This window comes from Pseudomonas sp. McL0111, assembly GCF_052567255.1.
Window position 1 is genome coordinate 1,254,871 of record NZ_CP199585.1, and the last position, 55,675, is coordinate 1,310,545.

A 55,675-nucleotide genomic window follows, 5' to 3' on the forward strand; every position below is an offset into this window, starting at 1 on the left:
CACGGTAAAGACTCCTCACGGGCGGCCGGACTGTCTGGCCGCGTCAACGGCGCCTACTTTACGGCATGGTCGTGAAGGCGAATTAAGAACCGATAGTGCTGGGCTCAGTTCATTTGGCTATAAGCGATTGACGGTTGCCCCGGTAAATCGGCGTGCCTATAGTCCTGAGATCTTCCTCCGCCAGTACGGACTCATGATCAAACAACAGCTGGAACGCTTTAACCGTCTCGAACTGCTCGGCCAACCCACGCCTCTGGAAAAACTCGAACGCCTGTCCACCTGGCTCGGTCGCGAGGTGTACATCAAGCGCGATGACCTGACGCCGCTGGCCATGGGCGGCAACAAGCTGCGCAAACTCGAATACCTCGCCGCCGATGCGTTGGCGCAAGGTGCCGACACGCTGATTACCGCCGGCGCGCTGCAATCGAACCACGTTCGCCAGACCGCCGCGCTGGCCGCGAAACTGGGCCTCGGCTGCGTCGCCCTGCTGGAAAATCCGCTGGGCACCGACGACAGTGATTACACCGGCAACGGCAATCGCCTGTTGCTGGATCTGTTCGACACCAAGGTCGAGCTGGTGGAAAACCTCGACAACGCCGACGAGCAACTGGCCGCCCTCGCCGTGCGCCTGCGCAACAACGGCAAGAAACCGTATCTGGTGCCAATCGGTGGTTCGAACGCCCTCGGCGCCTTGGGTTACGTGCGCGCCGGACTGGAACTGGCCGAGCAGATCAAGGACACCGGCCTGACGTTTTCTGCCGTGGTGCTGGCCTCGGGCAGTGCCGGTACCCACAGCGGTCTGGCGCTGGCCCTGAGTGAAGCCTTGCCGCAATTGCCGGTGATCGGCGTGACCGTATCGCGTAGCGAAGAAGATCAGCGCCCCAAGGTTCAGGGCCTCGCCGAACGCACTGCCGATCTGCTGGGCGTGAAGTTGCCGTCCGGGTTCAAGGTCGAGTTGTGGGACGAGTATTTCGGCCCGCGTTATGGCGAACCAAATGCCGGGACGCTGGCGGCGGTGAAGCTGCTGGCGAGTCAGGAAGGTCTGCTGCTTGATCCGGTTTATACCGGCAAGGCGATGGCCGGGATGCTCGACGGGATTGGGCGCGGGCGGTTTGACGAGGGGCCAATCATCTTCTTGCATACCGGCGGAGCGCCGGCGTTGTTTGCCTATAAAGACTCACTGTCGAGCTGATCCTTGAGATTGCAGAAACCCTTGTGGCGAGGGGATTCATCCCCGTTGGGCCGCGGAGCGGCCCCCAGCGTTCTCTTCAATGCAGGTGTAGTCGCATGGTTTTGCGACTGCTGCGCAGCCGGACGGGGATGAATCCCCTCGCCACAGGAGAACTGTTGAATATTCGATTAAAGAATAACAAAAAGACTATTAAGTATTTTCAAGTCTAACAAAGACATCATATAGTCTCGCCGCAGGCGAATTTCGCGAGAGACGCATAAGCTGCTTTAGGGCAGGATAACGCAGTCATCAGAATCGCGATTTCGCCAACTTCCTTAAGCGTCTTCCATAAGAAAACACAGGGGCTTGTCATGAATTTTTCCGCACTACGTCGAAATCTGCTGGTAGGTTCGCTGGGCCTGGCGCTGAGCGCCGGCCTGATCAGCCAGGCAGTCGCCGGTGAGCAGTTGCAACAGATCAAGGACAAAGGCGTTATCAACGTCGGCCTGGAAGGCACTTATCCACCGTTCAGCTTCGTTGATGCCGACGGCAAACTGTCCGGTTTCGAAGTCGAGCTGTCCGAAGCCCTGGCGCAAAAACTCGGTGTCAAAGCCAAGGTTCAGCCGACCAAGTGGGACGGTATTCTCGCCGCGCTGGAATCCAAGCGTCTGGACATCGTGGTCAACCAGGTGACCATCTCCGACGAGCGCAAGAAGAAGTATGACTTCTCCGAACCGTACACCGTTTCCGGGATTCAGGCGCTGGTGCTGAAGAGCAAAGAAGCCGCGCTGAACATCAAGACCGCCGCTGACCTGTCTGGCAAGAAAGTCGGTGTAGGCCTGGGTACCAACTACGAACAATGGGTCCGCGCCAACGTGCCGGGCGCTGACGTGCGCACCTACGACGATGATCCGACCAAGTTCGCCGACCTGAACAATGGCCGTACCGACGCCATCCTGATCGACCGTCTGGCCGCGCTTGAATACGCCAAGAAAGCCCCGAAAACCGTAGCCGCCGGTGAAGCCTTCTCGCGTCAGGAATCCGGTATCGCCGTGCGTAAAGGCGAACCTGAGCTGCTGGCAGCCCTGAACAAAGCCCTCGACGAACTGCGTGCTGACGGCACTCTTGAAAAGCTGTCGAAGAAATACTTCAACGCAGACGTCACTAAATAATGGAAGAAGCTTTCCAACTCGCACTGGACTCCGCGCCCTTTCTGCTCAAGGGCGCGTACTTCACGGTAGTCCTCAGCCTCGGCGGCATGTTCTTCGGCTTGGTGCTGGGCTTCGGCCTGGCATTGATGCGCCTGTCGCGTTTCAAATCGGTGAGCTGGCTGGCCCGCATCTACGTGTCGTTCTTTCGCGGCACGCCGTTGCTGGTGCAATTGTTCGTGATCTATTACGGCTTGCCGCAATTGGGTGTCGAACTGGATCCGTTGCCAGCGGCGCTGATCGGCTTCTCGCTGAACATGGCTGCTTACGCCTGTGAAATCCTCCGCGCCGCGATCAGCTCGATCGAACGCGGTCAGTGGGAAGCAGCTGCGAGCATCGGCATGACCCGTGCGCAGACTTTGCGTCGGGCCATCCTGCCGCAAGCCATGCGCACGGCTTTGCCACCGCTGGGCAACAGCTTCATTTCGCTGGTCAAGGACACTGCGCTGGCTGCCACCATTCAGGTGCCGGAACTGTTCCGTCAGGCGCAGCTGATTACCGCCCGGACTTTCGAAGTCTTCACCATGTATCTTGCCGCCGCGCTGATCTACTGGATTCTGGCCACGGTGCTTTCGCACTTCCAGAACAAGTTGGAAGAGCGGGTCAATCGGCATGACCAGGAGTCCTGACCCCATGATTGTCGTGGAAAAACTGACCAAGCAATTCAAGAATCAGGTCGTGCTCAACGGCATCGATCTTGAGGTCAAGGAAGGTGAGGTGGTCGCGATCATCGGCCCCAGCGGCTCGGGCAAGACGACCTTCCTGCGCTGCCTGAACTTCCTCGAACAACCCACCAGCGGCCGGATCAAGGTCGGCGATATCGAGATCGATACCAGCCGCCCGTTGAACCAGCAGCAGAGTCTGGTGCGCAACCTGCGCCAGCACGTGGGCTTCGTGTTCCAGAATTTCAACCTGTTCCCTCACCGCACCGCACTGGAAAACGTCATCGAAGGGCCGATCGTGGTCAAGAAGATGCCGCGCGAGCAAGCCATTGCTCTGGGCAAGAAGCTGCTGACCAAGGTTGGTCTGGCGGGCAAGGAAGACGCTTATCCGCGTCGTCTCTCGGGTGGTCAGCAACAGCGCGTGGCGATAGCCCGGGCACTGGCGATGGAGCCGGAAGTGATCCTGTTCGACGAGCCGACTTCGGCGCTCGATCCGGAGCTGGTCGGTGAAGTGCTGGCGACCATTCGCGGTCTCGCCGAAGAGAAACGCACCATGGTGATCGTCACTCACGAAATGGGTTTTGCCCGTGATGTGGCCAACCGTGTGGTGTTTTTCGACAAGGGTGTGATCGTCGAGCAAGGTGAGGCCAAGACGTTGTTTGCCAATCCTAAAGAAGAGCGTACGAAACAGTTTCTCAGCAAGTTTTTGAATCACGCCTGAAAACTTTCAATGCAACAACCGCCAACTTCCACGGATGGAAGTTACACCTTCTTCGCCCTACAACTCCCCCTTCAACATAATCAAACCAGTCTGTCTAATGCGGTACATATATATGTTCTGCAACAGATATAATCCGCCAAAAAAAAACCGCCACCTGCAACAGTGGTATTCGATAACCCACGTATTTCAAAGGTCGAAAACCCTCAAGATACGTAGTTCCAATCGCCAGCCGGCCTAAGCCTAATGCCTAACAAGCGTAGGAAATTTCTGATTGATCCGTAATTCACGGATTAACTAACCCGCTCTATTGACTCCCCTTCCCGCACACTCTTATCTAGTCGCCAACCGGCGTCCATCCAATAAACAGACTTGTATTTAATCCGAATAAAAGTTCGCGGGTTTATTGCCTGGTAATTCACGCCATTTGTTTTTCAGAAACGGACTTCGCTGCGATGCTTCAAGGAGAGAAACCGATGACCCACACTTCGCATACCCCCGAACTGGCAGCGCCGAGCCTGGCGCCAGCGCAAAAAAACGGCATCAACCTCGCGGCCGCCGCTCACCTGCTGGTCGATGTCATGCCCTATCCCGGTATGGACGTTGGCGACGTGATCGAACTGTTCTGGAACAGCTGCTACGTCGCTTCTCGCGTGTTGAGCGCCGAAGACGTTTCGACATCGATCAGCCTGCGGGTGCCAGAGAGCTTCATCGCCAGCGGCACCGCGCAGATCCACTACCGGCTCATGCAGATAGGCCAAGAGCCGGCGTTGTCGGCCACAACTGCGGTGCAGGTCAAACTCGATTGCCCCGGTGGCCAGCTATCCACTTTGAGCAGTGACGAAAACCAGCAACTGGCGCCAGTGACGCTACCCGACACGATCCGCCGTCAGGGCGTGAACCCGAACCAGATCAAGCGCGGTGTTCCACTGACCATCGAGCCCTATGTGAACATGGCCGAGGACGACGAAATCACCTTGCGCTGGGGCGATGTGCGCATGGATCTGCCACGCATTACGGCAGCGGATATCGGGCAGACGATTCAGGTCTGGGTGCCCTCGGCGATCATCGTCGAGGGCGGTGAGGATCTGCGGCTGGACGTGACTTATTGCATCCTCGACCGGGTCGGCAACAACTCGCGCTGGGCACCTGCGCGGACAGTGAAAATCGGCTGTGGCAATCCTTATCTGAAAGTCCCGTTGCGACCACAACTGAAAGCCGCCGAAACCCTCAAGAACTGAACATTCCCCTGTGGCGAGGGAGCTTCTGTGGTGAGGGGATTTATCCCCGTTGGGTTGCGAAGCGACCCCAGAAATGGGACTGCTGCGCAGTCCAACGGGGATAAATCCCCTCACCACACGTTCGCGTTCACACACCAAACAAGTTCTTAACCAACCAGACCATCACCCCTTCTATACATATTCCTAAAAGTTAGTTTATTTAATATTTATACGCGCTTAGGGTATATGCACCGGACCACCGGACATTCTTGTTTTCGTTCGCCGCACTGATTGCGGCGTTTTTCATGAGATGTGAGGTAGGTATGGTCCGGAACACAATCACCCCAGTGCAGATCGCCAGGGCATTGCGTGCAGCCAAGGAGCGGCACTGATGTCCAGTCTGGCAGACGCAAACGTTCAGAGTGACCTGGACATCGCCCCGCTGTTGTTGCCCGCGCAGGTTTTGCGCAACGACGCACAAGCCATCAAGGCTGCTCACGATCTGGCGCAAGTCGCCCGCGTGCAGGCCGCCAAACGTGACCGCCAGCGCAAGTTACCGTGGTCGGAAATCGAACAGTTCACCCGCAGTGGTCTGGGCAGCATTGCCATCCCGCGCGAATACGGTGGCCCGCAGGTTTCTTTCGTTACTTTGGCCGAGGTATTCGCGATCATTTCCGCCGCCGACCCGGCGCTCGGGCAGATTCCGCAGAACCAGTTCGGCATCATCAATCTGGTGCTTGGCAGCGCCACCGAAGAGCAGAAAAAACAGCTGTTCCAGAGCGTGCTCGAAGGCTGGCGCATCGGTAATGCCGGGCCTGAACGCGGCACCAAAAACACCCTCGAACTGAAAGCACGAATCACCGCTGACGGTGATGACTACGTGATCAACGGCCAGAAGTTCTACTCCACTGGTGCGCTGTTCGCGCACTGGGTCGCGGTGAAGGCGCTCAACGATGACGGCAAGCAAGTGCTGGCCTTCGTCCGCCGTGGTACCCCGGGGCTGCGCATTGTTGATGACTGGTCGGGTTTCGGTCAGCGCACCACCGCCAGCGGCACGATTCTGCTGAACAACGTGCGCGTCGAATCGAGCCTTGTCGTCGACAACTGGAAGATCAACGAAAGCCCAAATACCCAAGGCGCGGTGTCGCAACTGATTCAGGCCGCTATCGACGCCGGCATCGCCCGTGGCGCCATCGACGACGCTATCGAGTTCGTCAAAACCCGCGCCCGGCCGTGGATCGACGCCAAGGTCGAACGCGCCAGCGATGACCTCTACGTGATCGCCGATATCGGCAAACTGAAAATCGAACTGCACGCCGCTGAAGCGCTGCTGCGCAAGGCCGGGCAAGTGCTCGATCAAGTGCATGCCGCACCGCTGACCGCCGAATCCGCCGCCCGCGCCTCGATTGCCGTGGCCGAAGCCAAAGTGCTGACCACCGAAATCTCATTGCTCGCCAGCGAAAAGCTTTTCGAGCTGGCCGGCAGTCGCGCAACCCTCGCCGAATTCAACCTCGACCGCCACTGGCGCAACGCCCGGGTGCACACCCTGCACGACCCGGTGCGCTGGAAGTATCACGCGGTCGGCGCCTATCGCCTTAACGGCACTTTGCCGGCCCGCCATTCCTGGATTTGAAACCAGACCTCTGGAGAAACACATGACAATTTCTCAACACGTCGCGGTCATCACCAGCGACGAACAAGCCCTGATCGTCGCCAGCGACCTGGCCGAAGATTTCAAACGTGACAGCGCCGTGCGCGACCGTGAGCGCCGCTTGCCACTGCCGGAGCTGGACGTGTTTTCCCGCTCGGGCCTATGGGGCATCAGCGTGCCCAAGGAGTACGGCGGCGCCGGTGTGTCCAACGTGGCCCTGGCCAAAGTCATCGCCTTGATCGCTCAGGCCGATGGCTCCCTCGGGCAGATTCCGCAGAACCATTTCTATGCACTCGAAGTGCTGCGGGTGAACGGCAGCCATGCGCAGAAACAACGACTGTACGCCGAGGTTCTGGTTGGTCAGCGCTTCGGCAATGCCCTCGCAGAACTGGGTACCAAAACCGCCCACGACCGCGTCACCAGCCTCAAGCGCGATGGCGACGGCTACCGCATCAACGGTCGCAAGTTCTACGCGACCGGGGCGATTTACGCCCAGCGCATCCCGACCTCGGTGGTCGATGAAGACGGCGTGCAGCAACTGGCCTTCGTCCCGCGTGACAGCAAAGGTCTGACCGTGATCGACGACTGGAGCGGCTTCGGCCAGCGCACCACCGGCAGCGGTTCGGTAGTGTTTGAAGACGTCTACGTCGCGGCTGAAGATGTGCTGCCATTCCAAAGCGCGTTCGAGCGGCCAACCACCGTCGGCCCGCTCGCGCAGATTCTGCACGCGGCCATCGACACCGGCATCGCCCGCGCCGCTTACGAAGATGCCCTGCACTTTGTACGCAGCAAAACCCGGCCGTGGATCGACTCCGGCAATGACAAGGCCACTGAAGATCCGTTGACCCTGAAGAGCTTCGGCCACTTGAGCATTCGTCTGCACGCCACCGAAGCCTTGCTCGAACGCGCCGGGGAATTCCTCGACGTCGCGCAAGCCGAACCGAATGCCGAGACCGTTGCGGCCGCGTCGATTGCCGTCGCTGAAGCACGGGCGATCAGCACCGAAATTTCCCTGGCTGCCGGCAGCACTTTGTTCGAACTGGCCGGCAGTCAGGCCACCCTGATTGAACACGGCCTCGACCGCCACTGGCGCAACGCTCGCGTGCACACCCTGCACGACCCGGTGCGCTGGAAGTATCACGCGGTGGGCAATTATTACCTCAACGATGAAAACCCTCCGCTGCGGGGGACTATCTGATGAGCGCTGCGAAAAAGAAGATTCTGCTCAACGCGTTCAACATGAACTGCATCGGCCACATCAACCATGGACTGTGGACGCATCCGCGTGACACCTCGACGCGCTTCAACACGATCGAATACTGGACCGAACTGGCGCAGTTGCTGGAGCGCGGCTTGTTCGATGGTTTGTTCATCGCTGACATTGTCGGCGTGTATGACGTCTATCAGGACTCGGTGGATGTGCCGCTGAAAGAGGCGATCCAGTTGCCGGTCAATGATCCGCTGCTGCTGGTTTCGGCAATGGCTGCGGTGACCAAAAATCTCGGCTTCGGCCTGACCGCCAACCTCACTTATGAGCCGCCGTATCTGTTCGCCCGACGCATGTCGACCCTCGATCATCTGAGTCGCGGCCGGGTCGGCTGGAACATCGTCACCGGTTATCTGGACAGCGCCGCGAAAGCCATGGGCCTGCGTGAACAGGTCGAACATGACCGTCGCTACGATCAGGCCGACGAGTACCTGGAGGTGCTCTACAAACTCTGGGAAGGCAGCTGGGAAAACGGTGCGGTGCTCAACGATCCGCAGCAGCGGATCTACGCCCAGCCGGAAAAAGTGCACAAGGTCGAGCACAAGGGTGAGTTCTATCAGGTCGAGGGATATCACCTCTGCGAACCTTCGCCGCAGCGCACACCGGTGCTGTTTCAGGCCGGCAGTTCGGATCGCGGTTTGCTGTTCGCCGGTCGTCACGCCGAGTGCGTGTTCATCAGTGGCCAGAACAAACCATCGACCAAAGTGCAGGTGGATAAAGTCCGCGCCAGCGCGGTCGAGGCCGGGCGCAACCCCGAGGACATCAAGGTGTTCATGGGCCTCAACGTGATCGTCGGGGAAACCGAAGAAGCCGCGTGGGCCAAGCATGCCGAGTACCTGAGTTACGCCAGCGCCGAGGCCGGCGTGGCGCATTTTTCGGCATCCACCGGCATCGATTTTTCCCAGTATGAAATCGACGAACCGATCCAGTACGTGAAGAGCAACGCGATCCAGTCGGCGACGAAGAATCTGCAAAACAACGACTGGACCCGCCGCAAGTTGCTGGAACAACACGCCCTCGGCGGGCGCTACATCACCGTGGTTGGCTCAGCCGAACAAGTGGCGGATGAACTGGAGTCGTGGATCGCCGAAACCGGCCTCGACGGTTTCAACCTGACCCGCATTGTTACCCCGGAAAGCTATGTCGATTTCATCGAACTGGTGATTCCCGAGCTGCAACGGCGTGGGTCGTACAAGACTGCGTACGACAACGGCAGCCTGCGCGAGAAGCTGTTTCACGGTGAAGCGCATTTGCCCGAGCAACACACCGGCGCCGCTTACCGCCCCTAAAAAGCATCGCTGGCAAGCCAGCTCCCACAGGTTTTGTGAACACCATATATCCCTGTGGGAGCTGGCTTGCCAGCGATGAGGCCTGAACAGACACCACAAAATTCAAGCACTGACTGGAAACCCACCATGACCAAGAAACGCCTGTCCCTCCCAGTCAAAGCACTGGCCCTGGCCCTCGGCCTCTTCAGTTCGGCAGTCTTCGCCGCCGACGCCCCGCTGAAAATCGGCACCACCGCCGCCTTCGCCATTCCGCTGGAAGCCGCTGTCGAAGAAGCCTCCAGACAAGGCCTGAAAGTCGAGTTGGTGGAGTTCACCGACTGGATCGCACCCAACGTCAGCCTCGCTGCCGGCGATATCGACGTGAACTACTTCCAGCACATCCCGTTCCTGGAAAACGCCAAGGCTGCCGCCGGTTTTGATCTGGTGCCATTCGCTCCGGGGATCATCAACAACGTCGGCCTCTACTCGAAGAAATACAAAAGCTTCGACGAATTGCCTGAAGGCGCCAGCGTCGCCATCGCCAATGACCCAATCAACAGCGGTCGCGGCCTGCAACTGTTGGCCAAGGCCGGGCTGATCACGCTGAAACCGGGTGTCGGCTATAAGGCCACCGAAGAAGACATCATCGCCAACCCGAAGAAAATCAAAATTCTCCAGGTCGAAGCGGTGCAACTGGTGCGCGCCTACGACGATGCTGATCTGGTGCAGGGCTACCCGGCCTACATTCGTTTGGCGAAGACTTTCGATGCCGGTTCGGCGCTGCTGTTCGACGGTCTCGACCACAAGGAATACGTGATCCAGTTTGTGATCCAGCCGAAGAGCAAAACCGATCCGCGCCTGATCAAATTCGTCGACATCTATCAGCACTCGCCAGTCGTCCGCGCCGCTCTGGATAAGGCCCACGGCAAGCTGTACCAGGCCGGTTGGGAAAGCTGAGCATGACGGCCGCGATCCAACGGCGACTGGATATTCCAGAGCCAAAGAATGCTGAACAAACAGAGCTGCGCCCGGAACTCAATCGCGCCCACGTGCGCTTCATTGGCCTGGGTAAAACCTACGAGGGCCGGCAAGGGCCGGTCGCCGCATTGCAAGGCATCGACCTGGCGATTCAGCGTGGTGAAGTGTTCGGCATCATCGGCCGCAGCGGCGCCGGCAAGTCGTCGCTGATCCGCACCATCAACCGCCTCGAACAGCCCACCTCGGGCCGGGTGCTGATCGATCAAGTGGATATCGGTGAGTTCGATGAAGATCGCCTCGTGGCGCTGCGCCGACGGATCGGCATGATCTTCCAGCACTTCAACCTGATGTCGGCCAAGACCGTGTGGCAGAACGTCGAGTTACCACTGAAAGTCGCCGGCGTACCCAAGCAAAAACGCGAACAAAAGGTTCGAGAACTGCTGGAACTGGTCGGTCTGCAAGACAAGCACAAGGCTTATCCGGCGCAGCTATCCGGCGGGCAGAAACAGCGCGTCGGTATCGCTCGGGCGCTGGTGCATGACCCGGATATTCTGCTGTGCGACGAGGCCACTTCGGCCCTCGATCCGGAGACAACTCAGTCGATCCTCGGCCTGCTGCGCGAGATCAATAAACGCCTCGGCCTGACCATCGTGTTGATCACTCATGAAATGGCGGTGATCCGCGAAATCTGCGACCGCGTGGTGGTGCTGGAACACGGCCGCGTGGTCGAGCAAGGCCCGGTTTGGGAAGTGTTCGGCAACCCGCAACATGAAGTCAGCCAGACCTTGCTCGCACCGTTACAACACGCGTTGCCGGAAGAGCTGAAAAGCCGTTTGCAGGTGCAATCGCCTTCGTTGGATGCGGCTGTGGTGTTGCGTTTGCAGTTCACCGGCAGTGCCCGTGATGAACCCGATCTGGCTGCACTGTTCGCGTCGCTTGGCGGTCGGGTGAAGTTGCTACAGGGCGGCGTAGAACGGATTCAGGGCCATGCGCTGGGGCAACTGCTGCTGGCTGTGAGCGGTTCGTCTTTCGCCGCTGAAGAGTTGCGTCAGCGCGCCGCGCAGTGGGCGCAACGAGTGGAGGTGCTGGGTTATGTGGTTTGATCGTTTGTTGCAGGGGTTTATCGACACGTTTTTGATGGTCGGCGTGTCGTCGCTGATCGCGTTGCTGGTGGGAATCCCGATGGCGGTGATTCTGGTCACCAGCGACAAGGGCGGGATCTATGAAGCGCCGGTTCTGAACCGCGCCCTGGGTGCATTCGTGAATCTGTTTCGCTCGATTCCGTTCCTGATTCTGATGGTGGCGCTGATCCCGTTCACGCGGCTGATCGTTGGCACCACTTACGGCGTGTGGGCTGCGGTGGTTCCGCTGACGATTGCGGCCACGCCGTTTTTTGCGCGGATTGCCGAAGTCAGTTTGCGTGAGGTCGATCACGGTTTGGTGGAAGCCGCGCAAGCGATGGGTTGCCGACGCTGGCACATCGTCTGGCATGTGCTGCTGCCGGAGGCGCTGCCGGGGATTGTCGGCGGGTTCACTATCACGCTGGTGACGATGATTAATTCGTCGGCGATGGCCGGGGCGATTGGCGCCGGTGGATTGGGCGATATTGCTTACCGCTACGGGTATCAGCGTTTTGACAGCCAGATCATGTTGACGGTAATTGTGTTGCTGGTGGCGTTGGTCGCGGTGATTCAGCTGGGCGGGGATCGTCTGGCGCGGGGTTTGAACAAGCGCTGAGGCAAAATCTCATCTACTCGGCAATTGCTATCGCTAGCAGGCTAGCTCCCACAGCTGGAATGCGTTTCCCTGTGGGAGCTAGCCTGCTAGCGATAGCGTATATTCGCCGAACCCCTATCTCCCGCGCAGTCCCGACCATGAAACAGACCCCGACCGACCTGGAACAGATCACCGCCACTACCCTCGGCCATTACAACGCGGTGGCCGAAGACTTCCGTGAAGGCACCCGCGATCACGATGTCAGCCAGAACATCGACGCCTTGTTACGGCACATTCAGGGTACAGCACCGTTCACTGTCCTCGATTTCGGCTGCGGGCCGGGGCGCGATTTGCAGACGTTCACCCGTATGGGCCACGTCGCGGTCGGGCTCGACGGTTCGCAGGAGTTTGCGCGGATGGCGCGTGAGGACAGCGGTTGCGAAGTCTTGCAGCAGGACTTTCTGAAGCTTGAACTTCCGGCTGAACGCTTCGACGGGATCTTTGCCAACGCGGTGTTGTTTCATGTGCCGTTGCAGGAACTGCCGCGAGTGCTGAAGCAGCTTCATGGCACGCTGAAACCCGGTGGCGTGTTATTCAGCTCGAATCCGCGTGGGGATAACCGTGAGGGCTGGAATGGGCCGCGTTATGGCTCGTATCACGATCTTGAGGCGTGGCGCGGATTGCTGACGGCGGCGGGGTTTGTCGAGCTGGAGCATTACTTCCGGCCAGCGGGGCTGCCGCGGGAGCAGCAGCCCTGGTTGGCCAGCGTCTGGCGTAAATCTGGTAGCCTGTGAGGACGCCATCGCTAGCAGGCTAGCTCCCACAGTAGGAGTTCATCTCGCCCCTGTGGAACCCAGCCTGTCACTGCTTAAACATATCTCCCTGTGGAAACCAGCCTGTCACTGCTGAAACACATCTCCCTGTGGAAACCAGCCTGTCACTGCTGAAACACATCTCCCTGTGGAAACCAGCCTGTCACTGCTGAAACACATCTCCCTGTGGAAACCAGCCTGTCACTGCTGAAACACATCTCCCTGTGGAAACCAGCGTGTCACTGCTGAAACACATCTCCCTGTGGGAGCCAGCCTGCTGGCGATGAGCGCGAAGCGCTCGCTTTATGCCGCATCCTTCTTCGGCTCGCGAATCTTGTACCAGGCCACATACAGCGCCGGCAGAAACAGCAGCGTCAGCAACGTCGCCACCACAATCCCGCCAATCATCGCGTACGCCATCGGCCCCCAGAACACTTCCCGGGCAATCGGGATCATGCCCATGCTCGCCGCCGCTGCGGTCAGCAGGATCGGTCGGCGCCGATGCTCCGTCGCCTCGACCACCGCATCCCACGGCGCATAGCCCTTCTTCTCGAACTCGTCGATCTGCGTCACCAGAATCACCGAGTTGCGGATGATGATGCCGATCAGCGCCAGAATCCCGAGGATTGCCACAAAGCCCATCGGCGTACCGGTCGGCACCAGCGCCAGCACCACGCCAATCAGCCCCAGCGGCGCGACACTCGCCACCAGGAACATCTTCTGCACGCTGTGCAGCTGGATCATCAGGAAGGTCGCCATCAAGAACAGCATCAGCGGCAAGACCTTGGCAATCGGCCCTTGGGCCTTGCCGCTTTCCTCGACCGTACCGCCCGTGGCGACTTTGTAACCCACCGGCAGTTTGGCGGCGAAGGCATCAATCGACGGCTTGAGCAGTTTCACCAGATCGGTCGGCTGAATCTCATCACGCACCGAGGCCTTGATGGTGATGGTCGGCAAACGGTCGCGACGCCACACCAGCGGTTGCTCCAGTTCATAACGCACGGTGGCGAATGCAAGCAACGGAATCGAGGTGCCGCCGGGTGTAACGATCTGCAGGTTCTGCAGGGTTTCCGGCGTACCACGCTCGGAATCCACTGCCCGCCCGACCACGTTAATCAAGTAGATATCGTCATCGACCTGAGTCAGTGGCGAGCCGCTGACGATGCTGTTCATCAGGTTCGCCACGTCTTCCGACGACAGCCCGAGTTGCCGCGCCTTGTCCTGTGCGATGTCGATGCGCAGGACTTTGCCCGGCTCGTTCCAGTCGTAAATGATCTCGCCGATGTGCTGGTTCTTGTCCAGTTCGGTGGCGAGGTCGATGGCGTGTTTGCGCACCTGATCGATGTCCTTGCCGCTGACCCGGTACTGGATCGGACGCCCTACCGGCGGGCCCATTTCCAGTGCCTGCACGTAACTGCCGATGCCGACGAAATCCTTGTGCAAGCGTTCGCGCAGGCGCTGACTCAAGGCTTCACGGGCCTCGAAGTCTTTGCTGACGATCACCAGTTGCGCGTAGTACGGGTTCTGCAACTGCTGGTCGAGCGGCAGGTAGAAACGGATCGCACCCTGACCGATGTAAGTGCTCCAGCGCACGATGTCGGGGTCGCCCTTGAGCGTCGCTTCGAGCTTGTCGACGGCTTTTCGGGTTTCGTCGATAGAGGCGTTTTGCGGCAGGTTCAGATCGACAAGAATTTCCGGGCGATCCGAGGATGGGAAGAACTGGTTCTGCACAAAACGCATGCAGAATATCGACAATGCAAAACACAGCACGGTGATGCCGATGGCCCACCAGCGATTGCGCATGCACCACAGCAGACCGCCGTTGAACGCCCGCCCGACACGCCCCGGTTCGGCCGCATGGGGTTTGAGGTTGGTGCTGAGGATGTGCACGCCGATGACTGGCGCGAAGAACACCGCCACCACCCACGACACGATCATCGCCACCGCAATCACCGCGAACAGCGTGTAGGTGTACTCACCGGCGGAGCTGGCGTTGAGGCCGATGGGCACGAAACCGGCGACGGTCACCAGCGTACCGGTGAGCATCGGGAACGCCGTGGAGGTGTAGGCAAACGTCGCCGCCTGCTCCTTGGTCTCGCCCATCTCCAGCCGCGTGACCATCATCTCCACGGTGATCATCGCGTCGTCCACCAGCAGGCCGAGGGCGATGATCAGCGCACCGAGAGAAATCCGCTGCATGGTGATGCCACTGTATTCCATGAACACAAACACCATCGCCAGCACCAGCGGAATCGAGCACGCCACCACCAGACCGGCACGTACGCCAAGGCTGATGAAGCTCACCACCAACACGATGATCACCGCTTCAAACAGCGCACTGGTAAAGCCGCCGACAGCTTCTTCTACCACCACCGCCTGATCGGAAACGGTGTGTACGCCGACACCTACCGGCAAATCGGCGGTGAGTTGGTCGATGCGTGTGTGCAGGGCTTTACCGAACTCCTGAACGTTGCCGCCCTTCTGCATGGCGATTGCCAGACCGATGGCCGGCTTGCCGTCGAAGCGAAATTCCGGGGTCGCCGGATCGACATAACCGCGACGAATTTCGGCGATGTCCGCCAGACGATAGAAGCGATCATTGAGCTTGAGATTGACCTCGGCCAGATCCTTCTCCGAGGCAAACTGCCCGGAGGTGCGCACCGAAATCCGCTCAGGTCCGGCCTCAATCACACCCGCCGGAGTCACGGCGTTCTGCGATTGCAGGCTCTGCACCACTTGTCGCTGATCGATGCCCAGCGCCGCCAGTTTGCGCGTGGAGAAGTTCAGGTAGATCACTTCATCCTGCTGACCGATCATCTCGATCTTGCCCAACCCCGGCACGTTACGAATCTCGGCCCGCGCCTGCTCCACGTAGTCGCGCAACTGGCGCATCGTCAACCCGTCGGCGGTAAACGCATAGACCGATCCGTAGACATCACCGAACTCATCGTTGAATCCCGGCCCTTGAATCCCTTGGGGAAACTGGCCGCGAATATCGTCGATCTTCTTGCGCACCTGATACCAGATTTCCGGAATGTCCTTGGCGCTGGTGGTGTCGCGCAAGTACACGTACACCGTCGATTCGCCGGGGCGCGTGTAACTTTTCACATAATCGAGCGAGTCGAGTTCTTCGAGTTTTTTCTCGATGCGGTCAGTGACCTGCTTGAGGGTTTCTTCCTGGGTCGCGCCGGGCCATTTGGTCTGGATCACCATGGTCTTGATGGTGAACGACGGGTCTTCTTCGCGGCCAAGATTGAAATAGGAGAACACGCCCATAAGCAGCGCGACGAACATCAGATACCAGACGAATGACTGATGCTTGAGGGCCCATTCGGATAGGTTGAAAGAGCCTTTCATTGACTGTCCTCGTCGAGTTTCACGGCTTGCCCGGGTTTGAGACTGTTAACGCCGGCGCTGACCACGCGCTCACCGTTTTTGACGCCACCGGCCAGCACCACGGTGCTGTCGTTGCGGCTGACCACGCTGACGTCACGGGGGCTGACGGTTTTGCTCTGGGTATCAATCACCCAGATGCGCGGTTTGCCATCGACCTCTTGCAGCGCCGTCACGGGCAGTTCGATACGCGGTTTGATCGCCGAACTGAGGGTCACACTGATCGCCGTGCCGAGACGAAAGCCTGGCGGTGTTTCAGTCAGCGTCAGGCGGGCGCGACGGGTGCGTGTGGCGCTTTGTGCCTGTGGTTCGATTTCGCGGATGATCGCTGTGGTGTTGATGCTCGGATCGAGTTGCGCGGCCACCAGAAACACCACATCGCTGGGGATCTGATCGACCAGGGTGTCCGGCAGATCGATCACCGCTTCCTTGATGTCCGGTTGCGCCAGCGTCACCACTTGTTGGCCAGCAGTGACCACCTGACCGGCCTCGGCGTTCCAAGCGGTGACCACAGCTTTGTGGTCGGAGCGCAGTTCGGTGTAGCCGAGTTGATCCTTGCTCTGATTGACCGCCGCCCGCGCCTGATCAAGCGAAGCCTGGGTGGTTTTCAGGTCGGTGTTGGCGATGTCCAGTTGCGCCTGCGCGCCGACACCGCGATCAAACAATGCCTGTTGGCGTCGCGCATTGGCCTGGGCGTTGATCAATTGCGCTTCGATTTTTGCCAGATCACCCTGCGCCGAACGCAACTGGTTCTGCTGATCGGACGGATCGAGGGTGGCGAGCAGCGTGCCCTTTTCCACCTCGGCGCCGACATCGACGTTACGACTGGCGATACGCCCGCCGACACGGAAACCGGTGTTGCTCTCGTAGCGCGCCTGAATGCTCCCGGCGAAGCGCCCGAGGGTCTCCTCGTTCAACGCTTGAACCTTGATCGACAGCACTGGACGCACCGGTTCCGGCGGCGGCTCGCTTTTCGAACAAGCGGCCAACAACAAGCCGACGGATAACAGCCCCAAACGCTTCATGGCTGTGCTCCCGGCTGCAGATCCTTGTAGGTGTTTTCGGCAATCTCGACTTTCATCCCCGGGTGCAATAGTTGTCCGCCAGCGACGATGACTTTCTCTCCACCGTTGAGGCCTTCACTGATGATGACCTTGCCAGTCAGGTAACGACCGACCGTGACCGTGTGCAATTGCGCCTCGCCCTTGTCGTCGACCATCCACACCGCCGGATCACTGATGTTTTTGGTCAACGCTGACCACGGCAACTCCACCGCCGATTTACCGCTGCCCTTGGCGGTGGCGCTGACCACCGAACCGAGCTGCATGCCCGGCGGCAATTTATCGAGAGTGACTTTGACTTGCACGGTGCCGGACTGCGCCGAGACCGATGGGGTGATCTCACGCACGGTGCCGGTGGTTTTGATCGCCGGGTTATCCAGCAGGCTGACGACTATCGAGCGATCCGCAGGACGCTCGGCCAACAACGATTCATAGACGTTGAATACCGCGTCACGGTCGCCATCGCGGGCCAGGGTGAAAATCGGCGCGGTGGCCTGTACCACCTGACCGACTTCGGCCTGACGCTGGGTAATCACACCCGGCGCATCGGCGATCAGCGAGGTGTAGCTGAGTTGATCCTTGGCATTGGCCAGTTGCGCCTGCGCCGCGCTCAAAGCACTTTGGCTGCTGCGCAACGCAGCCTGGGCGGAATCGTATTCGCTCTGGCTGGTGTAACTCTTGGGCAAGAGTTTTTGCTGACGCACAAATGCGGCGGCAGCCTGTTTGACCCGCGCCTGTTCAGCCACGACCTGGGCTTGCGCGGAATCGACGTTGGTTTGCAGATCCTTGGGATCAAGTTTGGCCAGTACCTGTTTGGCGCTGACGCGGTCACCGACATCGACCATGCGCTGGATGATCTTGCCGCCGACGCGGAACGACAACTCGGTCTGCACCCGCGCCTGTACATCACCGGTGAGGGTTACGGAAGCCGCGTAGTCCGCGGGTTTGACCACTTGCACAAAGACCCGTGGCAGGTATTCCGGAGGGGGCTTTTTATCGCCGCAAGCGCTGAGTAGCACCAGCAAACTCAGGCCCATCATTGTTTTCAAACCGGGACTCGCCATGCAGACTCCTTCCTGTGTACGAACGTGCAAGTGACGATACGACTGTGAGCTTAGAACAGGGTTCCGGCTTCGCTCGCCTGATCCGGATATTTCCCCTGCGACGCCCCCCTGTGGCGAGGGAGCTTGCTCCCGCTCGACTGCGCAGCAATCGCAAGCCTGCTGATATTTTTTGAAGTTGAAACAGCGCGCCGGACCTTTTGGGGGCGCTGCGCACCCAGCGCGAGCAAGCTCGCTCGCCACAGAGGTTGATGCGCGGCACACTAGCGCTTCCGGCAAAGGAAACGCCCATGCTAAAAACCCTCGCGGTGGCCAATTACCGCTCGATCAACAAATTGGTGATCCCGCTGGACCGGTTGAACCTTATCACCGGCCCCAACGGCAGTGGCAAGTCCAATCTGTACCGAGCGCTGCGCCTGCTCGCCGAAACCGCGCAGGGCGGAGTGGTCAATGCGCTGGCCCGTGAGGGCGGGCTGGATTCGACCTTCTGGGCCGGGCCGGAGACCATCAGCCGGCGCATGCGCAACGGCGAAGTACCGATCGAGCCGACCGTGCGCCAAGGAGTGAAGCGTCTGCGGCTGGGGTTTGCCGGAGAGGATTTCAGTTATTCAATCAGCCTGGGACTGCCCGACTCCAACGGGCACTTCATGCTACCCGAGCATTCACGGCCGATCCCTTCCCGCTTCAGCCTTGATCCACAGATCAAACGCGAATGCATATGGGCCGGGGCAAATTACCGCCCTGCCAGCCTGCTGGTGGACCGCGATGGCCCGATGATCCGCGCCCGCAACGAGCGAAAATGGGACGTGCTGGCGCAACATACGCCGAACTTCGACAGCCTGTTCGATCAGGTCGGCAGCCTGCGCAGTTCACCGGAAGTGTTTCAGATGCGCGAGTTCATCCGTCGCTGGCGCTTTTATGATCACTTTCGCAGCGACGCCGACGCCCCGGTGCGCCAGCCGCAACTGGGGACGCGCACGCCGGTGCTGCACCACGACGGGAGGGATCTGGCCGCGGCGTTGCAGACCATTATTGAAATCGGCGACGGCGACGCGATGCGTGCAGCCATTACCGATGCCTTTCCCGGTGCGCGACTGCACATCGAGGCTCAAGCGGGTGGACGCTTTGCCATCGAGTTTTTTCAGGAAGGATTACTGCGGCCGCTGTCAGCGGCAGAATTGTCGGACGGCACCCTGCGTTACCTGCTGCTGGTCGCGGCACTGCTGACACCCCGTCCGCCATCGCTGATGGTGCTGAACGAGCCGGAAACCAGTCTGCATCCGGATCTGCTGCCAGCGCTGGCACGCTTGATCATCCGCGCTTCGCAGGAGTGCCAGGTGTGGGTGGTGTCCCATGCACGGCGATTGATTTCGGCATTGCAGGAAGACCCGGAATGCAATTGCATCGTGCTGGAGAAGACGCTGGGACAGACCGGCATCGTCGGCCAGCGAATCCTGGACGAACCCGCATGGAATTGGCCTGACTGATAGAACAGCTGAAAAGATCACAGCCTGCGGCAGTTCCTACATTTGGAATGCATTCCCCTGTAGGCGTTGACGAAGGCTGCGATCTTTTGATCTTCAATCAATGATCACTGCCGATCACCCCTGCCACTTGCCCCCTTCAACAATCACGCTCTCAGGCTTGGTGTCATCGCTCAGTTCTTTACGCACATATTGGTCGTACAGCTTGAGCAGATACTTCTCTTCACCGAGCTTGGTCAACTCGGTATTCACCCAGTCGCGCAGCTCGATATTGCCCTTCTTCACCGCCGGCGCAATCGGCGCCTCGGCACCCAGTTTTTGCTCCAGCACGCGATAACCCGGGTTCTGCTTGGCCCAACTGAACAGCACCAGATTGTCCTGCGCATAAGCATCGCCGCGCCCTGTAGCCAGCGCCTGCAACGACTCGGAGTTTTTCTCGAACTTCAGCAGTTTCCAGTCCGGGTGATTCTTGGTCAGCCAGAGGTCGGCAGTGGTGCCGGTGGTGACGATAGTGGTGCGAGTCGCCAGGTCATCGAGATTCTTCACCGAGCTGCTTTGTGGCACCAGCGCCTGCACCGCAACCTTGAGGTTCGGGTTGGTGAATTCCACCGCTTCCTTGCGCTCCGGGGTCACGGTCATGTTGGCGAGGATCAGATCGACCTTGTCGCTTTGCAGGAACGGAATCCGGCTCGCCGGTTCGACCGCAACGAATTCGACTTTATTCTCATCGCCCAACAGGTCCTTGGCGAAACGCCGGCCGATGTCGGTATCGAAACCAACGTAACGCCCCGCCTCATCGACGAAACCGAACGGTGGTTTGTCGGTGAACACGCCGACGATCAGTTTGTCGCGGGCCTTGATCTTGTCCAGATAACTCGCAGGCGCAGCGCTTTCACTGGCAACCTTTGGCTTCGGTATGTCTTCGGATTTGTTGCAGCCGGCCAGCAGCGCGAGCCCCAGCAGTGGCAGGAAAAACAGGGATGTCTTGGCAGTTTTCATAGCAGTTCCAGTTCCTTGGTGTGAGTCGTTTCAGGCAAAGCTCTTGAAGGGAAAGCTTCGACGTAGGAGAACTTCTCCAGAAACTGCTGCGCGCGTGCGGTTTGCGGATTCGTAAAGAAAATCTCGGGCGGGTTCTGTTCGAGGATGCGCCCGGCATCCATGAACACGATGCGATCAGCCACGGCACGGGCGAAGGCCATTTCGTGGGTGACAATCAACAGGGTCATGCCCTCGCGGGCCAGCCCCTGAATGACTTCCAGCACTTCCTTGACCATCTCCGGATCAAGGGCGGCGGTGACTTCGTCGAAGAGCATGACCCGTGGGTTCATGCACAACGAACGGACGATGGCGATGCGTTGCTGCTGACCACCGGACAGCTGACGCGGGAAGGCGTCGCGCTTGTCCGCCAGGCCCACGCGTTCGAGCAAGGCTTCGGCTTGCTGCTGTGCTTCGCGGCGCTGGCGCTTCTGCACCTTGAGCGGGCCGAGCAGCAAATTGTCGAGCACGCTCATGTGCGGAAACAGGTGATAACTCTGGAACACCATGCCGATCTGCTGACGTACTTCGCGCCAGTCGGTGTCCTTGCCCAGCAGTTCGCGGCCGGCAAATTTCAGGCTACCGCTGTGCGCGACTTCCAGGCCATTGAGGCAACGCAGCAAGGTGCTTTTGCCACAGCCGCTGGGGCCGAGCACTACCACCGTTTCGCCGGCCTTCACGCTCAGGTCGATGCCGTTGAGCACCTGCTGCTCGCCGAAGAATTTGTTGAAACCCTGAAACTCGATCAATGCGCTCATGCTTGCGTCCAGCGCCGCTCCAGCACGCGCGAAGCGGCCGAGAGCGGGTAGCAGATGAAAAAGAAAAACAGAAACAGTGCGCCGTAGATCAGCACCGATTCGTAGGTGCGTTCGATGATCTGCTGGCCGACCTTGATCACATCGACCACGCCGATCAGCACCGCCAGTGAGCTGGTCTTGATGATCCGCGTGTAGACGTTGATGGTCGGCGGCGTCATGCGTTTCAGCGCTTGCGGCAGCAGCACGTAGCCGTACAGTTGTGGCGCGTTCAGACCGATCGACAGCCCGGCCTCACGTTGCCCACGCGGCAACGAATGCAGCGCGCCGCGTACCACTTCACCGACTTCGCTGGCGCCCCACAGCGACAACACCAGCACCGCGCACCAGAAGCTCGGGAGGCTCAGGCCGAAAAAGATCGGCAGCCCGAAGAACAACAGGTACAGCCAGACCAGCACCGGGATCGCCCGAAACAGTTCCAGATACACGCGCAGAATCGTGTTCAGCCATCGCACGTTGAGTGTGCACAACACGCCATAGAGCACGCCGCCAATACTGCTGATGGCGATGCTCAGCAGCGAGATCGACAAGGTTTGCCCGGCGCCTTTTGCCAGTTGCGGCAACGACACCCAAAGCAGTTCAAGACCCGAACTGGCCATGCTGAAGCCTCCTTTCCAGACGGCTGAGCAGCAGCGACAGCGGCAAGAACAGCAGCACGCAAATCAGCGTCAGCACGGCGAGCATTTCGTAGGTTTTGTAGTACAGCGCGATGTAACTCTTGGTGGTGTAGAGAATCTCCGGCACCGCCACTGCCGAAACCACAGTGGTTTCCTTGAGCAGGAAAATGAAATTGGCAAACAGCGATGGCAAGCTGAGGATGCCTGCTTGCGGCAGGATCACGTAGCGCAGCAACTGGCCGTGGGACAAGCCAATCGAACGCCCGGATTCCAGTTGCGCCTGCGGCACTGCATCAACACCGGCGCGCAGCACTTCGGTGAGATAGGCGCCGCCAAGGAAGGTCATGGTGATGATCGCCGCAGTGAACCCGGAGACCTGAATCCCCAGCGCCGGCAAAGCGAAGTAGACGAAGAACAACTGGATCAGCAGCGGGGTGTTGCGCGCCAGTTCCACATACAGGCCGACCGCACGTTGCAGGTAAGGCGTGCGGAACACCAGGATCGTCGCGTTGAGCAACGCCACCAGCAGCGACGTACCGATGGCGATGAAACCGACCTGCAGCGTCACGCCCACGGCTTTTAAAAACGCCGGCAGGGTGCTGAGGATAAAAGCGTAATCGAAGGTCATGAAACATCCTGGACGTCGCTCGATAAGCGACGTTGGTGCAGTCCATGGACAGCGGGTAACTGTCCGGCAGGCACCGACTTTAAAGGTATAAAAAGAAGAATTTAAATACCGTTAAAGCATATTGATATCACCCAAAAAACTATCTTGTGGGTTTGCTGCGGCAAAGGAAGAAGGCTATGTTCCTTTGCGCTGTAGGAAGGATCTTTTTTTCACGAAAGCCCTCCAAGGACGAACAGCTTTTGGCCAGACTCCGGCCAAACCATCACAAGGAAGAAAACATGGCTGACGTAAAAGTGCCGCAGCGACTGGACCCGCAGGACATCGTGAAATTGCTCGTGGCGTTGCGCCGGGCGTTGAAGTCCAGGGTGGCCTGAACGTTAAAGATCTGAATCTCGCATTGTTTTGTGGCGAGGGAGCTTGCTCCCGCTCGGCTGCGCAGCAGTCGCAAACCGATCAACTCGATATCTCTGATCGATCGCAATGGGAGTCCTTCGGCCTCCAGCGGGAGCAAGCTCCCTCGCCACAAAATCATTCACAAGCCACAAATCAGGCACACACAAAAACGCCGATGACTATCACTAGCCATCGGCGTTTTTTCAAACCTTGAAGGGGTTCGCTATAGCGTCAGATCAGAACGCCGGCAGTACCGCGCCGTTGTATTTTTTCTCGATGAACGCTTTGACTTCCGGGCTGGTCAGGGCTTTGGCCAGTTTCTGGATGGCGTCGCTGTTCTTGTTGTCCTCACGGGCAACCAGGAAGTTCACGTAAGGCGAATCTGCACCCTCGATCACCAGTGCATCCTTGGTCGGATTCAGCTTGGCTTCCAGCGCGTAGTTGGTGTTGATCATGTCCAGGTCAACTTCGTTCAGAACGCGTGGCAGCAGGGCCGATTCCAGTTCCTTGAACTTGAAGTTGTGCGGGTTCTTGGCGATGTCTTTCGGCGTGGCCAGAGCGTTTTTCGGGTCTTTCAACTCGATCAGGCCAGCCTTCTGCAACAGGATCAGGGCACGGCCGCTGTTGCTGCCTTCATTCGGGATGGCGATGGTTGCGCCGTCTGGCAGTTCAGCCAGGGTTTTGTACTTCTTCGAGTAACCACCGAACGGTTCAACGTGTACGCCTTGCACGGTCACCAGGTACTTGGACTTGTCGTCCTTGTATTTGCCTTGGTTGAAGCTGTTCAGGTACGGCAGGGTCTGGAAGTAGTTGGCGTCCAGACGCTTCTCGCCAACCTGCACGTTCGGCTGCACGTAGTCGGTGAAAACTTTGATTTCCAGATCCACGCCTTCTTTGGCGAGGGTCGGTTTGATCAGTTCGAGAATCTCGGCGTGCGGGACCGGGGTCGCGGCAACGACCAGTTTCTCGCCGGCCTGGGCCAGGGAAGCAGTCAGAGCAGCCGCCAATGCGGTAAACAACAGAACCTTTTTCATGCAGTGTCCTTATCGAGAATCACGGTCGTCACCGACGACGGCATTTAATACGAGTGCCAGTGAAGTGCTATCGCTGGCGTGAAGCGGACAATACCGGGATTTTTTATTCCCGGACAATAACGTTTATTCACCTTCATATTCCATTTTGTTCATACAGGACAAAATGCTTACAGCGCCTGACTCAAATTAATCAGCAGATCTTTCAACGCCTTACGCTCGGCAACACTGCCACCGACGTTAATCTGCGCCACCAGTTTTTCGATCTGAACCTGCGGCCCAGACACCTCCGGCAGGTTCAGATGCTCCGGCAGAATCTCGTCCCCCGTACTCACCAGCAGCGCAAAGTGAATGACGTTTTCCAGCTCGCGGGTGTTGCCCGGCCAGCTGTGTTGTTCCAGTACGTGTTGCGCGGCTTCGCTGATCAACGGCACGGGCAGATCCAGGCGCTGGCTATAGATGCCGAGAAAATACTCAGCCAGCGACAGGATGTCGCCGATCCGCGCGCGCAGCGCCGGTAATTCCAGCTGCCCTTCGCTGAGGTAGTGATAAAGCCGTTCATGGAATTTCCCGGCGTCCACCGCTTGCGCCAGATCGATGCTGGTCGCCGCCACCAGGCGCACATCCACCGGACTCGGCTGATGCGCACCAACGCGGGTGACTTCATGGTTTTCCAGGGCTGCGAGCAATTTGATCTGGATCGGCAGCGGCAGGTCGCCGATTTCATCGAGGTACAAGGTGCCGCCATTGGCTGAGCCGAACCAGCCAGCACGGCTGCTGGCCGAGCCGCTGTAACTGCCGGCGGCGTAACCGAACAATTCGGCATCGGCGTAGGTTGGACTGATCGCACCGCAATTGACCGAGACGAACAGGCCGCTGCGATCACTGGCACGGTGAATGTGCCGGGCGAGCAATTCCTTGCCGGTCCCGGTCTCGCCGCGAATCAGCACCGAGATCGAACGCGGGGCCAATTGCTCAAGCTCTGCGCGCAACTGGCGCGAGCGTGGATCAACGAACACCAGCGCCTTGGCGCGAATGCTCAGGGGGCTTTTTTCCGCATCGGGAAAGGTCAGCAACGGCTGACCGAAAATTTCGAAACTCATGGCAGACTCCCGCCCTGAACCGCCGGGAGACGGGGGCGATCAAAAATCAAAAGGGTTCAAGCGCGACGCCGGGCGTGTTGTTCCATGCGGTTTTGCAGGCGATAGAGATAAGCAAAACCCTGCTCCCAGCGCTGATGCCCGGACTTCACGTTGATGTGCCCGGCACCGGCAAGAATCCCCGCCTCGGCACCCCAGTTGCGCGCCAGTTCCAGCGCTCGCGGCGCACTGACGGCAGCGTCGTTATCGGAACTGACCACCTGGCTCGGGAACGGCAAAAGGTCGCTGGGGATCGGTGCAAAATTGCGCAACGCCGGGGCGCAGGCCGGACGCTCGACATCGGCAGGCGCAACCAGTAACGCGCCGCGCACTTGCCGCAGATATTGCACCGGCGCGGTAGCCGCCCAATGCGCAACGGTGACGCAGCCGAGGCTGTGCGCGATGAGGATCACTGGCGTGCTGTCGGCGGCAATCGCCTCGGCCAGCGCCGCGACCCAGTCTTCACGTCGCGGCGTCAGCCAGTCGTCCTGCTCGACGCGCGCGCTGTTCGGCAGGCTGTTTTGCCAGTGGGACTGCCAATGATCTTCTGGCGATCCTTGCCAGCCCGGCACAATCAGATAGCGGATTGATTCGTTGCGCATGGGGGAGCTCTCCTGCTGCGTGTCTGTTCTGTGTCGAGTATAGGGACGGGATTTATATTCGTTAAGGAATAAGAAGCTATTTATTAAGACCCGAAAAGCATATATCGCAATCCCCTGCCGCAGCTCTTACAGGGATAGAGGGTTCAGAGTTGGGCGTTTTTCGAGAAATAAAAAAAGGGCCGCACCCTGCCAAGGAGACGGCCCCGGAAAATCGAAATTTCAGTCACCGCGCAGTGATCACCGACAACTTGGTAATCCCTGCCCGTTCAATCGAAGCCATGGCTCGCGCCACTTCGCCGTAGTTCACTCCGTCATCAGCCTGCAATTGCACGCGCACTTCAGGGTCTTTGGCCTTGGCCGATTTCAGGTTGAATTCCAGCAGGTCCGGCTGGATTTCATCCTTGTTGATAAACAGTTTGCCGGCGCCGTCGATACTCACCACCAACGGGTCCTTCTGCTCGACCGGGGCCACTGCCTCGGTCTTCGGCAGGTTGATCGGAATCGCGTTGGTCAGCAGCGGTGCGGTGACGATAAACACCACCAACAGCACCAGCATCACATCCACCAGCGGCGTCACGTTGATCTCGCTGAGCACCTCGTCACTGTCTTGCGTGGAGAAGGCCATATCAGGACGCCTCCTTCACTTTCTGCCCGTTACCTTGAGCCGCGACTTTGTGCGCGGTCGGGTGGATCAGCACACGGAACGAACTCTTCTGCGCCAGGCTGTAGAAGTCATGGGCGAAATCATCCAGGTCCGCCGCCGTCAGTTTCAGACGACGCAAAAAGTAGTTGTAAACCAGCACCGCCGGCACCGCGACCGCGATCCCCACGCCGGTTGCGACCAGTGCCGCACCGATTGGCCCGGCGACCGTTTCCAGACTCGCCGAACCCGCAGCGCTGATGCCTTTCAACGCTTCCATGATTCCCCACACCGTGCCGAACAAACCAATGAACGGCGAGGTACTGCCAATACTCGCGACCACCGCCAGACCGGTTTCCAGCGAACGTCGCTCACGGACGATCTGCTGACGCAGGGCGCGTTCGAGGCGATCCTGATGGTTGATCGCCTGGCTCAGGTCCGCCGTCTGCGGCGCCTCGCCCACCTGGATTGCCGCATAACCAGCCTGCGCCACCCGAGCTGCAGCGCCGGGTTGGGTTTCGCTCAACTCGGCCGCGGAATCCAGACTCGACGCCGCCCAGAAGCGTTTATGAAATTTGCGATCCTGTGCTTTCAGGCGACCAAACTGCACAGCCTTGAGCAGTGCCAGTCCCCAGGTGGCGACGGAAAAAACCACCAGCAGCCAGATCACCGCGCTTTCGATGGATTCCAGTGGAGATGCCAGTAACGTCATGATGTGTTCCCTCGTGTAAACGTTTAGCGCGAATAGGTTTCGGTTTAATGAATCTTGAAATCGATGGGCACGCTGACCCAGCCGTCCTGGGCGACATCACCCTGCTTGGCCGGCACGAAACTCCAACGCTTGACCGCGCTTAGCGCCGCATCGTCGAGCTGCTGCCGACCACTGCTTTTCTGAATCTGGATTTCCCCCGGCTTGCCGCTGGCCAACACATGCACTCGCAGCATCACCGTGCCTTCCCAACCGCGCCGCTGAGCCAGCGACGGGTATTCCGGCGCCGGATTTTTCAGGTACGCGGCATTCGCCGAGGCCGGAGTCACTGGCGCTGGCGCGGGTGGTGCGGGTGGCGCTGGAGCAGCGACCGGAGCTGCCGGTTGTGGCGGCGCCGGAGGCTGCTCGACAGCTTTCGGCGCGGGTTTCGGTGGGGGTTTAACCACTGGTTTGGGTTTTGGAATCGGTTTTGGTGGCGGCGGTTTAGTCGCCAGTTCGTCCTCCACCGGCGGTGGCGGTTCGACCACAGGTGCTGGCGGCGGTGGCACAACGACCGGAGGCGCTGGCGGTGCCGGGCGCGAAAACTCGATGGTCATCGGTGGAATTTCCGGCGGTACGATTGGCAGCGTCGGCGTCGGTTGCTGGTTGATCCAGTAGATCACCGCGCCATGCGCCAGCAACGCCAGAACACCGAGCAAGATCGATTCGCGGCGACTCAAAATACCTTTGGGCGCACGCTGCAAACGCAACTGCCCCAACGGCAGGCGATGCGGCCGGCCGAGATCGACCAATTCGCCACTCGGTGCGTGGCGCCACAGCACCTCCTGTGCACTGGCGGCGGTCTGGACATTGCCCATTGATTCACTCCCTGCGGTCTCTTTGCGAAGTACCCGCCCGGCCGCCGCGAAAATCCCCCGGGCGACCGGTCGTTGAGGTGAATCATTGGAGTAATCGCTTATCTCCGAAAGTAACTTTTGCTGATTTGTTTAGATCTTTAGAGAATAAAGAAAGCAATCAATTTGCGCCAGACCGCGACCAGCAAGGGCTAGCGCCCGATGTGAAATTTACAATGCTTTTCAAGCATGAAAAATATTCGGCGAAGGCATGTGAAAACCGCGGTTTCAAGGCTTTTCACGGGTTCTGTCGGACCAGTTCCAGTGCTGTCAAAGCAACGCTTCCAGGTAGATCGGCGCCAGTCCCCATTGCCCTGAGTCGGCCAAATCGTTGATCCGCCGAGAACAACACCCACGCCTGCACGTTTCCATCCGTCATGCGTGTGCTGAAGGTGATCGTGACAGCGCCAGTTGAAAAACCATGTTTGAAATGAAAGTTGCCGTAGGCAAGCGGGTAATCAATTCCGGACAGCGACAGCTTTCCGGTGAAGCTTCCTGTGCGCTCATCACCCCCTGTGAGGGTCAGCGTGGTATCGGAAGGTCCGTGGCGATAAACACCGTTGATAGCAGTCATACGCAGCATCCTTGCTTGAATGTTATTGAGGTGTCGAAGCGTCGGCTGAAACCGGGCTGCGGGAATGACGGACGAAGTCACCGGGCAAACTGCTGACCGTCCCGTCGTAGGTGACACGCACGCAATGCCCCGTGAGTTCGTGGGTGCCCCGGCTTGGAGAGAACAGTGACAAGGCGAAATAGCCATGATCTTCATGGGCTGCGACAAGCGTGACCACGGTGGGCGGCCGATAGCCGTTGAGGCTGGCATAACGGCCATCGACGATGCCGTAGTTGATGCCTGCGTGATGCAGGGTGCCGCCGAACAGGCCGGTGCGGTCGTCGGAATCGACAATCGTCAGCGAAACACCATTAACGGTATTGGAATAAAGCGAGTTTTGCATGTAAGCGTCCTGAACAGTTGATAGAGTTCGCTGCGAGCTTAGAATCAAACACGAGTAAACTCTGTCATCCATCGCCAATATGACTTACATGAAAAAGACTTACTTAATGTAAGAAAAAGCCGCCACGCCAAAATAGTGTGACGGCTTTTTTATGACCTTATATTACTGTTTAACAAATTCTCCGGCCACTCCTACGACATCACCATCAAAATTTGTGCGCGAGCCCGCCGCACGAACTTTCGAGTAGTTGTGGTCCGGCGAAAACAGCGTCCAGGACTGATAGCCTGTACCATCATTCAGGGCCGTGAAAGTGATGATCGTAGGCTGCCCGGTGCTGTTCTGGAAATGGTAGTGCCCGTAAGGGATATCGTAATTCACGCCGTTCTGGCTGAACTTGCCGCTGAAGGTGCCGTTGGAGTCGTTGCCATCGGTGATCGTCAACTTGGCACCAGCGTTCGCGTTTACATAATTGCCATTAATGCTCGACATAACGAGATTTCCTTTATCGTTGAATTAAGTGTCTTCCGATGAGAGCAAGTTTCCTCCTGGAAACTCACGTCACAGAGAATGGTTCGACATCCAACTCTTGTCCACGTCAGTTACTAACGAAATTGCAATAAGCACTGTTCAACTCACACATAACTTATCGCCAATCCTTCGAGCATTAATTCCATTTAAACTAACGACTCACACTGGTTTGCTGCGCACCCGCGACAGGCGCAATGACCGCCGTTTCCGAGCGCGGCGTTCCGGCCGGAACCCAGTCATAACTCACTGGTAGCGCGCGATAGACCCAGTTGCTGATCGCATCGCTGCCGGGCGCTTTACCCAGATACGGACTGACGTATTCCCAGACGTTTTCGCCACTGGCCGTGACCTGGAAAAACCTCCCGTTCATGCCTTCATCGATCAACGTGTTGCCGTTGGGCAAACGGCGAGCACTGCTGATGAACGAACTGTAAAACGCCCAGCCCGGCTGTTTGGAATTGGCGGCGCTGTACTGCCAGACGACTTCATTTTTCAGCGGATCGATCTCCAGCACTCGTGAACCGGAAATCAGCCCGAGAGTGACGTTCGGATAACCCGCCGAACCCTGGTTGTCGAACACCAGCAGATTGCCGGCGCCGGGCAATCCGGCCGGGATGATGTGCGCATCATGCTGACCGACAAACTGATCCACCGGTCGCGGCAATGTCTGCGCGGTTTTCGGGTTGCTCAACGGCAGATTCGGCCCGAGGCGCCAGACCACTTTGCCGCTCTGCTTGTCGATGATCGCAATGAAGTTGGCGTTGCGTGAATCGAGCAGCAAGTTGTCCGGATTGAAGCGTTTGTCCCCCGCATCGAACCACTTGTTCGGCCCGACCAGGCTGAGGTTGTTGATGTGCAGGTAGTCAGGATTGTCGCTGGCGCGCACCAGTTTCAACTGCTCAGGCGTGAAGCCGAATTCGTTCAGGTGTTCCGACGCCAGCCACTGCCATTTCACCGTCCCGTCAGGGCTGACCTCGTAGATCGCATCATCAATCACCTCGGGCACTTTGAAGCCTTTGACCTTGTGTACCTTGTTCGCCAGCACCACAGTGTTGCCGTTGCTCAGCCGGCGCTGATCATGATGCTGCTGCGCAGCGCCACCGGGGGCCTTGTCGCCCCACTGCCAAATCACTTTGCCGTTCCAGTCGAGTTCGCCGACGCTCTGATTGCCCAGACCGTTGCCGGCCGAACCGAGCTTGCCCGGGTCTTTTTCACTGAGTTGCAACAACACATGCCCGCGCTCGCCACCGACCAGTTTCGGATCAATGATCGCCGAAGGAAAACCCGCTTGCGCCCAGGTTTTGACTTCGTTGCCGTTCATGTCGATCAGGTGCGTTTGTTTATCGGCGCCGCTGAAAATCACGTACTGGTTGAATGCTTTGTTCGGGTCGTAACGGGTGACGCCAGTCGGGTAGACGCTGGGCGCGGCGAAGGCGCCGGTACTGAGCACTGCGCCGGACAGCAGCAGCGGTAAAGCGGACTTGATGGGCAACATGATGCAGCTCCTTGAATGACGAATCAGAAGTCGTAACGGCCAGTCACACCGAGAGTCCGTGGCGTGCCGAGCAAGCCTTCGTAACCACCGTTGCCGCCGGTCCACAGGGTTGTGTAGTAGGTCTTGTCGAAGGCGTTTTTCAGCCAAAGCGAGACATCCCACTGCCCCTGATTGAAATCGCCGCGCAGACCGGTGGACAGGTTGACCACCGCGTAGCTCGGGATCTGCCCGTAGTCGGAATCCTCGACCGTGCCTACCGCTTTCGAGCGGAACGCGTAGCTGCCGGTGACGTAAGGTTGCAGACCGTTAGCCAGATTCCATTCGTATTTGCCGTTGGCGTTGCCGATCCATTTCGAGGCGCCGACCACTTGGTGGCCGCTCAGATCGCAGGACGCAGGAGCCCCCGGTGCCTGGCTGACTTCCGGTGGGCATGGCGCATCTTTGTACGAGAGATAACTGACGTCGTTGTACGAGCCGTTGAAGTTCAGCGTCAGGCCACGCAGCGGAATGATCGTGCTTTCGAACTCGACGCCGCGTGAGCGCACCGAACCGGCGTTGGTCAGGTATTGCACGCGGTTGACGTCGTCGTAGGCGTTAGTCTGGTAGGCGTTGACCTGAGTCCAGAACACGTTGGCGTTGAGCTGCAAACGGCGATCCCACAGCGTGCTCTTGAAGCCGAGTTCGGCGTTGTTTGCGCGTTCGGTGCCGATCAGCAACGAGTCGGCGCCAGCCGTGGGTGCTGAACCGACCACCAGATTGACCCCGCCGGACTTCTCGCCGTGGGACAAGGTTGCGTAACCGAGCAGATCGTCAGTGATGCGATAGCTGACGTTGAGCAACCCGGAAGGACTGGAGCTGTACTGATTCAAATCGCCGGAATCGTAGGCACCCGCGCGACCACGTCGCGCCGTGGCGGCTGCGCCCGTGACGGCCGCGCCACCTTGCGGGTCATCACGATTGACCCAGGCGTTTTTCTCTTCGTAGGTGCCGCGCACCCCGGCGGTGAAATCCAGGCGTTCGGTGAGGTGCCAGGTGCCTTGGGCGAACAACGCAAAACTGTCGGTCTTGATATGGCCGTTGCCGACGCTGTTGACGTTGGCCAGCGCACCGCGCGGCGTGCCGTTCCAGATGTCGGCTTGCGGGCCGTAATAGGCGAAGGATTTGTTATCCAGATCCGAACCGAAGTAGTAGGCGCCAAGCACGTAATCGAAGAACTCGCCCTTCGGCGAGGCCAGACGAAATTCCTGCGAATACTGTTTGTCCTCCACCGACACCCCGGCGTTGTAGGTCGCCGCGACGTTGAGACCGTCGTCGTTACGCGGGGTGAAATTCCAGAAGCGGTATGAGCTGATCGAGGTCAGGGTGAAATCGCTCGGCAGCGTCCAGTTGGCTTCGACCGAAGTACCGCCCTGATGCACGGTGACGTGCTGGTCGTTGTCGAGATTGACCTTGCGATGCGAACCGTTGACCAGCGTTGCGCCCGCAGCCGCTGCACGCGACTGGTACAAATTGACGCCGTTGATGGTCGGCCCGGTGTTGTACAACACACGGGTGCCGGCGCTGGAATCCTCTTCGTTGTAGTCGCCAATCCAGCGCAGATTGAAATCTTCGTTGGGCTTGAACAGCAACTGCGCGCGGAAGCCATCACGCGAGCCGCCGTTCAAGTCATGGCCGTTGTATTCGTTCTTGATGTCGCCATCGCTGCGGGTGCGATAAGCCGAAAAGCGTCCGGCCAGCTCATCGTTGAGCGGCCCGGAAATCGTGCCCTTGGTCTGGAAATATCCGTCCTCGCCGACCGAGGTTTCAATGCTGCGCTCGGGGGTGAATGTCGGTGCGCGGGTGCTGATATTGATCACCCCGGCGGTGGTGTTTTTGCCGAACAACGTGCCCTGCGGTCCGCGCAAAACCTCAAGTTGCTCGATGTCCATCAAGTCGAAAACCGCCATCCCCGGACGACCCAGATACACGTTGTCGATGTACAGCCCAACACTGCCCTCCAGCCCATCGCTCGCCGGGTTGTTGCCCAGGCCACGAATCGACACGCTGGACTGCCGCGCATGCATGTAGGCGACGTTGACGCTCGGCACCAGTTGCTGCAAATCCTGAATCCGGTAAACCCGTTGCGTCTCCAGCGCCTGACCGCTGAGCACGCTCATCGGCGTCGGCACATCCTGCGAACTTTCTTCGCGGCGGCGGGTGGTGACCGTCACGGTTTCCAGCTGCGAACTGTTGGCGGCCGGTTTGCCCGCTGGGACTGGCGCCGGGGTTTCGGTGTCGGCGGCGTAGCTGTGAGTCCAACTGGCACTCCCGGCCAGCAACAGGGCCAGAGGCAGGCGTTTGAGCCGTCGTGGCGTTAAGGGTGACGCGAGGTTCAACGGACTCATGGGCGGCTCCTGGTGGAAAAACACACAGACATCTTTTGCTCTGCATATTCTTTAAAGTTATTTATTTATGTTTTTACAAAGATTTACTGCATAAGAGATTGCCTTTATAAGGAGTCGACCTAATGCATATCCAATGCATTTCCCGGATATTTTTTATGTGAAAAATGCATATCGACTTGCGTCAGCTCCGTCACTTCATTGCCCTCGCCGAACAACGCAGCTTCGTCGCTGGTGCGCAGGCGGTGAACCTGTCGCAATCTGCGTTCAGCCGCAGCATTCAGGCGCTGGAACACAGCGTCGGCTGCCAGTTGATCGACCGCGGGCGCAAGGAACTGCCACCGACCAAACAAGGCCAGGTGCTGCTCGAACACGCGCGGCGACTGGTCAGCGGTGCGCAGCAGATGGCCAACGAGATCAGCCAGTTCAATGGCCTGGAAGCGGGCGAGTTGCGCTTCGGTTGCGGTCCGGCACCGGCGGCGGGATTGATCCCTCGCGCCATCGGCGCCTTTATCGGTCGCTACCCGAAAGCGCGGGTGCAGTTTCAGGTCGATGACTGGCAGACGCTGAGCAAGCGACTGCTCAGCGAAGAGTTCGAATTTTTTGTCGCCGACACCCGGCACTTCGAGGCCGATCCGGATTACCAGACGCATCGCCTGCGCCCGCGCAAATGGCATTTCTGCTGCCGCGCCGGGCACCCACTGGCCGGATTCGAACGGGTCAGCGCCGCGCAATTGATGAGTTATCCAATGGCGGTAAGTATTCGTCCGCCGAACCTGCGCAAGGTCATCGTCGACCTCAGCGGCCGTCCGGACTTCGTCCCCAACGTGGAATGCGAAAACAGCGCCAGCCTGCTGGGTGTGGTGCTGCGCTCGGATGCGATCGGGATTGTCGGAGCGTATTCAGATGCGCTGCACCGGGCCAAGGGTGAGCTGGTGTGTTTGAAGGTTGAAGGCTTGGCGGATGATCTGGAGGAGCTGTATACGCGCTACGGGATTGTCAGTCGGGCCGGGTATCGGTTGTCACCGTTGGCGGAGGCGATGATTGCGCAGATCAAGGAGGTGGATGCGCTGGATGAGGAAGTTTGTTCACTGGAGAATCTTGCCGTCTGAACCAGCGCTATCGCGAGCAGGCTCACTCCCACAGGGGAACGCATTCCAATTGTAGGAGTGAGCCTGCTCGCGATGAGGTCCACTCAGGCGCCGATGCAATCCCTGCATAAGATCCATTCCCCAAATGCACTTGCCGAACACCCCCGCCCAAAGCGAAAAACCCCACCTGTCTTCCTGACCGGTGAACCCCATGTCCAACCCGCAAAACCCCGTGCGCAACGTGCTCTACATCATGTGCGATCAACTGCGCCGCGATTACCTGTCCTGCTACGGACACCCACACTTGCACACGCCAAACATCGATCGCCTGGCCGCTGCCGGCGTGCGCTTCAGCCGTGCCTACACCCAAGGCACCATTTGCGGCCCATCGCGAATGTCGGCCTACACCGGACGCTACGTCAGCAGCCACCAAGTGGCGTGGAACGCCGTGCCGTTGCCGCTGGAGGAATTGACCCTCGGCGATTACCTGCGACCGCACGGCATTCGTACTGCGCTGGTCGGCAAGACCCACGCCACGGCAAATGTCGACGCCTTGCAACGCTTGGCGATCAACCCCACGAGCGAGCAGGCCGAAGTGTTCAACGAGGTCGGCTTCGAGCCGTACTTTCGCCACGACGGAATCTTCCCCGATGACCCGTTGTTCGACGACAAACGCGAATCCGCGCCCTACACCCATTACCTGCGTGAACAGGGTTTCGACGGGCGAAACCCCTGGCACGACTGGGCGAACGCCGCTGAAGGCGAGAACGGCGAAATCCTCAGTGGCTGGAAAATGCGTCACGCACATTTGCCGGCGCGGATTCCCGAGCAACATTCAGAGACCGTCTACACTACAAATCGAGCCATCGACTTCATCAGTGAACAAGGTGATAAATCGTGGTGTTTGCACCTCTCGTACATCAAACCGCACTGGCCCTATATCGTACCGGCACCGTACCACGACTTGTACAGTACGAAATCGATTCTCCAACCGGTCCGTGCAGACGTTCCAAGCGACCATCCGGTCTATCAGGCCTTTCGCCAGCATGAAGAAAGCCTGAATTTCTCCCGCGATTCAGTACGAAACAACGTGATCCCGGCGTACATGGGCCTGATCAAACAGGTCGATGATCAGCTCGGGCGGCTGTTCGATTTTCTGCAAAGCAACGGGCGCTGGGATGACACGCTGATCGTGTTCACCAGCGATCACGGCGACTTTCTGGGTGACCATTGGCTAGGTGAGAAAGAGTTTTTGCTGGAGCAGTCGGTTGGCGTGCCGTTGATCGTGCGCGACCCGCGAGCAGCGGCGGATTCCACCCGGGGAACGGTGGATGATCGGCTGGCAGAAACCATCGATGCGCTGCCGACTTTTCTTCAGGCGCTCGGCCTTCCGGACGCGCAACATCGACTGGAAGGACGCTCGCTGATCCCACTGTTGCACGGTGAAAACCCGGACTGGCGCCGCTATGCGATCAGTGAGTACGACTACGCATTTCAGGCACCCGCACGCGAGCGTTTAGGCCAGCCCATCGACCGTTGCCGCATGACCATGGTGCGCAGCGAACGCTGGAAATACCTGGCGTACGATGGCTTCCGGCCGCAGCTGTTTGATCTGTTGAATGATCCGCAGGAATTGAACGATCTGGGTGCAGATCCGGACTATGCGGCAGTGCGCGAGGAGCATGCGGGGTATCTGTTTGAATGGGTACGCGGGTTGAAGCGGCGCACGACCATCAGTCATCAGGAGATTGAGTTGCGCGGGCAGCGGTTTCGTTATGGCGAGCCAGAGACCGAGAAGATGGTGCAGATTGGTGTTTGGTGATTAAAGGCTTCGCGAGCAAGCTCGCTCCCACAGGTCCTGTGTCGTTCACATCCGTTGTGTTCGACACAAATCCCCTGTGGGAGCGAGCTTGCTCGCGAAAGGGCCCGATCAGACGCCGACGATCTCTGCTCCTTTGATGGTCTGGCTACGCTGCCCGGAAGCCCCCACTGGCACCTCACCTTTCAACGTCACCCGACGCACCACCCGGTCCTGCGTGCCGTAGTCGTCAATCGCGTAATGCTGAGTCGAACGGTTATCCCAGATCGCCACATCACCGGCCTTCCAGCGCCAGCGCACCACGTTTTCCTGACGGATCACATGGCTCTGCAACAACCCGAACAAATGCGCCGAGTCAGCCTGCGAGTAACCCTTGATGCGTTTGACGAAATGCCCCAGCAGCAAGCTCTTCTCGCCGCTGATCGGGTGCACACGCACCACCGGATGTTCAGTCTCGTAAACGGTCGACGTGAAGATCTTGCGATAGCGCTCAAGCTTCTCCGCCGACACGTCCGGCTTCGTAGCTGCGTAGTCATATTCGTTGCTGTGCACGGCGACCAGTTTGTCCGCCAGCTCGCGCAGCTCGGTCGGCAGCTCGTTGTACGCGGTAGCGGTGTTGGCCCACAGGGTGTCGCCACCGAACGCAGGCGCTACCACCGAACGCAGGATCGAGGCTTTTGGGTAGGCATCGACGAAGGTCACGTCGGTGTGCCACGAGTTGGCGCGCTGGCCCTCGGCACCGTCCAGCTCCAGCAAGTACCGCGTGCCCTCGCGGGACGGCACGGTCGGGTGCGCCACCGGCTCACCGAGCAGATGAGCGAAGGCTTCCTGGCGTTGATCGTCGAGCTGAGTCTGCTCGCGGAAGAACACCACTTTGTATTGGATCAGCGCCTGCTGGATCGCTTCGACGGTGGCAGCGTCCAGCTCACCGGACAGGTGCACGCCACGAATCTCGGCGCCGATACGACCGGCCACCGGATGAATTTCCAGCGCGTGGACAGCGGGTTTTACAGCGAGTGCGGCATTGCTCATGGGTAGACCCTCATCGACTGCTTGCGGTAGGACGGCAGCGAAACATCGCTCTATCTATATTCCATTTACATCTAATAGATATTCACATGCTTCGTTGACGGAATAAGAGCTTGCATTTAAAACCTCTAGCAACCCTCGTCGCAAATGCCTTCGAGCTATTTTTAGGATGCCGGAAAAGCATATGGATCTTCGCCAGTTGCGTTACTTCATCGCCCTCAACGAACACCGCAGTTTTGTCCGTGCGGCAGACGCGATGGGCATCACTCAACCGGCGTTCAGCCGCAGCATTCAGGGGCTGGAGCAAGAGTTCGGCTGCGTGCTGGTGGATCGCGGCAACAAGGATTTGCGCCCCACCCCCGAAGGCCAGGTGGTACTGCAACATGCGCTGACGCTGGTGCAGGGCGCGGCATTGCTCAGCGCCGAAGTGACGCAGATGACCAAGCTCGATGCCGGTGAGCTGCACTTCGGCTGCGGCCCGGCGCCAGCGGTGAAACTGGTGCCTGATGCCGTCGCGCAATTCATCAATGCGCACCCGAAAGTGCGCACCTGCTTTCAGGTGGATAACTGGGAAAAGCTCAGCCGCGCTTTGAGCCGCGAGGAAATCGAATTCTTCATCGCCGACATCCGCCATTTCGAGGCAGATCCGAACTTCCAGACCCAGGCGCTGACGCCCAAGCGCGGGGTATTTTTCTGCCGTCCGGGGCATCCGCTGCTGGCCAAGGAAAGCCTGTCGACCAACGACATGTTCGACTATCCGTTGGCGACCACGCTGATCCCGCCAGGCATCCGTAAATTGCTGGCGAATCTCAGCGGACGGATCGATTTTTCGCCGACCATCGAGACCGAGCATTTTCCGGCGCTGGTGAAAGTGGTGTTGCAATCCAATGCGATTGGCGTGGGCACGGAAGAGGCGTTTGTCGAAGACATTGCGCAGGGTTCACTGGCGCTGCTGCACTGGCGCAATCTGCCGCAGAATCTGGAGAGCATGAATGCGCGCTGCGGGATTGTCAGTCGCACCGGGTTTCGTTTGTCACCGGCGGCGCGGGCGATGATCGATACGTTGGTGGCGGTGGATCGGCAGGAGGTCAGCGTCGCCGTTTAAGACCGCAATCGCCAGCAGGCTGGCTCCCACAGGGATCTTCGGTGAGCACGGATTCTGCATCCACTACCGATCCACTGTGGGAGCCAGCCTGCTGGCGATGAGTCCTGTCCAAGCGCTACAGATTCAGAGTTTTGCAGCGGCCAATTCAGGCGCCACCCAATCGCTCACCTTGAACGGCTTGCGAATCAGCTTCTGCTGCGCCGCCAGATCCACCGAGTCCTGCAATTTGCCGAGGAACACCGGGTCCAGCGTCGAAGGGAATACCTCGCTCAACTTCTGATCCTGCAAGTCCTGCGACAGAATCACTGGTGGATAACTCGCCAGCCCCGACACCAGTTGCACATAAGCGTCCTTGTTGCCGTCCTGAGTCAGCCATTCCACCGCTTGCTGCTGCGCCTTGAGCAGTTTCGCCACAACCTCCGGATGACCATCGACAAACTTGCCGGTGCCCACCAGCACCGACTGCACACTGCCGGCGCCACCGAGATCCTTGGTGTTCAACGGCAACTCGGCCAACCCTTTGGCTTGTAGCGCAGTCAGCCCGGAACTGCCCCATGATGCATCGATCTGTTTGGCCGCCAGTGCCGCGACCGCTGCGTTGAAATCGAGGTTGATGACTTTCAGATCCTTCTCGCTCAGGCCCTGACTGGCCAGCGCCGCATCGAAGGACAACTGCGTCGCGGTGCCACGGAAGATCGCCACGCGCTTGCCCTTCAAATCCTGCAGCGTTTTGATCCCCGAACCCGGCACCACGCCCAGGTACTGTTTGACCCCACGCGCACTGGCGCTGAGCAACCGCGTATCCAGGCCATTGGATTTGCCGATGATCGCCGCGAGGTCACCGAGATACGCCAGGTCCACCTGGCCATTGGCGAATGCTTCGTTGATTACCGGCCCAGCACCTTTGAAAAAGCTCCACTGAATCTTGATGCCCTGATCGGCGAAGGCTTTTTCGAAGATTTGCCGATCACGCAAAACGTCCACCACGCCACCGCCGCTGTGCTGGGTGCCAGCGCTCAGATCGGGAACGGCGATCCTGATTTCCTTAAGTTCATCGGCCTGCGCGGTAAACGCCAACAGACCCGCCAAAGCCGGGATGGCAAACAGATTGATGAGGCGTTTGAAAGGGATGTTCATGGGTGCGGCTCCTGATCACGACGGGCGTTGAGGAGCCGAAAGTAGGCATAAACACGACCAACACTTAAATACTATAAATTCACATTTTTATAGCTTTAAGGACTAAACAAGCTAGCACGGGGCTTGCGGAGCGGTATGCATTAACAGCATCGAAAATATTCTTCGAATGCATTGGATGCGCATGGGCTGGAAGCCTTAAATGGTCTTGCTTATCTCTTAATAGTATTAATTGATATTTTTATATAACCATTTAGAAAGTCCGATCCAACCCGACAACGGAGGTCACCCATGGCCCGCCAATCCCTGCTCAGCCTGCCGCTGGCCGCTCCGCCGCTGAAGAGTCGGCGTGTCTGGCCGAGACTGAGCCATCGTGTTTTGCCCTGGATACTGCCGCTCACCCTGTTCGCCTTGTGGTGGCTGGCCGCACGTAATCAGTGGATGAGCGAACAGATCCTGCCCGCGCCTTCACTGGTGTGGAGCAGTGCCGTCGAACTGTCCCACGGCGAGTTGTGGAGTCATTTGTGGATCAGCCTGCAACGGCTGTTCTGGGGATTGCTGGCCGGGGTTTCGGCCGGGGCGGTGCTCGGCGCGGCGCTGGGTTTCAGTCGCCGTCTCGAACGTTTGATCTTCCCGACCTTCGCCGGTCTGGCTCAAGTGCCGACACTGGCATGGATACCATTGTTCATGGTGTTTTTCGGCATCGGCGAAGTGCTGAAACTGGTGGTGCTGATCAAAGCCATCGTGGTCCCGGTGACTCTGCACACACTGGTTGGCGTGCGTGACGCGCAGCCAAAACTGCGCGAAGCCGCCGCCGTGCTGCGCCTGCCGCCGCACTTGCTGATCCGCCGGCTGGTGCTGCCTGCGGCGCTGCCGGCATTCATGGCTGGTGTGCGACTGGCGCTGGCCGCCGGCTGGACGTCGCTGCTGGCCGTGGAGCTGCTGGCCTCCAGCGAAGGCATCGGTTACCTGATGGTCTGGGCGCGGCAGTTGTTCATGCTCGATATCGTATTCGTGTGCATCGTGGTGATCGGCGTGATTGGCGTGGTGATGGATCGCGGCATCGGTTTGCTGGATAAAAAACTGGTGCATTGGCCGCATCCGGCCACCGCCGAAATTCGTCGCGGCCCGCGCTATGAAGGCTGGCAACGCCTGCAACCGTGGTTGCTGCCGCTGGGGCTGGTCGGGTTGTGGCAAGTGGCGAGCGATCAACAATGGATCGACGCCAACATTCTGGTCGGTCCGCTGGTGGTGCTTGGGGCGCTGCGCGATGGTCTGCTCGACGGCACATTGATCAGCGGCATGGCCCTGAGTCTCGGGCGGACTCTCGGCGGCCTGCTATTGGGCGGTGGTCTGGGGTTCGCACTCGGTTTGCTGCTGGGCCTGTCGCGTACCAGTGAACGGGCGCTCGGCCCGACTCTCGCCGCGATCCGTCAGATCGCAATCTTCGCCTGGGTACCGCTACTGACCGCGTGGTTCGGCCTGGGCGAATTGGCGAAGTGGGTGTTCGTCGCACTCGCCGCATTCTTTCCGCTGTTCATCGCCACCCAACGCAGCGTCGCCCACCTCTCGCCGCAACTCAACGAAGCCGCGCAAGTGCTGCGCCTGAGTCTCGGCCAACGCTTGCGCCGACTGGTGCTACCGGGCGCCGCGCCGGGCGTGTTCGCCGGCCTGAGATTGAGCCTTATCTACGCCTGGCTCGGCACCATCGGCGCCGAATATTTCATGCCGTCCAACGGCGGCATCGGCAGCCAGATGATCGGCGCCCAACAACTGCTGCGCATGGATCTGATCATGGCCGGCATGTTGCTGGTCGGCCTCACCGGCGCCCTCCTCAATCTGATTGGCCAACGCCTGGAAATTCGCGCGACCCGCTGGAGACACGCATGAACGCACCGATAGTCAGCTTCACCCACGTAGGCAAATCCTTCGACGTCGACGGTTTTCAACTGGAGGCGATACGCGAATTCAACCTCGACATCGCCGAGGGAGAGTTCGTCGCCATCGTCGGCTCCAGCGGCTGCGGCAAATCAACTCTGCTGCGATTGCTGGTCGGTCTCGACACTGAGTTTCGCGGGCAGATCAGCGTCGATGGCAAAGCCGTCAATGGCATCGGTGGCGAGCGCGGCATCGTCTTTCAGGAACACCGTTTGTTCCCGTGGCTGACAGTCGCCGACAACATCGGTCTGGGTCTGGTCAACGAACCTTTGAGCGCCGCTGAAAAACAGCAACGCATCAACAACTTCATCGACCTCGTCGGCCTGCGCGACTTCACCCGTGCCTATCCGCATCAGCTTTCCGGCGGCATGGCGCAGCGCGTGGCGATCGCCCGCGGACTGGTCGCCAGCCCACGAATTCTGTTGCTCGACGAGCCTTTTGGCGCCCTCGATGCACTGACCCGCCAGCAGATGCAGGACGAACTTCTGGCCATCCGCGAGCGAGCGAAGATCACCACGATTCTGGTCACCCATGATGTCGAGGAAGCGATCTTTCTCGCTGACCGCGTGGTGGTGATGGAGCCGCGTCCCGGGCGCATCAAGCAGGTGGTCGATATCGCCCTGCCCCATCCGCGCCAGCGCAGCAGTTTCGATTTCCATCAGTTGCGCGAAGAGCTGCTGCACGAACTGACCAGTGACGATCATTACCAACCCAGCGCAGCCGTGCAGATCCGCGATCTGCCGCTGTCGTTCATAGCCTGCTGAGAGGAGTTTTTCGATGTCGCAACGCCCCAACTTCCTGGTGATTCTGGCCGACGATCTCGGCTTCTCCGACATCGGCGCGTTTGGCGGGGAAATCTCCACGCCGAACCTCGACGCTTTGGCCACCAACGGCCTGCGCCTGACCGATTTCCACACCGCACCAACCTGCTCGCCGACCCGCTCGATGCTGCTGACCGGCACCGATCACCACATCGCCGGCATCGGCACCATGGCCGAGGCACTGACCCCGGAGCTGATCGGTAAACCGGGTTACGAGGGCTATCTCAACGACCGCGTCGTGGCGCTGCCCGAGCTGCTGCGTGAGGCCGGATATCAGACATTGATGAGCGGCAAATGGCATCTGGGCCTGACCGCCGAGCTGGCGCCGCAGGCTCGTGGTTTCGAGCGATCGTTCTCGCTGCTGCCGGGCGCGGCCAACCATTACGGTTTCGAGCCGACCTACGATGAACATACCCCCGGTTTGCTGAAATCGACCCCGGCGCTGTACATCGAGGACAAGACGTTTGTCGACGAATTACCCAAGGATTTCTATTCCTCGGATGCGTTCGGCGACAAGCTGTTGCAGTACCTCAAGGAGCGTGACCAGACCCGACCGTTCTTCGCCTACCTGCCATTCTCGGCGCCACACTGGCCGTTGCAGGCACCGGCAGACATCGTTGAGAAATATCGTGGCCGTTACGATGCCGGTCCTGAGGTTCTACGCCTCGAACGCCTGGAAAAACTCAAGTCACTGGGATTGATCGAACCAGACGTCGAGCCGCATCCGCTGATTCAACTGACGGCGCAATGGGATGCGCTGAGCGACGAGCAAAAACAGATTTCCGCGCGGGCGATGGAGGTCTACGCGGCGATGGTCGAGCGCATGGACTGGAACATCGGCCGGGTAGTCGATTACCTGCGCCAGCAAGGCCAACTCGACAATACTTTCATCCTGTTCATGTCCGACAACGGTGCCGAAGGCGCGCTGCTGGAAGCGTTCCCCAAGTTTGGCCCGGAGCTGCTGACTTACCTGAACCAGCATTACGACAACAGCCTGGACAATATTGGCCGCGCCAATTCCTACGTCTGGTACGGGCCGAACTGGGCGCAAGTGGCGACAGCGCCGTCGCGCCTGTTCAAGGCGTTCACCACCGAGGGCGGGATTCGTGTGCCGGCGTTGCTGCACTATCCGCAGCTGCCGCTCAAAGGGCAGATCAGCCACGGCTTCGGCACGGTGATGGACATCACGCCGACGATTCTCGACCTGGCTGGCGTGCGCCATCCCGGCAAGCAATGGCATGGCAAAGCGGTCGCTCCGCTGCGTGGCAAATCGTGGCTGGGTTTCCTCTCGGGCGAGACCGCGCAGGTGCATGACGAACACACGGTGACGGGTTGGGAATTGTTCGGGCGCCGGGCGATTCGGCAGGGCTCATGGAAAGCCGTGTACATCCCCGGGCCGGTGGGGCCGGCGACTTGGCAGCTTTATGATTTGGCCAGTGATCCGGGGGAGATTCATGATCTGGCGCTGAGTCAGCCGGAGAAGCTCAGCGAGTTGATCGGGCATTGGCAGCAGTATGTCGAGGAGACGGGGGTGATTCTGAGTGAGTCGCCATTCCAGCCGGATTGAGGTTGCCTGAAAAATCGCTATCGCTGGCAAGCCAGCTCCCACAAGGATGTGGTTCACAAAATCCATGAACCACACAAAAACCTGTGGGAGCTGGCTTGCCAGCGAAGAGGCCCTGGAACTCACCGATCAAGCCTGAGCTGTACGCACCTCTTCACTCACCACTTCATCCTTGCGAACAAACCGGTTCGCCCGCCCAAACGTGCCGAAATCATTAAACCGCACACCCATCTCGCGCATCACCTTGTGTGCCACCGGCACGGTCATCTGGCGAATATAAAACGGTTCCTTCACCACAAAATGGTGAATCCCGTGGCTGCTGCCGAAGTTGAAGCAAAACGCCTGCAACGGCCACAACCACACCGGGTTCAACACCTGGCATTGCTGGATCACATTGCCCGGTTCGATGTCGCCGTAGTAGTGCATGTTCGAACTGATGAAGTGCAGGCAAAAGGTCCGCAGCACGTTAGGGCCGATGATCACCACAGCGGCGATATCGATCACCTGCATCACCGACAGCGTGGTCGCCGACCATTCAATCGGCGTCCCCATCAAATAAGCGATGCCATTCGCCGCATGGAAGCCGAGAAACACGTACCACGCGCCCCAATGCACCAGCGCCAGTGGCGCGTAGACCCTCAGCGTGCGTTTGATGATGCTGAGTTTATGCGCCCAGGTTTTCGCCCGCAGCATGCGGATGAACGCCGACATCACGTTGTCGCCAACCATCAGCAAACGCGCAATCCCCCACGGCTCACCGTTGGTGATCGCCCGCTCTTCCATGTCGGTTTCGGTGCCGGACACCTTGTGGTGATTGAGGTGCAGATGACGACGAATCCACGGATTGATCGTGCTTGGCCGTGCCAGCCAGACCAGGCCCATCATCAGGTTGTGCGGGATGCGCTGCTTGCGGAAGTACATGCTGTGGATCAGGTCGTGTTCCAGCTCATGGGTCAGCGATGCGAAAAACGCATTGAGCAACAGGCAAACCCACCACACCATATGCCCGGTGATGTACAGCGCCGCAGAACCGATCATGCCGGCCAGGGCAAAGGCCAGAATCCCCGCACCGAGGGCGTCCTGATGCTTGAGAATCGGGTAGCGCTCACGCAATTCGACGCCTTTTGCCAGCACCACTTCGCGAATATGCGCTGATCGCTGGGCAGCATTGTGTCGCTGGGGACTTGCAGAAGTACGGTCCATGCTTCCATCCTCTGGGTATTGATGTTCGCATCCTGCCCTGCGCAGATGTCGAACACGCTAGCCGTGAACGCCAACCTGTTGACCGGAAGCGCCAATCCGCATGAAGGAACCGACCTCCCTCGCCAGCTGGACCCGTGCCCTGCGCAAGCAACTCGATGCGCTGGGGCTGGACAGCATCGCCCTGTGCCAACAGGCCGGCCTCGATCCGCAACTGATGGACGACCCCAACGCGCGTTATCCGTTGTCCGGCACTACGCGCCTGTGGGCAATCGCGGTGCAGGTCAGTGGCGACCCGGCCATTGGTCTGCGGGTGTCGCGGTTTGTCAGCCCGACCACGTTTCATGCGCTCGGTTATGCACTGGTGGCCAGTGGCAGCTTGCGTGAAGTGTTCGAACGCATCGTGCGTTATCACCCGGTGGTCAGCGATGCTCTGGAACTTGAGCTTAGCCGCAACGATGACCGCTACCTGTTTCGTCTGAAGGTTCCGACCGGCAATCCCGCGCCGGCCTTTGAAGCCATCGACGCCTTTGCCGCGATTTACGTGCGTACCTGCCGCAATCGTCTGGGCCGCGACTACGCGCCGCTGGCGGTCTACCTGCGCCGCCCGGAACCGACGGACGCGCATCAATGGCACAAAGTCTTCCGCGCGCCGGTGCATTTTTCCGCCGTTGAGGATCGTCTGGAGTTCGCCCTCGCCGACTTCGACAGCCACCTCGACGACGCCAACCCCGAGTTGGCCGAACACAACGAAGCCGTGCTCAAACGCACGATGGCGCAGCTCCAGCCGTTGACCTGGGAGCGCAAGGTTCGCGACGCCATCGAAGAACAATTGCCCGAAGGCGAGCCGAGTGCCGAACGCATTGCCCAGGCCTTGCACCTGAGCCTGCGCAGCCTGCAACGGCATCTGGCGGATGAGGGTTGTCGCTTCGATACGCTGCTCAACGAGAGCCGTGAGAATCTGGCGCTGCTGCATCTGCGTGATCCGCAATGTTCGCTGAGCGAGATCAGTTATCTGTTGGGGTTTGCCGACACCAGCAGTTTCAGCCGAGCGTTCAAGCGCTGGACCGGGCTGACGCCGGGGCAGTTTCGCGATGGGTTGCGCTGATTGATCCGGAATTTGTACTGAATCGACTGGCCTCTTCGCGGGCAAGCCCGCTCCCACAGTGATCGAGGTGTGGCACAGTTTTTTGTACACCCCAAACCCTGTGGTAGCGGGCTTGCCCGCGAAGGCGGCAGTCAGATCACCACAAAACCCAGCTCAAACACCGTGCCCGCCGCATCACTGCCCACCCGCACCCGCCCCCCATGCAATTGCATGATCGACTGCACAATCGCCAGCCCCAACCCACCGGAGTCTCCCGGTTCAGCGCGGGACGGGTCAGCGCGGTAGAACCGGTCGAACAGTTTGCCCAGATGCTCATCGCCAATGACTGGCCCGAAGTTGTGCACCTGCAACCAGCACACACCCTCGGCATCCCGTCGCCGCAAACTGATCACCGAACCGCTGTCGGCGTGCCGCACGGCGTTGGCCAACAAGTTGCCGAGCGCCCGTTGCAACAGTTGCCGGTCGGCGTGGAGTTCGCCATGCAGGCCATTTTCCAGACGAACGTCGCGGTCATCGGCCAGCGCTTCGAAGTAGTCGCACAACTCATCGCCGAGCGGTTGCAGATCGAGTGTCTGCAAGCTCAGCGCCCGCTCAGCCTGCTCGGCGCGGGCGAGGAACATCAGGTTTTCAGCCATGCGCTTGAGCCGTTCGAACTCTTCCATGTTCGAGGCCAGCACCTCCTGATACTCCGCCGTACTGCGCGGATAGTTCAACGCCTGACCGTTGCTGGCGAGCAGCGTGTGCAGCGGCGTACGTATCTCGTGAGCGAGGTCGGCGGAAAACTGTGACAGGCGCTGCACGCTGTCATCCAGACGGGCGAGCATGCCGTTGAGCGCTTGCACCGGCTCCAGCAGTTCGGTGGGCGCGTCGGATGTTGCCAGACGCTGATCGAGGCTGCGCAAGTCGATACCGCGCACCGCTTCGCTCAAGTGGCGCAGCGGTTGCAGCCCTTTGCGCAACAACAGCAATCCGAGGGCAAACGCCAACAGCGCGCCCAAGCCGATGGCCAGATACAGGCGCATCCGGTAACTGCCGAGCATCTGCTCACGCTCACTCAGTACCTTGCCGGCGATCACTGTCAGCAATTCGCCGTTCGGGCCTTGGGCTTCGCCTGACAACAAGGCCAGCTCGGCGCCGTCCGGGGCCGGCCAGGTCAACACGTCCTGGCGTTGCGGCGACTGATCGCGGGCGATGGCGTTCAGCGCCGGAAGTTCACGCTGGCGTGGATTGATCGCGATCACGCTCGATCCATCAGCGCGCCGCACAAGCAGCAGACTGTCGAGATTGCCGAGCATGTTCTGATAAAGCCTCGGCCGCGCCTGCAAGGCGTCGAGGCTGTCGCTGTCGGCGAGCAACGCGCGCACTTGCTCCAGCCGCCCGAGCAGCGCCATGTCATCGCGGTAGGCGAGTTCCGAAGCGAGCGAGCGGTAAAGGAATACGCCGATCAGGCTCAAGACCAACGCGCAAACCGCAGCAAACGCCAGAGCCAGGCGCCAGGCGATGGATCTAGAGCGCATCGTCCGGGGCTTCCAGTTGATAGCCGACACCGCGCACGGTGTGGATCAGTTTCGGCATGTAGGGATCATCGACTTTCGAACGCAGACGACGCACCGCCACTTCGACCATGTTGGTATCGCTGTCGAAATTCAGGTTCCACACCTGCGAAGCGATCAGCGTGCGCGACAGCACTTCGCCCTGACGGCTGGCGAGTAATTGCAGGAGGGCGAATTCCTTGTTGGTCAGGTTGATCCGCTGCCCGCCCCGGCTGACCCGACGGCGCAGCACGTCAATTTCCAGGTCGGCAATGCTGTACGACTCCGCCTCGCGCATCGGCCCGCGCCGCAACAATGTGCGCACCCGCGCCAGCAGTTCAGCGAACGCGAACGGTTTGAGCAGGTAATCATCAGCACCGAGTTCGAGGCCGCGCACGCGGTCTTCGATGGCATCGCGGGCGGTAAGGAACAGCACTGGTGTGGCGCCGCGCTGACGGATCAGTTGCAGCAATTGCCAGCCATTGAGGCCCGGCAGCATCACGTCGAGGATGATCAGGTCGTATTCCTGCTGCTCGATAAAATAACGCCCATCGAGGCCATTGAGCGCCACGTCCACGGCGAAACCCGACTCACCCAGGCCCTTGGCGAGGAAGTTCGCGGTTTTGGCTTCATCTTCTACGACCAGCAAACGCATGGCACACCTCGATTGTTCAGGTGCACAGGCTAGGCGCCTTCGGCGGTATTGCCCATTACAAACTTGTAATCAGACTGACGAGCTTCTGACGAAGACGGGCGATTAAGGTGGCGACCTTCGTTTCTGGAGCCTGCCCATGACCGTCAAATACCTTGTTGCCAGCCTGGCCATCGGCCTCAGCGCCAGCGTTTACGCTGGCGCCGAACTGCAGCGCCATGCCGACCTCGACTTGAAAACCGCACGCCAACTGGCCGACGCGGCGCTGAGCAATTGCAGCGGCACGGTGTCGGTGCTCGACCGTGGCGGCAATCTGTTGGTGACCCTGCGCGGCGATGGCATCGGCCCGCACAACACCGCCGCCAGCCAGCGTAAAGCCTACACCGCACTCTCGACGAAAACCCCGACGCGACTGTTTGCCGAACGTGCCCGCAGCAATCCCGAAGCAGCCAACCTCAACACCCTCGATGAACTGTTGTTGCTCGGCGGTGGTGTGCCGCTGTTCAGCGGCGCGGAACTGGTCGGCGCCTTGGGCGTGGCCGGCTCCGGCGGCGGCGAGCAAGACGAAAACTGCGCGATCAAGGCAGCCAACGCTGTCGATCTGTCCATCACCGCTTCCCGATAAGGAGATTCACCATGACTCACTTGCGCATGACCTTCGCCGCGCTCGGCCTGAGCGCTTTCTCAAGTCTGGCCCTTGCCGCCGGCAATCCGTTGAGCGTGCACGTGCTCAACCTGGAAAACGGCCTGCCGTCACCGGGCATCAATGTGACTCTGGAAAAACACGTCGGCCAGAACTGGCAGCCGCTGGCAGAGGGAACGACCAATGAACAAGGGCGAATTGCCGAACTGTTCCCGGCCAAACAACCTTTCGAAGCCGGGCAATATCGGGTGGTGTTCAAGACCGGCGAGTACTTCGAGAAGGCCAAACGCGAGACGTTTTTCCCGGAAATCCCGGTGATCTTCGAAGTGAAGCAGACCGATCAGCACTACCACATTCCACTGCTGCTCAGCCCGTACGGTTTCTCGACCTATCGCGGCTCCTGAGCATCACACAAAACAACTGTAGGAGTGAGCCTGCTCGCGATAGCGGTCGTTCATCCATAATTGATGGCGGCTGACACGGCCTCATCGCGAGCAGGCTCACTCCTACAGGGGGGGATGGTGATCTTCAGATTGTGGCCAGTGCTCGCAATCGCACGGCGTCGAGGATTTCGATTTCGCCGTAGCCGAGTCCGATAATCCCCTGTGCCTGCAAGTCCTTGAGGATCTGGTTAGTCGTCTGCCGCGACAGCGACAGCATCGACGCCAACTGCTCCTGCGGCAATTGCAGAACCCGGCGAGGCGGGTCGAGTTCGCCGTAGCCTTCCGCGATCATCAGCAATCGATGCGCCAGGCGCGCCGGGGCCGGAAGCAGGCTCAGCTGTTCGAGGTTGATGAAGGTAAGGCGCAGTTTGTGGCTCATCAGTAACGCCAGATGTCGCCAGTACACCGGCTGTTCATCGAGCAATTTCAGCAGCGTGTTCTGCGGGATATTCAGCAGCGTGCACGGCCCTACCGCGTAGGCGTCATGGGTGCGTGGCTGGCCGTCGAACAGGCAGATTTCACCGAACCAGTGCGGCGCCTCAACAAGACTCAACAGCGCCTCCTTGCCCTGCTCGCTGACCGCGCCGATGCGCACGGCACCGTCGAGTACCGCGTACAAACCACACGGCGGATCACCGCGCTGGAACAAGCGCTGCCCCGCCGTCAGCCGTCGCTCCCGGGCCGCCGCCAGCAGGCTATCCTGAAAGGATGCAGGCAGATGACTGAACCATTGCCCGCTCAACAACCGTGAACGAATTTCCATGAACACTCCTGGATTGTCGCCTGCCTGACAGAGCGATCCGTGAACCTGGGGCATGATCCGATCACCCTACAGGAGGAACAACAATGAAAAGCCTCGTCGACCATCTCAGTCAATACGCCGCCTACCACCGCGATCCGCGCAACATCGTCAGCCACTTTATCGGTATTCCACTGATTGTGGTGGCGGTGGCGGTATTGCTGTCGCGTCCGGAATGGTCGCTTGGCGGTTTGTGGATTTCGCCGGCGGTGATCCTTGGGCTCGCCTCGGCATGGTTTTACCTGCGCCTGGAATTGAAACTCGGTGTGCTGATGACGGTACTGATGGGTTTGTCTGTATGGGCAGGCCATGCCCTGGCGCAGCAAAGCACCATGGTCTGGCTGAGCAGCGGCCTGGCGATGTTTGTGATTGGCTGGGTGATCCAGTTTGTCGGGCACCACTACGAGGGGCGCAAACCGGCGTTCGTCGATGACTTGAGCGGGCTGATTGTCGGGCCGTTGTTTGTGGTGGCCGAGCTGGCGTTTATGCTTGGAATGCGGCATGAATTGAAAGAGCAGATCGAGGCGCGCGCCGGCACGGTACGGGTCAATCCGAATCGTGCGGCTGTATAGGCCGCTATCGCTAGCAGGCTAGCTCCTACAGGAGATTTGTGTTGAACACAGATCCACTGTGGGAGCCAGCCTGCTGGCGAATCTTCTGATCTTAGAGGCTGGCGACTTTCTGCCAGACCTTCGGCTTGAAAAACAGCGTCTCGCCACGGGCCAGACCGATCAGGCTGTCGTGATCTTTCACCACTTCTGCCTCGATCAAATCCGTCTGCCCTTCGACTTTCAGTGTCACCCGCGTGGTCGCACCCAGCGGCCGGATATCGCGCACTTCAGCCGCATGGTGATCTTCCAGCTCATGCCGCGACAGCGACACTTCGTGCGGGCGGAACAGCACATGGTTGTCGTCACTGAGCAGCAAGCGGTTCGAATCACCGAGGAAGTGATAAACGAAATCGCTGGCCGGGTTTTCGTAGACGTCACCCGGTGAACCAATCTGCTCGATCACCCCCTTGTTCATCACCACGATGCGGTCGGCAACTTCCATCGCCTCTTCCTGGTCGTGGGTCACGAATACCGAGGTCAGGTTGATGTCTTCGTGCAGACGGGCGAGCCAGCGACGCAGTTCCTTACGCACCTTGGCGTCGAGGGCGCCGAACGGTTCGTCGAGCAGCAGCACTTTCGGCTCAACGGCCAAGGCGCGGGCCAAAGCGATACGCTGACGCTGACCACCGGAAAGTTGTTCCGGGTAGCGATCCGACAGCCAATCCAGTTGCACCATGTTCAGCAGTTCATGAACCTTGACCGCGATCTGACTTTCGCTCGGGCGCTGGTTTTTCGGTTTCATGCGCAGGCCGAATGCGACGTTGTCGAACACCGTCATGTGGCGGAACAAGGCGTAATGCTGGAACACAAAACCGACGTTGCGATCACGCACATCGTGGCCGGAAACGTCTTCACCGTGAAACACGATGTTGCCCTGATCCGGGGTTTCCAGACCGGCAATGATCCGCAGCAGCGTGGTCTTGCCGCAACCGGACGGGCCGAGCAGCGCCACCAGTTCTCCGCTGTGGATGTCCAGGCTGATGTTGTCCAGCGCCTTGAACGCATTGAAATTCTTGCTGACGTTACGCACTTCGATCGACATGAATTATTCCTCCGCGGCGCTGGCGCGCAGGCGGTTGATACGGTTTTCGCTCCACTGCTTGAGCAGCAGGATGAAGAGCGCCATGATCAGCAACAGGCTCGCAACGGCGAACGCGGCTACGTGGTTGTATTCGTTGTAGAGGATCTCGACGTGCAGCGGCAAGGTGTTGGTCACCCCGCGAATGTGCCCGGAAACCACCGACACCGCACCGAACTCACCCATCGCCCGCGCGGTACACAACACCACGCCATAAATCAGGCCCCACTTGATATTCGGCACGGTGACATGCCAGAACATCTGCCAGCCATTGGCACCGAGCAGGCGGGCGGCTTCCTCTTCCTGCGTGCCTTGTTCCTGCATCAGCGGGATCAGTTCACGGGCCACGAACGGCACGGTGACGAAGATCGTCGCCAGCACGATGCCCGGCAAGGCGAACACGATCTGGATGTCATGATCCTGCAGCCAAGGCCCGAAGAAGCCCTGCGCGCCGAACATCAGCACGTAGACCAGACCGGCGATGACCGGCGATACCGAAAACGGCAAGTCGATCAGCGTTACCAGCATGCTCTTGCCGCGGAACGAATACTTGCTCACGCACCATGCTGCACTGACGCCGAACACCACGTTCAGCGGCACCGAAATCAGCACGGCGATCAGCGTCAGTTTCAGCGCCGACAGTGCGTCCGGTTCGAAGATCGCAGTGAAGAATGCGCCGAAGCCGTTCTTCAAGCCTTGCGATACCACGATGAACAGCGGCAGTACCAGAAACAGGAAAAACACCAGCCAGCCGAGGCCGATCAATACGCGTCGTGAATTCGCACTGCCACGGCGGGCGGCGTTGGCCGAAGAGGCGGCCGCAATAGACGATTGGGACATGTTCGCGCCTCCTTATGGGGTTTCGATGCGCCGCTGCAACAAGTTGATCAGCAGCAACAGGACGAAGGAAACCACCAGCATCAGCACGCCGATGGAAGTAGCGCCGGTGTAATCGTACTGGTCGAGTTTGACCATGATCAGCAGCGGCAGGATCTCGGTTTTCATCGGCATGTTGCCGGCGATGAAAATCACCGAGCCGTACTCGCCGACACCACGGGCAAACGCCAGGGCAAAACCGGTCAACCAGGCTGGCAGCAGTGCCGGCAGTAGAATGTGGCGGAACACCTGCAACGGTTTCGCGCCGAGGCACGCGGCCGCTTCTTCGACTTCACGCGGTATATCGGCCAACACCGGTTGCACCGTACGCACGACAAACGGCAGGGTGACAAAGGTCAGCGCCAGAGTGATCCCGAGTGGCGAATAGGCGATTTTGAAACCGAGGTCGGCGGCAAATTGGCCGACCAGACCGTTAGGGGCGTACAACGCGGTCAAGGCGATACCGGCTACAGCGGTCGGCAACGCAAACGGCAGATCGATCATCGCGTCGATGATCTTGCGTCCCGGGAAGGTGTAGCGCACCAGCACCCAGGCGAGCAGCGTGCCGATAATGCCGTTGATGATCGCTGCACACAGCGCGGTGCCGAAGCTCAGCTTCAACGCCGCCAGCACGCGGGGCGCCGAAATGATCGTCCAGAACTGATCCCAGGTGAGTTGGGCGGCATGGACGAACATCGCCGCCAGCGGGATCAGCACAATCAGGCTGAGGTACACCAAGGTGTAGCCCAGCGTCAGCCCGAAGCCGGGTATGACGGGGGAGATACGACGCGACATAAAAGTCCCTGGTTAAAAAAGCATTCCGCTAAACGCACTAATGTGGGAGCGAGCTTGCTCGCGAAGAGGGAGCATCAGTCAACTTTACGTCCTCTGACACACCGCTTTCGCGAGCAGGCTCGCTCCCACATTTTCCGCGCCTGAGCATCAGGCTCGTGGTGTGGTTGAAATCAGATTACTGCGCCTGATAGATCTGGTCGAACACGCCACCGTCGTTGAAGAATTTCGGCTGAGCGGTTTTCCAGCCGCCGAAGTCCTTGTCGATGGTTACCAGTTCCAGTTTCGGGAACTGCTGGGCGTATTTGGCGGCGACGTCTTTATCCCGTGGACGGTAGAAGTTTTTCGCCGCGATTTCCTGACCGGCCGGGCTGTACAGGTGCTTGAGGTACGCTTCGGCGATCTGCTCGTTGCCCTTCTTCTCGGCGTTCTTGTCGACCACAGCCACCGGAGGTTCGGCAAGGATCGACAGCGAAGGTACAACGATGTCGAATTTGTCGGCGCCGCCGTCTTCTTTCAGCGCGAGGAACGCTTCGTTTTCCCAGGCCAGCAACACGTCACCCTGACCGTTGTTGACGAAGGTGATGGTCGAGCCGCGAGCGCCGGTATCCAGAACTGGCACGTGCTTGAACAGGGTCTGTACGTATTCCTTGGCCTTGGCTTCGCTACCGCCGTTGGCTTTCAGGCCATAGGCCCAGGCCGCGAGGAAGTTCCAGCGTGCACCGCCGGAGGTTTTCGGATTCGGGGTAATTACCGAGACGTCGTTCTTGACCAGATCGCCCCAGTCCTTGATGCCTTTCGGGTTGCCTTTGCGCACCAGGAACACGATGGTCGAGGTATATGGAGTGCTGGCGTCCGGCAGACGCTTCTGCCAGTCGGCGGGCAGGGTCTTGCCGAGTTTGGCGATTTCGTCGATGTCGCCGGCCAGTGCCAAGGTCACCACGTCGGCACGCAGACCGTCGATCACCGCACGGCCCTGTTTGCCCGAACCACCATGAGACTGCTGGATTTTCACCTTGTCGCCAGCGTGTTCCTGCTGCCAGAACTTGATGAATTCAGCGTTGTAGTCCTGATACAGCTCACGCGTCGGGTCATACGACACGTTGAGCAGTTCGTAATCCTTGGCAACCGCGGAACCGGCAAACACAGCGCTGGCCAGAGCGGCCAAAGCGTAACGGCGAATCGACGACATGGTGAAAGCTCCTGGAATTCTATTGGCTTTTTCTTATGTATTGCTGAATCGGGTGCCGGTTAAAGATCGCCGCCTCCGACAACTCCTGTGCAGATCCCCTGTAGGAGCTGCCGCAGGCTGCGATCTTTTGCTTTGCGGATCAGCTCGGTTTGTTGCCCGGCTGCTGCAAGCGGAATTTCTCTTTACGTTCGATCTGGACGACTTGAGCGTTGTGCACAGTGATCTCCACCGCGCCGAAACGCAGATCGCGCAGGGCGCTCTGGATTTCACGCAAAATGGTGGTTTCGTCCTGACCGTCAACGCTACGCAGGGATGCGCTCATGGTGCTGCTCCTTTGTATGGGATTTGCCTGGCAGTGGTCGGCACTGCGTTCGGCGTGGGAGCAATATAAGAGAGGCGCGGATATTCTTAAAAAGACTATTTAAGAATGTTTATATAACTGAAAAACATTATGTGGCGGGGCAAGGGTTTGCGCGGTGTTCACGTCCCCGTGGAGTAGCGAAAACCTCGTGGTGAGGGGATTTATCCCCGTTGGACTGCGCAGCAGTCCCCTGCTACCAGGATAAAGAACGGGGCCGCTCCGCGACCCAGCGGGGATAAATCCCCTCGCCACAAGATCAGCGCTCAGCTTCAACAGACTTGTCAGCCAATGACTGGCGCCTTCGTCCAATCAATATCCTGCGCCGGCATCGGCCGTCCGAACCAGTAACCCTGCC

At 59.3% G+C, this 55,675-nt stretch carries 54 protein-coding genes (2 of these 54 running past the window's edge); 23 read left to right on the top strand and 31 right to left on the bottom strand.

Features of this window, described 5'->3' with window-relative positions; translation table 11 throughout:
* On the bottom strand, positions 1-3 hold the 5' portion of the coding sequence (gene epsC, locus ACTWLJ_RS05695; protein ID WP_401211001.1) for a serine O-acetyltransferase EpsC. 924 nt of this gene lie to the left of the window's left edge; only the first 3 of its 927 coding nucleotides appear in the window; its start codon is at positions 1-3; the stop codon falls past the left edge of the window.
* Between the two features lie 190 nt (positions 4-193).
* Between epsC and ACTWLJ_RS05700 the strand changes: the two genes are divergently transcribed.
* The 12 genes from ACTWLJ_RS05700 to ACTWLJ_RS05755 all read left to right on the top strand — a co-directional run bounded on the left by ACTWLJ_RS05700 (position 194) and on the right by ACTWLJ_RS05755 (position 12,653).
* A complete protein-coding gene (locus ACTWLJ_RS05700) occupies positions 194-1,192 on the top strand; it encodes a D-cysteine desulfhydrase (protein WP_445180166.1) in 999 nt (332 codons plus the stop codon).
* A 350-nt stretch (positions 1,193-1,542) separates the two neighbouring features.
* Positions 1,543-2,343, top strand: a complete 801-nt coding sequence (tcyJ, locus tag ACTWLJ_RS05705; protein WP_445180167.1) for a cystine ABC transporter substrate-binding protein — start codon at positions 1,543-1,545, stop codon at positions 2,341-2,343.
* Positions 2,343-3,008 (top strand): cystine ABC transporter permease, encoded by a 666-nt coding sequence (gene tcyL, locus ACTWLJ_RS05710; protein WP_401210993.1) that lies wholly within the window; start codon positions 2,343-2,345, stop codon positions 3,006-3,008. Before tcyJ ends, tcyL begins: the two co-directional genes overlap by 1 nt.
* Before the next feature lie 4 nt (positions 3,009-3,012).
* Positions 3,013-3,762, top strand: coding sequence for an L-cystine ABC transporter ATP-binding protein TcyN (gene tcyN / locus ACTWLJ_RS05715; protein ID WP_445180168.1), 750 nt, complete (start codon positions 3,013-3,015; stop codon positions 3,760-3,762).
* A 473-nt stretch (positions 3,763-4,235) separates the two neighbouring features.
* On the top strand, positions 4,236-5,000 hold the full coding sequence (locus ACTWLJ_RS05720; RefSeq protein ID WP_445180169.1) for a hypothetical protein: 765 nt from the start codon (positions 4,236-4,238) through the stop codon (positions 4,998-5,000).
* A 370-nt stretch (positions 5,001-5,370) separates the two neighbouring features.
* Complete coding sequence (locus ACTWLJ_RS05725) at positions 5,371-6,612, top strand: SfnB family sulfur acquisition oxidoreductase (protein ID WP_445180170.1); 1,242 nt, start codon at positions 5,371-5,373, stop codon at positions 6,610-6,612.
* A gap of 22 nt (positions 6,613-6,634) precedes the next feature.
* Positions 6,635-7,828 (top strand): SfnB family sulfur acquisition oxidoreductase, encoded by a 1,194-nt coding sequence (locus tag ACTWLJ_RS05730; protein ID WP_445180171.1) that lies wholly within the window; start codon positions 6,635-6,637, stop codon positions 7,826-7,828.
* Positions 7,828-9,186, top strand: a complete 1,359-nt coding sequence (locus ACTWLJ_RS05735) for an LLM class flavin-dependent oxidoreductase (protein WP_445180172.1) — start codon at positions 7,828-7,830, stop codon at positions 9,184-9,186. The genes ACTWLJ_RS05730 and ACTWLJ_RS05735 overlap by 1 nt, the downstream gene beginning before the upstream one ends.
* 126 nt (positions 9,187-9,312) lie before the next feature.
* Positions 9,313-10,122, top strand: coding sequence for a MetQ/NlpA family ABC transporter substrate-binding protein (locus ACTWLJ_RS05740; RefSeq protein WP_445180173.1), 810 nt, complete (start codon positions 9,313-9,315; stop codon positions 10,120-10,122).
* Positions 10,123-10,124: 2 nt separating this feature from the next.
* Positions 10,125-11,246, top strand: coding sequence for a methionine ABC transporter ATP-binding protein (locus tag ACTWLJ_RS05745; RefSeq protein ID WP_445180174.1), 1,122 nt, complete (start codon positions 10,125-10,127; stop codon positions 11,244-11,246).
* Positions 11,236-11,880 carry a methionine ABC transporter permease gene (locus ACTWLJ_RS05750; RefSeq protein ID WP_401210973.1) on the top strand — a complete coding sequence of 215 codons (645 nt, stop codon included), beginning with the start codon at positions 11,236-11,238 and terminating at the stop codon, positions 11,878-11,880. The genes ACTWLJ_RS05745 and ACTWLJ_RS05750 overlap by 11 nt, the downstream gene beginning before the upstream one ends.
* A 137-nt stretch (positions 11,881-12,017) precedes the next feature.
* On the top strand, positions 12,018-12,653 hold the full coding sequence (locus ACTWLJ_RS05755; protein ID WP_445180175.1) for a class I SAM-dependent methyltransferase: 636 nt from the start codon (positions 12,018-12,020) through the stop codon (positions 12,651-12,653).
* Between the two features lie 321 nt (positions 12,654-12,974).
* Here the strand turns inward: ACTWLJ_RS05755 and ACTWLJ_RS05760 are convergent, their stop codons facing one another.
* The 3 genes from ACTWLJ_RS05760 to ACTWLJ_RS05770 are packed head-to-tail and all read right to left on the bottom strand — an operon-like array spanning position 12,975 to position 18,189.
* Complete coding sequence (locus ACTWLJ_RS05760) at positions 12,975-16,028, bottom strand: efflux RND transporter permease subunit (protein ID WP_445180176.1); 3,054 nt, start codon at positions 16,026-16,028, stop codon at positions 12,975-12,977.
* Complete coding sequence (locus ACTWLJ_RS05765; protein ID WP_445180177.1) at positions 16,025-17,089, bottom strand: efflux RND transporter periplasmic adaptor subunit; 1,065 nt, start codon at positions 17,087-17,089, stop codon at positions 16,025-16,027. Before ACTWLJ_RS05765 ends, ACTWLJ_RS05760 begins: the two co-directional genes overlap by 4 nt.
* Entirely contained in the window at positions 17,086-18,189 is a 1,104-nt protein-coding gene (locus ACTWLJ_RS05770; protein ID WP_445180178.1) for an efflux RND transporter periplasmic adaptor subunit, read from the bottom strand. Before ACTWLJ_RS05770 ends, ACTWLJ_RS05765 begins: the two co-directional genes overlap by 4 nt.
* A gap of 287 nt (positions 18,190-18,476) precedes the next feature.
* Between ACTWLJ_RS05770 and ACTWLJ_RS05775 the strand changes: the two genes are divergently transcribed.
* The gene (locus tag ACTWLJ_RS05775; protein WP_445180179.1) at positions 18,477-19,673 is read left to right on the top strand and encodes an AAA family ATPase; all 1,197 of its coding nucleotides are present in this window, start codon (positions 18,477-18,479) and stop codon (positions 19,671-19,673) included.
* Positions 19,674-19,787: 114 nt separating this feature from the next.
* Here ACTWLJ_RS05775 and ACTWLJ_RS05780 read toward each other — a convergent pair whose 3' ends face one another.
* From ACTWLJ_RS05780 to ACTWLJ_RS05850, 15 genes are all read right to left on the bottom strand, one after another.
* Entirely contained in the window at positions 19,788-20,669 is an 882-nt protein-coding gene (locus ACTWLJ_RS05780) for a transporter substrate-binding domain-containing protein (RefSeq protein WP_445180180.1), read from the bottom strand.
* Complete coding sequence (locus ACTWLJ_RS05785; RefSeq protein WP_445180181.1) at positions 20,666-21,463, bottom strand: amino acid ABC transporter ATP-binding protein; 798 nt, start codon at positions 21,461-21,463, stop codon at positions 20,666-20,668. Before ACTWLJ_RS05785 ends, ACTWLJ_RS05780 begins: the two co-directional genes overlap by 4 nt.
* Complete coding sequence (locus ACTWLJ_RS05790) at positions 21,460-22,119, bottom strand: amino acid ABC transporter permease (protein ID WP_401210952.1); 660 nt, start codon at positions 22,117-22,119, stop codon at positions 21,460-21,462. Before ACTWLJ_RS05790 ends, ACTWLJ_RS05785 begins: the two co-directional genes overlap by 4 nt.
* Positions 22,100-22,765 (bottom strand): amino acid ABC transporter permease, encoded by a 666-nt coding sequence (locus tag ACTWLJ_RS05795; RefSeq protein ID WP_445180182.1) that lies wholly within the window; start codon positions 22,763-22,765, stop codon positions 22,100-22,102. The genes ACTWLJ_RS05790 and ACTWLJ_RS05795 overlap by 20 nt, the downstream gene beginning before the upstream one ends.
* A gap of 629 nt (positions 22,766-23,394) precedes the next feature.
* Complete coding sequence (locus ACTWLJ_RS05800; protein WP_102354711.1) at positions 23,395-24,192, bottom strand: MetQ/NlpA family ABC transporter substrate-binding protein; 798 nt, start codon at positions 24,190-24,192, stop codon at positions 23,395-23,397.
* 167 nt (positions 24,193-24,359) lie between these two features.
* A complete protein-coding gene (locus ACTWLJ_RS05805; RefSeq protein WP_401210947.1) occupies positions 24,360-25,292 on the bottom strand; it encodes a sigma 54-interacting transcriptional regulator in 933 nt (310 codons plus the stop codon).
* A gap of 56 nt (positions 25,293-25,348) precedes the next feature.
* Positions 25,349-25,930 (bottom strand): alpha/beta hydrolase, encoded by a 582-nt coding sequence (locus ACTWLJ_RS05810; protein WP_445180183.1) that lies wholly within the window; start codon positions 25,928-25,930, stop codon positions 25,349-25,351.
* 223 nt (positions 25,931-26,153) lie between these two features.
* Complete coding sequence (locus ACTWLJ_RS05815; protein WP_003220570.1) at positions 26,154-26,555, bottom strand: ExbD/TolR family protein; 402 nt, start codon at positions 26,553-26,555, stop codon at positions 26,154-26,156.
* A 1-nt stretch (position 26,556) separates the two neighbouring features.
* The gene (locus ACTWLJ_RS05820; RefSeq protein ID WP_401210943.1) at positions 26,557-27,282 is read right to left on the bottom strand and encodes a MotA/TolQ/ExbB proton channel family protein; all 726 of its coding nucleotides are present in this window, start codon (positions 27,280-27,282) and stop codon (positions 26,557-26,559) included.
* A 44-nt stretch (positions 27,283-27,326) separates the two neighbouring features.
* Complete coding sequence (locus ACTWLJ_RS05825) at positions 27,327-28,136, bottom strand: energy transducer TonB (protein WP_445180184.1); 810 nt, start codon at positions 28,134-28,136, stop codon at positions 27,327-27,329.
* Between the two features lie 274 nt (positions 28,137-28,410).
* A complete protein-coding gene (locus ACTWLJ_RS05830) occupies positions 28,411-28,746 on the bottom strand; it encodes a hypothetical protein (protein ID WP_445180185.1) in 336 nt (111 codons plus the stop codon).
* A 22-nt stretch (positions 28,747-28,768) separates the two neighbouring features.
* Positions 28,769-29,128 carry a hypothetical protein gene (locus ACTWLJ_RS05835; RefSeq protein WP_445180186.1) on the bottom strand — a complete coding sequence of 120 codons (360 nt, stop codon included), beginning with the start codon at positions 29,126-29,128 and terminating at the stop codon, positions 28,769-28,771.
* Between the two features lie 162 nt (positions 29,129-29,290).
* Entirely contained in the window at positions 29,291-29,617 is a 327-nt protein-coding gene (locus ACTWLJ_RS05840; RefSeq protein WP_445180187.1) for a hypothetical protein, read from the bottom strand.
* Between the two features lie 190 nt (positions 29,618-29,807).
* Positions 29,808-31,151, bottom strand: coding sequence for an aryl-sulfate sulfotransferase (locus ACTWLJ_RS05845; protein ID WP_445180188.1), 1,344 nt, complete (start codon positions 31,149-31,151; stop codon positions 29,808-29,810).
* Between the two features lie 23 nt (positions 31,152-31,174).
* Positions 31,175-33,535, bottom strand: a complete 2,361-nt coding sequence (locus ACTWLJ_RS05850; RefSeq protein ID WP_445180189.1) for a TonB-dependent receptor — start codon at positions 33,533-33,535, stop codon at positions 31,175-31,177.
* Positions 33,536-33,699: 164 nt separating this feature from the next.
* Between ACTWLJ_RS05850 and ACTWLJ_RS05855 the strand changes: the two genes are divergently transcribed.
* Positions 33,700-34,644 carry a LysR family transcriptional regulator gene (locus tag ACTWLJ_RS05855; RefSeq protein WP_445180190.1) on the top strand — a complete coding sequence of 315 codons (945 nt, stop codon included), beginning with the start codon at positions 33,700-33,702 and terminating at the stop codon, positions 34,642-34,644.
* A gap of 190 nt (positions 34,645-34,834) precedes the next feature.
* Positions 34,835-36,445 carry an alkaline phosphatase family protein gene (locus tag ACTWLJ_RS05860; protein WP_445180191.1) on the top strand — a complete coding sequence of 537 codons (1,611 nt, stop codon included), beginning with the start codon at positions 34,835-34,837 and terminating at the stop codon, positions 36,443-36,445.
* Between the two features lie 108 nt (positions 36,446-36,553).
* Here ACTWLJ_RS05860 and ACTWLJ_RS05865 read toward each other — a convergent pair whose 3' ends face one another.
* Positions 36,554-37,474, bottom strand: coding sequence for a TauD/TfdA dioxygenase family protein (locus ACTWLJ_RS05865; RefSeq protein ID WP_445180192.1), 921 nt, complete (start codon positions 37,472-37,474; stop codon positions 36,554-36,556).
* Between the two features lie 181 nt (positions 37,475-37,655).
* On the opposite strand from ACTWLJ_RS05865, the gene ACTWLJ_RS05870 reads away from it, so the two are divergent.
* Complete coding sequence (locus tag ACTWLJ_RS05870; RefSeq protein ID WP_445180193.1) at positions 37,656-38,576, top strand: LysR family transcriptional regulator; 921 nt, start codon at positions 37,656-37,658, stop codon at positions 38,574-38,576.
* A gap of 123 nt (positions 38,577-38,699) precedes the next feature.
* On the opposite strand, the gene ACTWLJ_RS05875 is transcribed toward ACTWLJ_RS05870, so the two are convergent.
* Positions 38,700-39,713: an ABC transporter substrate-binding protein gene (locus ACTWLJ_RS05875; protein WP_445180194.1), complete on the bottom strand. Its 1,014-nt coding sequence runs from the start codon at positions 39,711-39,713 to the stop codon at positions 38,700-38,702.
* A 288-nt stretch (positions 39,714-40,001) separates the two neighbouring features.
* Between ACTWLJ_RS05875 and ACTWLJ_RS05880 the strand changes: the two genes are divergently transcribed.
* From ACTWLJ_RS05880 to ACTWLJ_RS05890, 3 genes are read left to right on the top strand one after another with little or no spacing between them, the layout of a single operon-like run.
* Positions 40,002-41,600: an ABC transporter permease gene (locus tag ACTWLJ_RS05880; RefSeq protein ID WP_445180195.1), complete on the top strand. Its 1,599-nt coding sequence runs from the start codon at positions 40,002-40,004 to the stop codon at positions 41,598-41,600.
* Positions 41,597-42,412, top strand: coding sequence for an ABC transporter ATP-binding protein (locus ACTWLJ_RS05885; RefSeq protein WP_401210910.1), 816 nt, complete (start codon positions 41,597-41,599; stop codon positions 42,410-42,412). The genes ACTWLJ_RS05880 and ACTWLJ_RS05885 overlap by 4 nt, the downstream gene beginning before the upstream one ends.
* 13 nt (positions 42,413-42,425) lie before the next feature.
* Positions 42,426-44,036: an arylsulfatase gene (locus ACTWLJ_RS05890; RefSeq protein ID WP_445180196.1), complete on the top strand. Its 1,611-nt coding sequence runs from the start codon at positions 42,426-42,428 to the stop codon at positions 44,034-44,036.
* A gap of 126 nt (positions 44,037-44,162) precedes the next feature.
* Here ACTWLJ_RS05890 and ACTWLJ_RS05895 read toward each other — a convergent pair whose 3' ends face one another.
* Complete coding sequence (locus tag ACTWLJ_RS05895; protein WP_445180197.1) at positions 44,163-45,236, bottom strand: fatty acid desaturase; 1,074 nt, start codon at positions 45,234-45,236, stop codon at positions 44,163-44,165.
* A gap of 100 nt (positions 45,237-45,336) precedes the next feature.
* On the opposite strand from ACTWLJ_RS05895, the gene ACTWLJ_RS05900 reads away from it, so the two are divergent.
* Positions 45,337-46,341, top strand: coding sequence for an AraC family transcriptional regulator (locus tag ACTWLJ_RS05900; protein WP_445180198.1), 1,005 nt, complete (start codon positions 45,337-45,339; stop codon positions 46,339-46,341).
* Between the two features lie 131 nt (positions 46,342-46,472).
* On the opposite strand, the gene ACTWLJ_RS05905 is transcribed toward ACTWLJ_RS05900, so the two are convergent.
* Both ACTWLJ_RS05905 and ACTWLJ_RS05910 read right to left on the bottom strand, forming a co-directional pair.
* A complete protein-coding gene (locus ACTWLJ_RS05905; RefSeq protein WP_445180199.1) occupies positions 46,473-47,858 on the bottom strand; it encodes a heavy metal sensor histidine kinase in 1,386 nt (461 codons plus the stop codon).
* Entirely contained in the window at positions 47,848-48,528 is a 681-nt protein-coding gene (locus tag ACTWLJ_RS05910) for a heavy metal response regulator transcription factor (protein ID WP_445180200.1), read from the bottom strand. The genes ACTWLJ_RS05905 and ACTWLJ_RS05910 overlap by 11 nt, the downstream gene beginning before the upstream one ends.
* Positions 48,529-48,664: 136 nt before the next feature.
* Here ACTWLJ_RS05910 and ACTWLJ_RS05915 point away from each other — a divergent pair, with 136 nt between their 5' ends.
* Positions 48,665-49,150: a GlcG/HbpS family heme-binding protein gene (locus tag ACTWLJ_RS05915; protein WP_445180201.1), complete on the top strand. Its 486-nt coding sequence runs from the start codon at positions 48,665-48,667 to the stop codon at positions 49,148-49,150.
* Between the two features lie 11 nt (positions 49,151-49,161).
* On the top strand, positions 49,162-49,572 hold the full coding sequence (gene uraH / locus ACTWLJ_RS05920) for a hydroxyisourate hydrolase (protein ID WP_445180202.1): 411 nt from the start codon (positions 49,162-49,164) through the stop codon (positions 49,570-49,572).
* A 124-nt stretch (positions 49,573-49,696) separates the two neighbouring features.
* Here the strand turns inward: uraH and ACTWLJ_RS05925 are convergent, their stop codons facing one another.
* Complete coding sequence (locus ACTWLJ_RS05925) at positions 49,697-50,374, bottom strand: Crp/Fnr family transcriptional regulator (RefSeq protein WP_445180203.1); 678 nt, start codon at positions 50,372-50,374, stop codon at positions 49,697-49,699.
* Between the two features lie 83 nt (positions 50,375-50,457).
* Between ACTWLJ_RS05925 and ACTWLJ_RS05930 the strand changes: the two genes are divergently transcribed.
* Positions 50,458-50,982 carry an Mpo1 family 2-hydroxy fatty acid dioxygenase gene (locus ACTWLJ_RS05930; RefSeq protein ID WP_445180204.1) on the top strand — a complete coding sequence of 175 codons (525 nt, stop codon included), beginning with the start codon at positions 50,458-50,460 and terminating at the stop codon, positions 50,980-50,982.
* A 91-nt stretch (positions 50,983-51,073) separates the two neighbouring features.
* On the opposite strand, the gene ACTWLJ_RS05935 is transcribed toward ACTWLJ_RS05930, so the two are convergent.
* From ACTWLJ_RS05935 to dibA, 6 genes are all read right to left on the bottom strand, one after another.
* A complete protein-coding gene (locus ACTWLJ_RS05935) occupies positions 51,074-52,063 on the bottom strand; it encodes a sulfate/molybdate ABC transporter ATP-binding protein (RefSeq protein ID WP_401210885.1) in 990 nt (329 codons plus the stop codon).
* Between the two features lie 3 nt (positions 52,064-52,066).
* Positions 52,067-52,939, bottom strand: coding sequence for a sulfate ABC transporter permease subunit CysW (gene cysW / locus ACTWLJ_RS05940; protein ID WP_445180205.1), 873 nt, complete (start codon positions 52,937-52,939; stop codon positions 52,067-52,069).
* A 12-nt stretch (positions 52,940-52,951) separates the two neighbouring features.
* The gene (gene cysT / locus ACTWLJ_RS05945; RefSeq protein WP_401210880.1) at positions 52,952-53,770 is read right to left on the bottom strand and encodes a sulfate ABC transporter permease subunit CysT; all 819 of its coding nucleotides are present in this window, start codon (positions 53,768-53,770) and stop codon (positions 52,952-52,954) included.
* A gap of 175 nt (positions 53,771-53,945) precedes the next feature.
* Positions 53,946-54,959, bottom strand: a complete 1,014-nt coding sequence (locus ACTWLJ_RS05950) for a sulfate ABC transporter substrate-binding protein (protein ID WP_445180206.1) — start codon at positions 54,957-54,959, stop codon at positions 53,946-53,948.
* Between the two features lie 139 nt (positions 54,960-55,098).
* Positions 55,099-55,281 (bottom strand): sulfur starvation response protein OscA, encoded by a 183-nt coding sequence (oscA, locus tag ACTWLJ_RS05955; protein WP_003220508.1) that lies wholly within the window; start codon positions 55,279-55,281, stop codon positions 55,099-55,101.
* Positions 55,282-55,601: 320 nt separating this feature from the next.
* Positions 55,602-55,675: the final stretch of a phosphodiesterase DibA gene (gene dibA, locus ACTWLJ_RS05960; RefSeq protein WP_445180207.1), read on the bottom strand. It continues 1,846 nt past the right edge of the window; the window shows 74 of its 1,920 coding nt (coding positions 1,847-1,920); its start codon lies beyond the right edge, outside the window; its stop codon occupies positions 55,602-55,604.

What these genes read in the sequence shown, in the direction of transcription:
- ACTWLJ_RS05800 (WP_102354711.1), bottom strand. Translation starts at nt 24,192, where the DNA reads ATGAAAAAGGTTCTGTTGTTTACCGCATTGGCGGCTGCTCTGACTGCT.
- ACTWLJ_RS05745 (WP_445180174.1), top strand. Translation starts at nt 10,125, where the DNA reads ATGACGGCCGCGATCCAACGGCGACTGGATATTCCAGAGCCAAAGAAT.
- ACTWLJ_RS05790 (WP_401210952.1), bottom strand. Translation starts at nt 22,119, where the DNA reads ATGGCCAGTTCGGGTCTTGAACTGCTTTGGGTGTCGTTGCCGCAACTG.
- ACTWLJ_RS05785 (WP_445180181.1), bottom strand. Translation starts at nt 21,463, where the DNA reads ATGAGCGCATTGATCGAGTTTCAGGGTTTCAACAAATTCTTCGGCGAG.
- tcyJ (WP_445180167.1), top strand. Translation starts at nt 1,543, where the DNA reads ATGAATTTTTCCGCACTACGTCGAAATCTGCTGGTAGGTTCGCTGGGC.
- ACTWLJ_RS05775 (WP_445180179.1), top strand. Translation starts at nt 18,477, where the DNA reads ATGCTAAAAACCCTCGCGGTGGCCAATTACCGCTCGATCAACAAATTG.
- ACTWLJ_RS05885 (WP_401210910.1), top strand. Translation starts at nt 41,597, where the DNA reads ATGAACGCACCGATAGTCAGCTTCACCCACGTAGGCAAATCCTTCGAC.
- ACTWLJ_RS05910 (WP_445180200.1), bottom strand. Translation starts at nt 48,528, where the DNA reads ATGCGTTTGCTGGTCGTAGAAGATGAAGCCAAAACCGCGAACTTCCTC.
- ACTWLJ_RS05805 (WP_401210947.1), bottom strand. Translation starts at nt 25,292, where the DNA reads ATGAGTTTCGAAATTTTCGGTCAGCCGTTGCTGACCTTTCCCGATGCG.
- ACTWLJ_RS05930 (WP_445180204.1), top strand. Translation starts at nt 50,458, where the DNA reads ATGAAAAGCCTCGTCGACCATCTCAGTCAATACGCCGCCTACCACCGC.
- ACTWLJ_RS05890 (WP_445180196.1), top strand. Translation starts at nt 42,426, where the DNA reads ATGTCGCAACGCCCCAACTTCCTGGTGATTCTGGCCGACGATCTCGGC.
- ACTWLJ_RS05760 (WP_445180176.1), bottom strand. Translation starts at nt 16,028, where the DNA reads ATGAAAGGCTCTTTCAACCTATCCGAATGGGCCCTCAAGCATCAGTCA.
- ACTWLJ_RS05850 (WP_445180189.1), bottom strand. Translation starts at nt 33,535, where the DNA reads ATGAGTCCGTTGAACCTCGCGTCACCCTTAACGCCACGACGGCTCAAA.
- ACTWLJ_RS05895 (WP_445180197.1), bottom strand. Translation starts at nt 45,236, where the DNA reads ATGGACCGTACTTCTGCAAGTCCCCAGCGACACAATGCTGCCCAGCGA.
- ACTWLJ_RS05815 (WP_003220570.1), bottom strand. Translation starts at nt 26,555, where the DNA reads ATGGCCTTCTCCACGCAAGACAGTGACGAGGTGCTCAGCGAGATCAAC.
- ACTWLJ_RS05795 (WP_445180182.1), bottom strand. Translation starts at nt 22,765, where the DNA reads ATGACCTTCGATTACGCTTTTATCCTCAGCACCCTGCCGGCGTTTTTA.
- ACTWLJ_RS05855 (WP_445180190.1), top strand. Translation starts at nt 33,700, where the DNA reads ATGCATATCGACTTGCGTCAGCTCCGTCACTTCATTGCCCTCGCCGAA.
- ACTWLJ_RS05935 (WP_401210885.1), bottom strand. Translation starts at nt 52,063, where the DNA reads ATGTCGATCGAAGTGCGTAACGTCAGCAAGAATTTCAATGCGTTCAAG.
- ACTWLJ_RS05780 (WP_445180180.1), bottom strand. Translation starts at nt 20,669, where the DNA reads ATGAAAACTGCCAAGACATCCCTGTTTTTCCTGCCACTGCTGGGGCTC.
- ACTWLJ_RS05905 (WP_445180199.1), bottom strand. Translation starts at nt 47,858, where the DNA reads ATGCGCTCTAGATCCATCGCCTGGCGCCTGGCTCTGGCGTTTGCTGCG.
- ACTWLJ_RS05925 (WP_445180203.1), bottom strand. Translation starts at nt 50,374, where the DNA reads ATGGAAATTCGTTCACGGTTGTTGAGCGGGCAATGGTTCAGTCATCTG.
- ACTWLJ_RS05725 (WP_445180170.1), top strand. Translation starts at nt 5,371, where the DNA reads ATGTCCAGTCTGGCAGACGCAAACGTTCAGAGTGACCTGGACATCGCC.
- oscA (WP_003220508.1), bottom strand. Translation starts at nt 55,281, where the DNA reads ATGAGCGCATCCCTGCGTAGCGTTGACGGTCAGGACGAAACCACCATT.
- ACTWLJ_RS05950 (WP_445180206.1), bottom strand. Translation starts at nt 54,959, where the DNA reads ATGTCGTCGATTCGCCGTTACGCTTTGGCCGCTCTGGCCAGCGCTGTG.
- ACTWLJ_RS05825 (WP_445180184.1), bottom strand. Translation starts at nt 28,136, where the DNA reads ATGGGCAATGTCCAGACCGCCGCCAGTGCACAGGAGGTGCTGTGGCGC.
- ACTWLJ_RS05860 (WP_445180191.1), top strand. Translation starts at nt 34,835, where the DNA reads ATGTCCAACCCGCAAAACCCCGTGCGCAACGTGCTCTACATCATGTGC.
- ACTWLJ_RS05820 (WP_401210943.1), bottom strand. Translation starts at nt 27,282, where the DNA reads ATGACGTTACTGGCATCTCCACTGGAATCCATCGAAAGCGCGGTGATC.
- ACTWLJ_RS05870 (WP_445180193.1), top strand. Translation starts at nt 37,656, where the DNA reads ATGGATCTTCGCCAGTTGCGTTACTTCATCGCCCTCAACGAACACCGC.
- ACTWLJ_RS05720 (WP_445180169.1), top strand. Translation starts at nt 4,236, where the DNA reads ATGACCCACACTTCGCATACCCCCGAACTGGCAGCGCCGAGCCTGGCG.
- ACTWLJ_RS05810 (WP_445180183.1), bottom strand. Translation starts at nt 25,930, where the DNA reads ATGCGCAACGAATCAATCCGCTATCTGATTGTGCCGGGCTGGCAAGGA.
- ACTWLJ_RS05915 (WP_445180201.1), top strand. Translation starts at nt 48,665, where the DNA reads ATGACCGTCAAATACCTTGTTGCCAGCCTGGCCATCGGCCTCAGCGCC.
- tcyN (WP_445180168.1), top strand. Translation starts at nt 3,013, where the DNA reads ATGATTGTCGTGGAAAAACTGACCAAGCAATTCAAGAATCAGGTCGTG.
- ACTWLJ_RS05755 (WP_445180175.1), top strand. Translation starts at nt 12,018, where the DNA reads ATGAAACAGACCCCGACCGACCTGGAACAGATCACCGCCACTACCCTC.
- ACTWLJ_RS05865 (WP_445180192.1), bottom strand. Translation starts at nt 37,474, where the DNA reads ATGAGCAATGCCGCACTCGCTGTAAAACCCGCTGTCCACGCGCTGGAA.
- ACTWLJ_RS05835 (WP_445180186.1), bottom strand. Translation starts at nt 29,128, where the DNA reads ATGCAAAACTCGCTTTATTCCAATACCGTTAATGGTGTTTCGCTGACG.
- ACTWLJ_RS05770 (WP_445180178.1), bottom strand. Translation starts at nt 18,189, where the DNA reads ATGGCGAGTCCCGGTTTGAAAACAATGATGGGCCTGAGTTTGCTGGTG.
- ACTWLJ_RS05735 (WP_445180172.1), top strand. Translation starts at nt 7,828, where the DNA reads ATGAGCGCTGCGAAAAAGAAGATTCTGCTCAACGCGTTCAACATGAAC.
- ACTWLJ_RS05730 (WP_445180171.1), top strand. Translation starts at nt 6,635, where the DNA reads ATGACAATTTCTCAACACGTCGCGGTCATCACCAGCGACGAACAAGCC.
- ACTWLJ_RS05880 (WP_445180195.1), top strand. Translation starts at nt 40,002, where the DNA reads ATGGCCCGCCAATCCCTGCTCAGCCTGCCGCTGGCCGCTCCGCCGCTG.
- ACTWLJ_RS05840 (WP_445180187.1), bottom strand. Translation starts at nt 29,617, where the DNA reads ATGTCGAGCATTAATGGCAATTATGTAAACGCGAACGCTGGTGCCAAG.
- tcyL (WP_401210993.1), top strand. Translation starts at nt 2,343, where the DNA reads ATGGAAGAAGCTTTCCAACTCGCACTGGACTCCGCGCCCTTTCTGCTC.
- ACTWLJ_RS05700 (WP_445180166.1), top strand. Translation starts at nt 194, where the DNA reads ATGATCAAACAACAGCTGGAACGCTTTAACCGTCTCGAACTGCTCGGC.
- ACTWLJ_RS05765 (WP_445180177.1), bottom strand. Translation starts at nt 17,089, where the DNA reads ATGAAGCGTTTGGGGCTGTTATCCGTCGGCTTGTTGTTGGCCGCTTGT.
- cysT (WP_401210880.1), bottom strand. Translation starts at nt 53,770, where the DNA reads ATGTCGCGTCGTATCTCCCCCGTCATACCCGGCTTCGGGCTGACGCTG.
- cysW (WP_445180205.1), bottom strand. Translation starts at nt 52,939, where the DNA reads ATGTCCCAATCGTCTATTGCGGCCGCCTCTTCGGCCAACGCCGCCCGC.
- ACTWLJ_RS05750 (WP_401210973.1), top strand. Translation starts at nt 11,236, where the DNA reads ATGTGGTTTGATCGTTTGTTGCAGGGGTTTATCGACACGTTTTTGATG.
- ACTWLJ_RS05845 (WP_445180188.1), bottom strand. Translation starts at nt 31,151, where the DNA reads ATGTTGCCCATCAAGTCCGCTTTACCGCTGCTGCTGTCCGGCGCAGTG.
- ACTWLJ_RS05740 (WP_445180173.1), top strand. Translation starts at nt 9,313, where the DNA reads ATGACCAAGAAACGCCTGTCCCTCCCAGTCAAAGCACTGGCCCTGGCC.
- ACTWLJ_RS05830 (WP_445180185.1), bottom strand. Translation starts at nt 28,746, where the DNA reads ATGACTGCTATCAACGGTGTTTATCGCCACGGACCTTCCGATACCACG.
- uraH (WP_445180202.1), top strand. Translation starts at nt 49,162, where the DNA reads ATGACTCACTTGCGCATGACCTTCGCCGCGCTCGGCCTGAGCGCTTTC.
- ACTWLJ_RS05875 (WP_445180194.1), bottom strand. Translation starts at nt 39,713, where the DNA reads ATGAACATCCCTTTCAAACGCCTCATCAATCTGTTTGCCATCCCGGCT.
- ACTWLJ_RS05900 (WP_445180198.1), top strand. Translation starts at nt 45,337, where the DNA reads ATGAAGGAACCGACCTCCCTCGCCAGCTGGACCCGTGCCCTGCGCAAG.